The organism is Pandoraea sp. ISTKB (assembly GCF_001721285.1).
GTDB lineage: Bacteria > Pseudomonadota > Gammaproteobacteria > Burkholderiales > Burkholderiaceae > Pandoraea > Pandoraea capi.
The window spans coordinates 1-56,076 of the sequence record NZ_MAOS01000037.1; the positions used below are offsets into that span (position 1 = coordinate 1).

Genomic DNA, 56,076 nt, shown 5'->3' on the forward strand with positions numbered 1-56,076 from the left:
CACTATCATCATCGATGGCGCCGGTGAAGCCGTGAACATCGAAGCACGCGTCAAGCAGATCCGTGCCCAGATCGAAGAAGCCACCAGCGACTACGACCGTGAAAAGCTGCAAGAGCGCGTGGCCAAGCTGGCCGGCGGTGTTGCCGTGATCAAGGTCGGCGCTGCGACCGAAGTCGAAATGAAGGAAAAGAAGGCACGCGTGGAAGACGCGCTGCACGCTACCCGCGCTGCCGTGGAAGAAGGCATCGTCCCGGGCGGCGGTGTTGCGCTGCTGCGTGCTCGCGTTGCCGTGTCGGACCTCAAGGGTGCCAACGCTGACCAGGACGCCGGTATCAAGATCGTGCTGCGCGCGATGGAAGAGCCGCTGCGTCAGATCGTCACCAACGGTGGCGAAGAAGCCAGCGTCGTCGTGGCCAACGTGGTTGCCGGCAAGGGCAACTACGGCTACAACGCATCGTCGGGCGAGTACGGCGATCTGGTGGAAATGGGCGTTGTGGATCCGACGAAGGTCACCCGCACCGCACTGCAAAACGCCGCTTCGGTGTCGGGCCTGCTCCTGACGACCGACTGCGCCGTTGCCGAACTGCCGAAGGAAGATGCTCCGATGGCCGGCGGTATGGGCGACATGGGCGGTATGGGCGGCATGGGCATGGGCATGTAAGTCTCGCAAGAGACGGCATGCACGGAGCGCCGCGAGGCGCTTCGAATGTCTGGCCTCCGGGCGTCGGTGCAAGATCCTCGATCTACGTACCGTCGCCCGACGCCAAAACGGCAACACATTCTCCGGAATGCGTTGCCGTTTTTTTATGCGCTGACGTTCAAGTCCTGACGAAGCGGGCGTTCGCCGTCAGTCTTTCCTCGATGCTTTCGGGCGGGCGGCGGTATCCGGCGGTGCGACGGTCTCGGTTGCCCCATCGTCGCGGCTGAGCGGGAATGGGGAGCCAGCAAGCGGCGTCATGGCTGCGATCTCGTCCTGCATCCAGTCCCAAAAGGCGTGGATCGCGCGCTCGCGCGGATGATTTTCCCGCCAGTTCACGTGGTATTCCAGACTCGGCGGAATACAGACGTCCCCGATTTGCACCAGTTCACCCGCAGCGAGCGTATCGCGCACGAGCAGGCTGCGCGAGGTCGCCACACCTTGCCCCGCGATGGCGGCCCGCAGGAGCAACCCCGAATCGTCGAAGATCGGGCCGCGCGTGGGCTCGTGCGGCGGCAAACCGGCAGCCACCTGCCAGTCGCGCCACGAGCGATGGGCGAAACGCAGCATCGGCAACTTGTGGATGTCGGCCACCGTAAAGTCCGGTACCTGCGCGACGACGTCGGGGTGGCAGACAGCGATCACAAAGTCGTCGAGCAGTTTGCGTGTCACGAACCCGGTCTCTTCCACACGCTGATGCCAGATACCGACGTCGACCGAGTACGGATCGGGCGCGGCGATATCCGCATGAATCCGTACGACCAGATCGATGCCCGGGTGCCGCTCGCTGAATCTAGATAGCCGGGGAATCAGCCATTGCGCCGCAAGATCGGTCATCACGCTGATTTCCAGACGGACGATGGCCGGTGTCGCATGGGGCGCGATGCCCGCTTTGGCCTCGTTCATCGCTTCGTCGAGTTCCGACATGCCAATGCGCACCCGCTCGGCCAGACGGGCGCCGACGCTGGTCGGAATCATCCGTGCCCCGACGCGGCGAAAGAGGGCCGTGCCCAACTGCTGCTCCAGCGCGCGCATGTGATGGCTGACAGCACTGTGCGTCAAATTCAATTCTTCGGCGGCGCGCGTAAAACTGCGGTGACGGGCAGCCGCTTCAAGCGCACGCAGGGATTGGAGGGGAGGGAGGTGCTGGAACATGATGTCAAATTCTACTCACAATACGAGCGCAAAGGTTTCGTTGGCTTCAACGCACGGTTCCGCAGACAATCGATACCCAAGCAAGTGATTAGGGTTTACTCCATGTCGAAAGCACTCAGAATCTTCGTCCTGTTTGCCTGCGGATACTTCGTCTCCTACGTGTATCGCGGTGTGAACATCGGATTTGCGCCATTCATGACGCGCGAACTCGGCCTCTCGTCCGCTGACCTCGGTCTGCTCACGAGCCTCTATTTCCTCGGTTTCGCCGGGGCGCAATTGCCTGCGGGCGTGTTGCTCGACAAGTTCGGGCCCCGCCGTGTGGCGTCGCTGGTGTTGCTGCTGGCAGCCGCCGGTGCGGCGCTGTTCGGTCTGGCGCAGGGTGTGGGCGCGCTGATGGTCGGGCGTCTGCTGATCGGTGTTGGCGTGTCGGTGTGTCTGGGCAGTGCCTTCAAGGCATTGGCGCAATGGTTTCCGGTGGCCCGTCTGCCGCTGCTCAACGGTCTGGTGATGGCGGTGGGCGGCATGGGCGGCGTGGTCGTCGGCACACCGCTGAACTGGCTGCTTGGCCTGACGGACTGGCGCGTGGTGTCGTTCGGACTGGCGGCGCTCACGGTGTTCATGTCGGTGGCGCTCTGGTTTGGCGCGCCGGAGAAGCCGGGGTCGCACGCACAGGGCGGTTTGTCCGAAGCGTTGCAAGGCGTGCGTGAGGTGCTCGGCAGCGCCATGTTCTGGAAAGTGACCTCGCTCTCGGGGATCACGCAGGGGGTGTTCTACGCGATGCAGTCGCTGTGGATGGCGCCGTTCATGCGCGACGTCGAAGGGCTGTCCGAAGCGCAGGCCGCATCGCTGGTGTCGGTCGTGGGGCTCGCGATGATGGCGGGGAGCGTCGTGTTCGGTGCGGCAGCCCGCTCGTTGGAGCGACGCGGGGTGAGTGTCTTCGCCTTCTCGGGTGTGGGCATGCTGGTGTTCGTGCTGGTGCAGGTGCTGCTGATGCTGGGTGCGCCGATTCCCCCGGTCTGGTTGTGGGCGGCTTACGGGATCTTCGGCGGTACGGGCATTCTGTCGTATGCCGTGCTCGCGGAGTACTTCCACGGCACGCTGATCGGACGCGTGAACACGTCGCTCACCCTCATCATCTTCCTGCTGATCTTCCTGTGCCAGGTTGGCATCGGCGCGGTGCTCGGCGCTTACCCGGCACACAGCGCACAGGGACACTTCTCGGCCTGGACGGCACTCATCGTGCTGCAAGTGATCGGTGCGGTGTGGTACTTCTGGCCGCAGCGTCAGCGCGCCGGCAAGGCTGCTGCGGCGGCGTGATGGCGGTGCGGCGCGTCGTCCCGATGTCGGATGACGGCGCACACTAAGCACGCGGATGCATAGCGCGCCCTCATGATGCAGATAAGTGGCGCGCATGAACGATGCGCATCAACGAAGAGGCTCGCTTAGCGAGCCTCTTTCACATTCCACGTCAGGGTTTGTCGTCACGGTTTGGCTTCTAGCACCCGGAGCCAGTCGCTCAGCCCGGCTTCGAGACTCGTGAGCGACGCCCCCGAGAGCGGTGCGAGCATGCGATGTTCGTTGGCAACGTGCGCCTCTACCGCGCGCTCGATCACCGTAAAGCCGGACTCGGTCAACTGGACGAGCGTGCTGCGGGCATCTTCCGGATTCGCAACGCGTGCGATCCAACTCCGCCCTTCGAGACGCTGCAAACGATGCGTCATCGTCCCCGACGTCACCATCAGCGCCGAAAACAAGGCCGTGGGGGCGAGACGGTAAGGCTCGCCAGCGCGTCGCAGCGTCGCGAGCATGTCAAATTCCCATCCGCTCATCTCGAACTCGGCGAACGTGGCGTCGAGTTGCTGCTGCACGAGTGCCGCGCAACGCTTGAGGCGGCCGATCACGCCCATGGGCGACACGTCGAGATCCGGGCGTTCCCGATGCCATTGCGCGAGGATCCGGTCGACGGCGTCGCCGTTCGAAGATTCCCGTGACACGGCGCGGCGCGCGTCGAGTGCTTCATCTCCCACTTTTCCCGTTGGCCGATTCGCCATCCCTTGACTCCGGTTGTCTTGACATCAAGACAAAAGGATACCAAACTGCGATTTATCTTGAATTGAAGATAAATCATCATGACGACAAGAAACCCTGTGCGATCGACGTGGCTCGACGTCTTGCTGACGGCGCTGGCGCCCGTGATCTGGGGCTCGACCTATATCGTGACGACGCAGGTGTTGCCGCCCGACCGACCTTTCACGGCGGCGCTCATTCGCGTGCTGCCCTCTGGATTGCTGCTGTTGATGTATGCGCGACGCTGGCCCGCACGTGGCGAGTGGGCGCGATTGCTGGTGCTCTCGGCGCTGAACATCGGGGCATTTCAGGCGCTGCTGTTCGTGGCGGCTTATCGCTTGCCGGGCGGATTGGCGGCGGTCGTCGGCGCGATTCAGCCGTTGCTCGTGATGGGGCTGGCGTGGGGTGTGGAGCAACGGCGTCCGCTGGCGAGCACGGTGTGGGCGGCGGTGGCGGGTGTCGTCGGCATGGGCGTGCTGTTGCTCTCGCCGGGGACGGTGTTCGAGCCGGTCGGCATTCTGGCCGCACTGGCCGGGGCGGCGAGTATGGCGACGGGTACTTATCTCACGCGTCGCTGGCACCTGAACCTGCCGGTGCTCGCGCTCACGGGCTGGCAGTTGCTGCTTGGTGGCGCGATGCTCGTACCGGTCGCGTGGCTGGCGGATCCGCCGTTGCCGTCGCTCACGATGTGGCAGACGGCGGGCTATGGGTATCTGTCGCTGGCGGGCGCGTTACTGGCCTATGCGCTGTGGTTTCGCGGCATCGCACGTCTGGCCCCGGTGGCGGTGTCGTCGCTCGGACTGCTTAGTCCGTTGACGGCTGTCGTACTCGGATGGGTGCTGCTGGGGGAGTCGATCAAGGGCCTCGCCTTCGTGGGGCTCGCGGCGGTGTTCGCGAGCATTCTGGCGGTGCAGTGGACGGCCGCGCGGGCCTGACGATCATCTTCGATGCTTCAAGGCGAGGGGATCAGGGACCGGAGTCGGGGGATCAAGGACCTGGCGGGCCTGAGGTGCGGACGGTGCCATGCCTGGTGCAAGACACCGCCCCGCTGAGTCCGGGTTCTTTCGTGTCCGTCGATTATTCGGACGCCACCCAATCTCCCGACTTGCCGCCGTGCTTCTCCAGCACGCGAACGTCGGTCATCGTCATGCCTCGGTCGACCGCTTTGCACATGTCGTAAATCGTGAGCAGGCCGACCTGCACGGCCGTGAGGGCTTCCATCTCGACGCCGGTACGGCCGATGGTCTCGACCTGCGCGCGGCAATGGACGGCGTTGGCCCCGTCGTCCACCAGAAATTCCACCGTCACCCGCGTGAGCGCGAGCGGATGGCACAGCGGAATCAGATCGGCCGTGCGTTTTGCGCCCTGAATGGCGGCGATTCGCGCGATGCCCAGCACGTCGCCCTTCTTGGCGGTGCCCGAGCGAATCAGCGCGAGCGTTTCCGGCTTCATCCGGATCGTGCCGCGTGCGACCGCAATGCGATGCGTGCTGTCCTTGCCGCCAACGTCAACCATGTGAGCCTGTCCGGCGGTATCGAAGTGGGTGAGTTCTGCCATGAGCGTCGATGCTGAGAGAATGCTGGGAAGATGACGAAAACGGTCTGCGTGCCCCGTTATTGCGTCGGTCGTGGATGTGAATTTGCCGATGTTTTCGACGTCCGTACGAGGGTGCGGAACGTCTGCGTCTGGCTGCTATCATAGCAGCAGCCCTGAGTGATCTGCGCCGCGCTGCGCCTACTTCCATGACGCGTTCGCTACCTTCCTTCCGAGCCACATTCCTCGCCGCAATCGGCTCCACACGCCTCGCCACATTCGGCGCCACCGTCCGCTTCACGCATCGCGCGAACGCCGAGCGGGCGTGCCCTGCGCTTTGCCCGCTTCGTCTGTCTTCCCTCGCATGACCATGATGCCGACGCGCGTTCGCCATCCCGCGCAGGTTGCCGCCCCCGGCCGCTGGCGCCGCGCGATCGCGTGGGTCATGTTGCCCGTGATGACGGCGACCACGTTTGCGACCGCGATCGTGCCGACGCAGGCGGCCGCGCAGGGGTTGCCGACGTTGGGCCAGAGTTCGGCAGACGATCTCTCGCCCGCGATGGAGCGCAAGCTCGGTGAGCGGGTGATGCGCGAGATCCGCGCCGACCCGGACTACCTTGCCGATCTGCTGCTCTCCGATTACGTCAACGCGCTGGGCAGTCGGCTTGTTTCGGCCACCCGCAAGGTGGGGCTCGACGCCAGCCAGAGCTTCGAGTTCTTCGTGGTGCGCGACGCGGGGATCAACGCCTTTTCACTGCCCGGCGGGTTCATCGGCATCAACACGGGGCTTATCGTCGCGACGCGCACCGAGTCCGAACTCGCTTCGGTCGTCGGGCACGAAACGGGGCACGTGCTGCAACATCACATCGCGCGGATGCTCGGTCAGCAGGCCCAGAACTCGTGGCTCGCCCTCGGCGGGATGCTGCTCGGCCTGCTCGCCGGGATTGGCGCGCGTAGCTCGGATCTCGGCATGGGCATCGCGATGGGCGGGCAGGGGCTCGCCATCGATCGCCAACTCCGCTTTTCTCGTGACGCCGAACGCGAGGCCGACCGGGTCGGCTTTCAGTTGCTTCAGGCCGCGGGCTTCGATACGTACGCCATGCCGACGTTCTTCGAGCGCCTCCAGCGTGCCGATGCCATCAACGAAGCCGGTGTGCCCGAATATGTCCGGACCCACCCGCTCACGACCGAACGCATCGCGGATATGCTGAACCGCTCCCGCACCGCCGGCTACCGTCAGCCGGAACAGTCGCCGGAATATGTGTTCGTGCGTGCCCGCTCCCTCGTGTTGCAGCAGAAGTCGGCGAGCGACTTTGCGGCGATTGCCGATGCGCAGCGCACCGCGATTCGCACGCAGACGACGCCGAGCGTGGCGGGCGCCTGGTACGCGGTGGCGCTGGCCGAGTTCAAGCAGCGTCGTTGGGAACCGGCACGCGAAGCACTGGAGAAGTCGCGAGCGGCCTTCGGCGGCACCGGCCCCGGCACGCCGAGTCTGGCGGTACTCGCTTCGGATATCGCACGACTCTCAGGCCGGCCGGACGAAGCGTTACGGGTCGCTACGCAAGCGCGTGCGGCATTCCCGCTGTCACAGGCGGCCGACATGGCGTATGCCGATGCGCTGGTCGCGAGCCAGCGCATTCCCGACGCAACGAAGTTTCTGCAAGCGCAGGTCGAGCGCTATCGCAGTGAGCCGATCTGGTGGCGGGCGCTGGCAGGCGCGTGGGCGGCAGGCGGCAAGCGGGCGCGTCAGCACGAGGCGCTGGCGGAACAATACGCCTTGCAGGGGCAGTGGATGGCGGCCGTCAGTCAGTTGAAGCTGGCGCGCGATGCGGGCGACGCCGACTTCTACGAGATGTCGACCATCGACGCGAAACTGCATGAGTTCCAGCGTCGGTACCGCGAAGACAAGGAAGACGAGAAGGACTTCAACAAGCAGTTTGGTTAAGCGGCCATCAAGCGGCCATCAAGCGGGAATGAAGCGAGCATCAAACGATGCATGACGCGGGAATCAATCGAGCGTCGGCAGGCGGCGACTTCGTAACCGTCGCGATCGTCGCAGCCTTAGTTCCACGCCCGTCCTTGTCGCTTCACTCCGTCGACGTGTCGGGCGCCTGCGGGACGCGCTCGAAGCCGTAGGTCTGCGGCAGAGTGCCGGCGTGGGTCGTTGCGAGCGGCAGCGAGTTGCCATTGCGCCAGTGCAGACGGACAGCCGCCTTGGCGTCGGCCGTATCGTCGGCGGTCTCGGCGACCTCATAGGCCTGCGTCAGATCCGATACCTCGGTAAGCAAATCGATGTCGTGATCGTGCAGCAGCGCGAGCGTCGTCGTTGCGGTGATGCCCGTGCCGTCGTTCGTGCCAAGGGTTGCCGCAGCGCCGGAGGTTCCCGCGAATGCGACGCTGCCGTCCTCGTCCAGCAGACACCCCTGCGGCACGAATACGTGGCCCAACTGGTCGGTCAGTACCGGCGCGCCACGGCCATCGTTCGCGCTGGCATCCCACGTCAGCCGCACGACGAAGGGCGCATAGGCCAGCGAGACGTACACCCGTTGCGGACCGTTCTGGAAGTACCAGCGTCCGGCGTCGTCGCTGGCGTAGTTACGCGCAATGAACGCGATCAATGCCTCGTGCCGAATCGGGTCTCCCGCCGTGCCTTCGGCCTGCGCCTGCTCGTCGCGCATGCGCCACTGTCCGCGACGATCCAGCGCCAGCCACCCGTAGCAATGCGGCACATTGGGCCATTTGGCCATTGCCTGACGAACGATCTCATCCATTAGGAAACCTTAATGTCTGTCGTGCCGACGTCTATCGCTCGCACGAGCGTGGTCCACGATCATGCGGCGTTCGGCAAAAATTGGCGGAAATAGTCGACGACGGTACGCGGCATCCACGTCAGCCCTCCCGGGAACGGTCCGCTCATGAAGCCAACGTGTCCGCCGTTGGCGGGTTGCAGCAATTGCACGAAGCGGCCGACGTCGCCTTCACCGGGCAAGGCGCTGGCGGGCTGGAACGGGTCGTTGCGTGCGTTGATGACCAGCGTCGGCACTTCGATGGCCGGCAGAATCGGTTTGCTGGACGCCCGCGTGTAGTAGTCGAAGGCGCTGTGATACCCGTGTAGCGGCGCCGTCACCACGTGGTCGAACTCGCCGAGATCGCGGGCGGCCATCATCAGATCGCGGTCATAGAGGCCCGGGTACTGATCGAGCTTCGCCAGCGCCTTCTTCTTGAGCGTGCCCAGAAAGTTACGCGTGTAGACCATGTTGAAGCCGTGCGAGAGCGCGAGTCCCCCGGCGCGCAGGTCGAGCGGGGCGGAAATCGCGCAGGCTGCGCTCACGATCCGCGCGGCATGTCCCTCGCGCTCGCCGAGCCAGCGCAGCAGCACGTTGCCGCCGAGCGACACGCCGGCAGCGAAGATCGGTCCCGAGACGTTCTCGCGCAGACGTTGCAGCATCCAGTCGATCTCGGTGCTGTCGCCGGAATGGTAGAAGCGCGGCGCGCGGTTCATGCGTCCGCTGCAACTGCGAAAGTGCGGGATGACGCCGCGCCAGCCCAGTGCTTCGACTTCACGCATGAGGGTGCGGGCGTAATGGCTGCCCGAGCCGCCTTCCAGCCCGTGAAAGAGCACGACGAGCGGTGTCTGGACGAGACCGTCCGGCGCGGGCGGCGATTTCTCCGAAGCGGGCGGCGCGACCAGCCAGTCGACATCGACGAAATCGCCGTCGGGGGTATCCCACGTCTCGCGACGAAACTCCACCGACGGGCGACGCCCCAGCAGTGCGGGATAGATCGTCTGGCTGTGCCCGTCGGGCAGCCACCGTGGCGACCGGTAATCCTGGGGGAGAAAGACCGCCGGGCGCGCTGTCATCGAGACGCCGGGCGGATCAGTGCAGCCCGTCCGGGCGCGCGTGCATCATCAGGCTGAATTGCTCGACGGCATGCGGCGGCAGCGGGCTGGAATGGATGTGGGCGAAGCGCCAGTCGCCCTGCTCGTGGACCAGCACGTAGGTCGTGTGGATGAGCTGGGCAGTGTTCTGCTTGGCGTCTTCGTTGCCCACGCGTATCGCTTCGGTCGCTGTGTGCACGACCGTGCCGACGGTGTCGTACTCGGTCGTGTCCAGCGAGTCGATCAGCACGACGCTTTGCGTGAACTGGGCGACGAGGCCGCTGCGAATCTGTTCGAGACCGTCCCAGCGGGTGCCGTCGGCGCGAATGTAGCTGACGAAATCCTCGTTCGCCCAAAGCGCCATCGCGCGATCCGTCTGCCCCCGGCGCAGCGCGTCATAAAAGGCCGTGATGGTTTCACTGGCGGCATCGAACAGACGGACAAAACGTGGCATGAGGATTTACCGTTGAGTGTTACCGGGGTCGAACTGTTGCAGCTTCCGACGTCTCGTGTTTCGCAAGAGGCTTTGTGCGCCTCAGCGTTGCGTGAGCAGGATGTTGCGCAGATTTGCGAACACGTGCTCGGGCATCAGCTCGTTCAGGCAGCGCGTGTGACCCAGCGGACATTCGCGGGCGAAACACGGGCTGCACTCCAATTGTAGCCACAGGATATGCGCCTGGTCGGACAACGGCGGCGTGTGGCGCGGATCGGACGAACCGAACAGGGCGATCTGCGGACGGCGCAACGCCGCGGTGACGTGCATCAACCCCGAGTCGTTGCTCACCACGGCGTTGGCGCGAGCGAGCAGTGCGCAAGCTTCGGCGAGCGACGTCTGCCCGCAGAGATTGCGCACGAACGGCGCGTCGGCGGCGATCTGCTGGGCCAGCGCACCATCTTTGCCCGACCCGAGCGCGACGATCTGCGCATACGGGAACGAGCGGCGCACCAGTTGCGCGAGCTGGGCGAAATGGCCCGGCGGCCAGCGCTTGGCGGGTCCGAACTCGGCACCCGGGCAGAACACCACGAGCGGCACGCGCAGATCGAGCCCGAAGCGGGCGAAGACGCGGGCCGACTCGTTCAGATCGGTTTCGATGCGCGGCGTGGGCAGCGTCTCGGGCAGCTTGGCGCCGGGCGCGAACGCGAGCGCAGCGTAGTGCCGCACCATCGGCGGGCGCTCGTCCTTGCGCGGGTTGGTGTGGCGCACGTTGAGCAGGCCGTAGCGCTGCTCGCCCTTGTAGCCGATGCGCAACGGAATGCGCGCCAGCCACGGAATCAGCGACGACTTCAGGGAGTTCGGCAGCACATAGGCGGCGTCGTACCCTTCGTCGGCGAGCACGCTCGCGAGCCGGTAGCGCTCGAGCGGCTGCAATTTGCCGTGCGCGAGGTCGGTGGCGACGACGCGCGAAATCTCCGGCATGCGTTCCAGCACCGGGGCGACCCAGCCGGGCGCGATCGCGTCGATGGTCAGACGCGGATGCAGACGCTTGAGCAGGGTAAACAACGGCTGCGCCATCAGCGCGTCCCCAATCCAGTTGGGGGCGATCACCAAGGCTTTATGCATCGTGGCGGAGACTCTATACGTTAAGCGTGACGATGAAACGGACGACCAGCCGGCAGGCGCGGGGCAACGGTTGCGTGCTGCGCGCCGCCGGCCGGGGCCGGATCACGAGGCAGGCAGCGATCAGTGACCCTTGATCACGACGCCGGGCTTCAGGCGATAGCGCGTGCCGCAGTAGGCGCAGGCCGCTTCGCCGTGGCTCACGTCGATGAACACGCGCGGATGGCTGCTCCAGGACTGCATTTTCGGGTTCGGGCAGTGGACGGGCAAATCTTCGGCGCCGACTTCGACGACCGGCATTTGTTTGACTTCGCTCATGGGGTTCGGACCGTGATGGGTATTCGCTGTATTCGATGGCGTCGCGAGCGTCTGCCCGCTTACCAAAAGTCGCTATTGTAAAGCAGCAGCAGCCCTTTGCGGATGGCGAGCGCCTCGCGCGGTGCGGCGCTACCTCGCCTCATGGGTCCGCGTGGTGCGCACGCGACAACTCGCCCGTTGCATCAGAAAAAACAGGCCGGCGACGGTATTTCACGTACTAAGTAACCATTTACCGTGGCTATAATGGCCTGTCGTCCGCCGCCAACGATACAGCTATTCAAGAGACACTCCGGCAACCCTGGCGGGCGCCATGACCGCCTGCGGTCATCTTGGGCGTGCCGGGCGCCGTCGGGACCGCTTTGCCCCGCAATGCCAGACACCGCGTCGTTCGTCACGGCGCTCGCCCCCCAGCCAACCATGCCAATGTTTCGCTTGCCAGCCGCCGAACGTGAAGGGTTCGCGGCGGGTTTTCGCATTATTTCGCCGCTATTGCCCGCGATCTTTTCTTGGGGGCTGGTCACCGGCGTCGCCATGAGCAAATCGGTGCTCACCGTGCCGCAGGCCATCGGCATGAGCCTGATGCTCTACGCCGGCTCGGCGCAGTTGGCGTCACTGCCCCTGTTCGCTGCGGGCATGCCGCTGTGGACGATTCTGCTCACGGTCGGCATCGTCAATCTGCGCTTCGTGATTTTCAGTGCCGGGCTGCAACCGCATTTCTCCTATCTGTCCTTGCCGCGCCGCATCGCGCTCGGCTATGTCAACGGTGACCTCGGGTTCGTGATGTTCATGAACCAGAATTTCGCGAACGGCTACGTGCCGGGCAAAGAGGGCACCTACTACGGCATTACACTCAGCAATTGGGCGGTGTGGCATATCTCGTCGACGCTCGGCATCTTGCTGGGCGCGCTCGTGCCCGATAGCTGGGGGCTGGGCTTTGCGGGCACGCTCGCGCTCATTCCGATGATGGTGCACACGATCAACAGCCGCTCGACGATGCTCGCCGTGGCGCTCGCGTCGCTCATCGGCGTGCTGGCCTTCGATCTCCCGTACCGCCTCAATCTCGTGCTGGGCGTGATCGGCGCGCTCGCCGCCGGCATGGTGTGCGACGAACTGGCCTCACGGCACGCGAAGCGGCTGGCGCTGGCGAATCCGGTGAAAGTGCCGATTCCCGTGGCGCCGCCGACAGCGGCGAGTCCCCTCGACACCCGAAATGAAGTGGGGCAGGCCGAGCAAGCCGTGGAAGTCATGGACGAGGAGCGTCGTCATGCCGGGGAGCGTCGTCGATGAGCACTTTTGAAATCTGGTTCGCTTTCGTCGCCATGACGGCGGTCACCATCGTCACGCGCACGCTCTTCCTGCTTGGCGGCGACCGTGTGGCGCTGCCCCAGCGTCTGCAACGTGCGCTGCGCTATGCACCGGCGGCAGCGCTGGCCGTGATCGTCGTACCCGAGGTCATGCTGCTCGATCATCAGTTCGCGTTGCATCTGGGCAATCACAAGCTGGCGGCGGCGGTCGCGGCCACGGGCTGGTTCGTCTGGCGCCGGAACATGATCGAGATGATCGCGATCGGCATGGTCGTCTATACGCTGGGACGACTGTTCCTGTAGGTGGAACCTCCCGCCGTGAAAATGGGCATCCGGTGGGTCGGATCAGTTAAAATGCATGTTTTTCCCACCATTTATTCCGGATTCTCATGGCTTCCGTCGTACGTCTTTCCGATTTGATCGCTCAGGGCGCCCTTGCGGGCAAACGTGTCTTCATCCGCGCCGATTTGAACGTGCCGCAAGACGATAACGGCCGTATCACGGAAGACACGCGGATCCGCGCCTCGGTGCCGGCCATTCAGATGTCGCTCGACGCCGGCGCTGCCGTGATGGTCACCTCGCATCTGGGCCGCCCGACCGAAGGCGAGTTCAAGCCCGCCGATTCGCTCGCCCCGGTGGCGCAGCGTCTGTCGGAACTGCTCGGTCGCGACGTGAAGCTGGTGGCCGACTGGGTCGACGGCGGCTTCGACGTGGCCCCCGGCACGGTCGTGCTGCTGGAGAACTGCCGCGTCAACAAGGGCGAGAAGAAAGACAACGACGAACTGGCGCAGAAGATGGCCAAGCTGTGCGACGTCTATGTGAACGACGCGTTCGGCACCGCCCACCGCGCCGAAGCCACGACGCACGGCATCGCAAAGTACGCCCCCGTCGCCTGCGCCGGTCCGCTGCTCGCCGCAGAACTCGAAGCGCTGGGCAAGGCGCTGAACGCGCCGGCGCGTCCGCTCGTGGCCATCGTGGCCGGCTCCAAGGTCTCGACCAAGCTCACCATTCTCAAGACGCTCGCCGACAAGGTCGATCAACTGATCGTGGGCGGCGGCATCGCCAACACGTTCATGCTGGCCGCCGGCCTGCCGATCGGCAAGTCGCTCGCCGAGGCCGATCTGGTCGGCGAGGCGCGCGCGATCATCGACGCCATGGCCGCACGCGGCGCGTCGGTGCCGATCCCGACGGACGTCGTCTGCGCCAAGGAATTCAGCGCCACCGCCGAAGCGACCGTGAAGGCCGCGGCCGACGTGGCTGCCGACGACATGATCCTCGACATTGGTCCGCAAACGGCCGCCAAGCTGGCAGAACAACTGGGCAGCGCCGGCACCATCGTGTGGAACGGCCCGGTCGGGGTGTTCGAATTCGACCAGTTCGGTCACGGCACGGAAACCCTGGCGCGCGCCATCGCTGCCGCCAAGGGCTTCTCGATCGCCGGCGGCGGCGACACGCTCGCGGCCATCGCCAAGTACGGTATCGCCGATCAGGTCAGCTACATCTCGACCGGTGGCGGCGCTTTCCTGGAATTCCTGGAAGGCAAGACGCTGCCGGCCGTCGACGTGTTGCAACAACGCGCCGCCCAGTCGAACTGATCGCGGATACGCGAAGGCAGGTGGGGCGGGGCTTGCGGGCCGGTTGAACGGTCTCGGAGACGTTGGCAGACGGTGGTTTCGGCCGCTTTATTGCGAACGTTTGGGATCGAATCAAACGATTTCGTACGGACAATACGAACTTTTTGGTTAACCTGCGGCGGCCTAATTGCGTTACAAACCTCTAAGCGCCAGTAATGTCGAAAGCGCTGCTACCAAAAGAGGATGAAGAGATGGATGTAATGAACCGCTCCACCAAGATCGTCGCCACCATCGGTCCGGCATCGAGCACGCCGGAAGTGCTTTCGCGCATGATCGCCGCAGGCGTCGACGTCGTTCGCCTGAACTTCTCGCACGGCAAGGCGCAAGACCACATCGAGCGCGCCGAGATGGTGCGCGCGGCCGCCAAGGCGGCGGGCCGCGAAGTGGCCATCATGGCCGACCTGCAAGGCCCGAAGATTCGCGTCGGCAAGTTCGAGAACGGCAAGACGACGCTCGAAGCCGGTGCCCGCTTCATTCTGGACGCCGAATGCGAGCTCGGTAACGACGAGCGCGTCGGGCTGGACTACAAGGAACTGCCGCGCGACGTGCGCACGGGCGACGTGCTGCTGCTCAACGACGGCCTGATCGTGCTGATCGTCGATCGCGTGCTCGGCACCGAGATCCACACGACCGTGAAGGTCGGCGGCGATCTGTCGAACAACAAGGGCATCAACCGCCAGGGCGGCGGGCTGACGGCGCCGGCGCTGACCGCCAAGGACATGGAAGACATCAAGACCGCGATGGCGCTGGGCGCCGATTACGTCGCGGTCTCGTTTCCGAAGAACGCCACCGATATGGAAATGGCGCGTCGTCTGGCGAACGTGGCCGGCGAGCCCTACGGCATCAAGCCGCTGATGATCGCCAAGATCGAACGCGCGGAAGCGATTCCGGCGCTCGAAGAGATTCTGGCGGCGTCGGACTGCATCATGGTCGCGCGTGGCGATCTGGCCATCGAAGTCGGCAATGCGGCGGTCCCGGCGCTTCAGAAGCGCATGATCCGGCTGGCGCGCGAGATGAACAAGACGACCATCACGGCCACGCAGATGATGGAGTCGATGATCCACAATCCGGTGCCGACCCGCGCCGAAGTGTCGGACGTCGCCAACGCCGTGCTCGACGGCACCGACGCCGTGATGCTGTCGGCCGAGAGCGCCGCGGGCAAGTATCCGGTCGAAACCATCGAAACGATGGCGGCGATTTGCGTCGAAGCCGAGCGCTCGGAAACGGTGGAACTCGATCGCGACTGGCTGGACCAAACTTTTACGCGCATTGATCAAACGATTGCCGCCGGTGCCCTGTTTACCGCGTATCATCTTGGCGCGAAAGCCATCGTGGCGCTGACCGAGTCGGGCGCGACCGCGTTGTGGCTGTCCCGTCACAAGATCCATGTGCCGATTTTTGCCCTGACTTCGCAGCTCAGCAGTCATCGCAAAATGGCGCTGTATCGCAATGTCTACGCCATGCGCGCGGACGCCACGCATGACCGCGACCAGGCGCTCAAGCAGGCAGAACAACTGCTGCTCTCGAGCGGTGTCGTGAAGCGCGGCGACACGATCGTGCTGACGGTAGGCGAGCCGATGGGACAACCCGGCGGCACCAATACGTTGAAGATCGTCCAGGTGGGCCACGCATGACGACGCGGGCCGCGCGATGGCGGCGAGGGCGCAGTGCTTTGCACGCGTCACGCCGCTCGCGAGCCGTCGTCATGAGGGGCGCCTCTGGATCGAGGAAAGATTTGCTTAGTTTTTGATTCCAAGGAGAACATCATGCCCCTAGTCTCTATGCGACAGCTGCTCGACCACGCCGCCGAAAACGGCTACGGTCTGCCGGCCTTCAACGTCAACAATCTGGAGCAGGTCTCCGCCATCATGGCCGCCGCCGACGAAGTCGGTGCGCCGGTCATCATGCAAGCTTCGGCCGGTGCCCGTAAGTACGCCGGCGAAGCGTTCCTGCGTCACCTGATCTCGGCCGCCGTGGAAGCCTACCCGCATATCCCGGTGGTGATGCACCAGGATCACGGCCAGTCGCCGGCGGTGTGTATGGCCGCCATCAAGAGCGGTTTCTCGAGCGTGATGATGGACGGCTCGCTCGAAGCCGACGGCAAGTCGGTCGCCAGCTACGAGTACAACGTCGAAGTGTCGAAGAAGGTCGTCGAGTTCTCGCACTACATCGGCGTGACGGTGGAAGCCGAGCTGGGCGTGCTGGGTTCGCTCGAAACGATGAAGGGCGACAAGGAAGACGGCCATGGCGCCGACGGCACGATGACCCGCGAGCAACTGCTGACCGATCCGGATCAGGCTGCCGACTTCGTGCAACAGACACAGTGCGACGCGCTGGCCATCGCGATCGGTACCTCGCACGGTGCCTACAAGTTCAGCCGCAAGCCGACGGGCGACATTCTCGCCATCGACCGCATCAAGGAAATCCACCGCCGCATTCCGAACACCCACCTGGTGATGCACGGTTCGTCGTCGGTGCCGCAGGAACTGCTCGCCGAAATCCGTGAATTCGGTGGCGACATGAAGGAAACGTACGGCGTGCCGGTCGAAGAGATCGTCGAAGGCATCAAGCACGGCGTGCGCAAGATCAACATCGATACCGACATCCGTCTGGCCATGACCGGCGCGATCCGTCGCTATCTGTTCGAAAACCCGAGCAAGTTCGACCCGCGCGACTACCTGAAGCCGGCACGTGAAGCCGCCAAGCAGGTTTGCAAGGCGCGCTATCTGTCGTTCGGCTGCGAAGGTCAGGCAGGCAAGATCAAGACGGTTTCGCTCGAGAAGATGGCCGAGAAGTACAAGAGCGGCGACCTCGCACAGATCGTGAAGTAATCAGGCAAATCAGGCCATACGAGACACGTCTCGCATGGCTCGTTGCCCCGCCTGAGCAGGGAGATGCCGACGGACCGTTACGTTGCACGTTACGTCGCATGGAATTCCCCGCTCAGGTCGCAGGCCCGGCTTTCGCCAGCACCCGCTGGAACAGAAGCCGGGCTTTTTCTTTGGGCAGCTGCAATTGAAACTTGCCGCCCAGCTCCGAGCGAATCGTCGCGGTGAGCATCTCCACGCCGTCGACGATCAGCGTCATCGGCTCGTTCATATGCTGGCGTGAGAAATCCCGCATGCGCGTGGTCGCGCTGTCACGCAGGCGCATGGTGATGACGACCTCGCTGTCGGGTGCCGCATTGGCCGTCTGCGCCGGGAACTGCAACCCCAATTGTTCGATATCGCGTGCCGCATACAGGGCGAAGCGAGGAATGTCGTCGTCGTTTTCGGGTGTGGCGATGGCGATGAGCCGGGGGAGCGCGAGGCGTTCGTCGGCATCGGCCGGGGCGCTCGACGCGCTGCTGCCGGATGCCGCGTGCGGTGCCTTGGCCCGAGGCGCCGGCTTGTGGGGCGCGGCCGAGGGGGAGGCGCTCGGGTGCGTCGGTGCCGTCTGCGCCCACGCCGGGACGCCGGCCAGCAGTGCGAAAGCGGTGAAAGTGACATAAGTCACGAAACTGACGAGCGTCACGGCAGCCCCCTTTGCCTCTTCGGCGGGTGAACGTTTCCATTCTAGGCAACATCCTCGGCCGGCGAAGGACGGCGAAACCCCGGCCGGCGCTCGGCCTGAAGATACGGCGGCTCGGGCGTCGGCATGAAACGACAGCGATGCGGTCAATCCCGGAAGTCCGGCGGCAGGGGGCGTGGCAGTCTCCGTGCCTCTCGCCAACCCGCCCATTCTGGGCTACCCGGAGTTTTCGATGCCGTTCAATCGCTTTCCCAAGACCGTCACCCGCTGTCTTGGGCTGTCCAGCCCCGAGGAATCCTCGCCACCACCGTCGCGTACCGGTGCCATGGCGACGTCGCTGACAGGCACCCTCAACCGTACGCCGGCACTGCGCGGGCCGGGCGCCGTGTCCCATGCCTCGGCGCGGGCCTCCCAAAAATCTCAAATGCCCGGCGCGCCGACGTCGACCGGCAGATCGGCAGACGTTTCGGCCGATCTGCGCATGACGATGGCCGCCGATTGGCGAGGTGGCGTCAGGGCGGGTGCCGCGCGTGACATCAAGATCGACGACCCTGCCGCCCTGGCCGCTCTTGCGTTACCGATCCGACTTTGGGGCTGCGACGATCCGGCACCCGACTGGGTGCAGCCGATTCGGGAGGGCGCGCAACGCTGGGCCGAACGTTACGGCGTGAACACGGCGACGCTGATTCGGGTCGGGGGCGAATGTACGCGCTACGGCTTGCTCGAAGTGGGTGGCTGTCGCTTCATCGTCGGGCCCACGGCGACGCCGGCCGAGGCGCGCTCGCTGACCCGTATGCTCAAGGCGCATCCGCAGATCGGCGCGATTTTCAGCGTCGAGCCGGGCGCGATGCGTGCGGGTGTGCGTGACCTGGCTGACGTGGGTGCCGTGGGGCGTGATGGGTGCGATGGCCTCGATGGGCGTGAAGGAGCGGACGGCGCTGCATCCGGATCAGGTTACCGCGAGCGGCCCATCGGCGAGTACATCGCTGCGGTTACCCGTCGCGGGGCGAGCCAGCGTCATGCTGCGGCCGCGTCGTCGACGTCCTCCATCGCCTCATCCCACGGCAATCTCGATGGGGGCCTGTCGCACGTGCAATTCATGGAATTCGCGGGCATGGAGCGCTTCGACGCGCAGATCGACGGCGCAACGCTCTGGCGCGCGGGCAAGGGCATCGCGGAATTCATGCGACGCCATCCCGGCAAGATCGTGCTGGTGTGTTCCGAGCACGGTATTGCGCGACCCTGCGCGGTCATCGCCAGTGCCGCGCTGCAACTCCGGGCGGGCGACGCACGGTTGCGCAGCCAGCTCGCCACGGAAGTCGTCGCTCAGCGCTCGGAGGCCAGCGACCATCACATCAACGCGGCGGCGCGCAGCATGGATCTGGTGGCGGAGCTGTCGCGGCTCACGGCGATGCTGCGCACCCCCGGGCGCGGCGATCCGCGCTGGGAGCGGAAGGTGGCACTGCTCACGCAGCATCTGCCCGATTTGATCGCGAATGGCGATGTCGACTGGCATGGCACGCAGGGGCGGCGTCAACTGGCCGGCATGCTCGAAGCGAACTTCGAACGTGTCGCGCCGCTGCTGGCGGCGGGCGGTCTGCCGCCGGGTACGGCGTTGTTGTGGCTACGCGAAGAGATCGGAGTGCTCAGCGGCGTGCGATTCCTCAGTCCCGGCTACGTCGGCGCTCACGCCGACCGGATTTCGCAGGAGGCCGTCGATCCGGGGAGTCCCGATGCCGTGCGCCTGGTGTCGTTCGACGACTATGGGCTGACGTGCGACAACAAGTATTACGACGTCGGGTCGGTCGTCGACTGGCACCGGCATTGCCAGCGGCGCGGCAGGGTCATGACGAATCCGATCTCGCGCTCGCCGGTCGTCGCCTTGCTGGTGGCCGAGGGCGAGAAGGCGCGGCTCGCGGCCGGATTTCGTGACTGACAGCCTGCCGTAGGACCCGGAGATGTCGGGAAGATGTCGTCGCCGGGCATGCGCCGGACCGACATCTTCGTGAAACGCCCCCCGACGCGCGTATAATTACGCCTTTGCCCTTCCTGATATTGGGTCCCGCCGTGACTACCCCCGCTCTGAACGCCCTGTACGAATCCTCCCTCAAGAGCCTGCCGCTGCTCTCGCGCGGCAAAGTGCGCGATAACTACGCCGTCGGCGACGACAAGCTGCTGATCGTGACGACGGACCGCCTCTCGGCGTTCGACGTGATCATGGGCGAGCCGATTCCGGGCAAGGGCCGCGTGCTCAACCAGATGGCCAACTTCTGGTTCGACAAGCTCGCCCACGTTGTGCCGAATCACCTGACCGGTGTGGCGCCGGAGACGGTCGTCTCGGCAGATGAAGTCGCTCAGGTCGCCGGCCGTGCGGTTGTCGTCAAGCGTCTGAAGCCGATCCTCGTCGAAGCCGTGGTGCGCGGTTATCTGGCCGGCAGCGGCTGGAAGGACTATCAGGCAACGGGCGGCGTGTGCGGCGTGAAGCTGCCGGCCGGTCTGCAAAATGCGCAGCAACTGCCGGAACCGATCTTCACCCCGGCGGCCAAGGCCGAACTGGGCGAGCACGACGAGAACATCAGCTTCGACGACATGGTGAGCCGCGTCGGTCGTGAGCTGGCCGAGCAGATCCGCGACATCTCGATCCGTCTGTACAAGGAAGCGGCTGCTTACGCCGCGACGCGCGGCATCATCATCGCCGACACGAAATTCGAATTCGGTCTGGATGACGACGGCAAGCTTCACCTGATGGACGAAGCGCTGACCGCCGATTCGTCGCGCTTCTGGCCGGCCGACTCGTACGCCGTGGGCAGCAACCCGCCGTCGTTCGACAAGCAGTTCGTGCGCGACTGGCTTGAAACGCAGCCGTGGGGCAAGACCCCGCCCGCACCGGCACTGCCGGCCGAAGTCGTCGAGAAGACGGCTGCCAAGTACCGCGAGGCGCTCGAGCGCCTGACCGGCCAGCAACTGGCCTGAGCGGGGCAGGAAAGACATGAGCGACAAACAAGCCGTGGCCCCGCGCGTTGGCGTGGTAATGGGGTCCAATTCGGACTGGGAAGTGATGAAGAACGCGGCCGCCATTCTGGCCGAGTTCGGGGTGCCGTACGAGGCGCAGGTCGTCTCGGCGCACCGTATGCCGGACGACATGTTCCGCTACGCCGAAGCGGCGCGTGAGCGCGGTCTGGTCGCGATCATCGCCGGTGCCGGCGGTGCCGCGCACCTGCCGGGCATGATCGCCGCCAAGACGACCGTGCCGGTGCTGGGCGTGCCGGTGCCGAGCAAGTATCTGCGCGGCGAAGACTCGCTGCTCTCCATCGTGCAGATGCCCAAGGGCGTGCCGGTCGCCACCTTCGCCATCGGTGAAGCGGGCGCGGCCAACGCGGCCCTGTTCGCTGTCTCGATGCTGGCTGCCGACGACAAGACGCTTGCCGACAAGCTCGACGCGTTCCGTGCGAAGCAGACCGAAGCGGCGCGCGGCATGACCTTGCCCGCGCTGTAAAAGAAAAGAACGTCCCTGCTACCGTCTGCTTCCGACCGAAGATGAATTCTGCCTCCGCTGCGCCTGTCCTTCCCGGCCAATGGCTGGGCATGCTGGGCGGCGGCCAACTCGGCCGCATGTTCTGTTTTGCCGCCCAGTCGATGGGTTACAAGGTCTGCGTGCTGGACCCGGACCCGCGTTGTCCGGCCGGCGCTGTCGCTGACCGCCTGATCGTCGCCGATTACCGTGACGAGACGGCGCTTGCCGAACTCGCCGCGCTGTGCCCTGCCGTCTCGACCGAGTTCGAGAACGTGCCGGCTCAGTCGCTTGACTTCCTCGCGCAAACCACGACCGTGAGCCCGGCGGGCCGCTGCGTCGCGATCGCCCAGGATCGGGTCGCCGAGAAGCGCTTCATCGAGCGCTGCGGCGTGCCGGTGGCGCCGCATCTGGTCATCGAATCGAACGAGGGGCTCGCCGCCATTGGCGACGCCGCTATCGAGAGTGTGCTGCCGGGTATTCTGAAGACGGCGCGTCTCGGTTACGACGGCAAGGGGCAGGTGCGTGTGAATACGGCTGCCGAGGCCCGCGATGCTTACGCCGCACTTGGCGGCGTGCCGTGCGTGCTGGAGAAGCGTCTGGCGCTGGCATTCGAAGTGTCGGTGCTCAGCGCTCGCGGCGCAGACGGCACCGTCGCGACCTATCCGCTCGCGCAGAACGTGCATATCGACGGCATTCTCGCCACCACGACGGTGCCCGCGCCCGATGCCGCCCCGGCATTGGCCGATGCCGCGCGTGCGGCGGCTGCCGCGATTGCGTCGCAAATGGATTACGTGGGCGTGCTGTGCGTCGAGTTCTTCATTCTGAAGGACGGTTCGCTCGTGGCGAACGAAATGGCGCCGCGCCCGCACAACAGCGGTCATTACACGATCGATGCCTGCGCATCGAGCCAGTTCGAGCAGCAAGTGCGCGCGATGGCCGGGCTGCCGCTCGGTGAGACGCGTCAGCACTCGCCGGCGGTCATGCTCAACGTACTCGGCGACGTCTGGTTCGAAGGACCGGCCAAGGACCTGCCGCGTACCCCCGCGTGGGCCGACGTAGCGGCGCTGCCTTCCGCTCGCCTGCATCTGTACGGCAAGGAAGACGCGCGCGTGGGCCGCAAGATGGGTCACATCACGTTCGCAGGCGCATCGCTCGACGAAGCGCGCAATGCGTGTGTGACGGCGGCCGCAAGCCTCGACATCCCGCTGGAAGACTGAGCGATGGCAACGTCCACGACGCCTGCCGTGCCGCGTATCGTCATGCCGCCGGCCGAAGCTATCGCACAAGCGGCAGCGCAACTGGCCGCCGGTGAACTGGTCGCCTTCCCGACGGAAACGGTCTACGGCCTGGGCGGCGACGCCGAGAATCCGGCGGCCGTGGCGGCGATCTACGCGGCGAAAGGGCGTCCGGCGAACCATCCGGTCATCGTGCATTTTTCTCCGGACGGCGATGCCGGCTACTGGAGCGACGACGTCACGCCTGCAGCGCGCAAGCTGATGGACGCGTTCTGGCCCGGTCCGCTCACGCTCATCCTCAAACGTGCCCCGCACATTCCCGATGCCGTGTCCGGCGGTCAGGATTCCGTGGGTTTGCGTTGCCCGTCGCATCCGGTGGCGCAGGCGTTGCTGCGCGAGTTCGAGCGCGTGAAGGGCGGGCAGGGCGGTGTGGCCGGTCCGTCGGCCAATCGTTTCGGTCAGGTGAGCCCGACGGCCGCACAACACGTGCGCGACGAGTTTGCCGGGTTGCCGGGTATCACCGTTCATGTGCTCGATGGCGGCGAGGCTGCCGTCGGGATCGAATCGACGATCGTGGATCTCTCGCGTGGGTTCCCGGCGCTGCTGCGCCCCGGCCACATCACGCCCGAGCAGATCGCCGAGATGCTGGGCGAGATGCCGCGTCTGCCCGGACAGGACAGCAATGCACCGCGTGCCTCGGGCACGCTCAAGGCGCATTACGCGCCGCGCACGCCGCTGTATCTGTGCGACGCCGCGCAATTCGCGGCAGCGCTGGCCGTGCATCCGGCGGGCGAGCGCGTGGCGGTCGTGGCGTTCGCGCCAACGCTGGCGACGCTGCCGTCCGCCGTGACCGCATCTGATGACGTGATGACAATCGTGCTGCCGCCAACACCGACGGCGCTCGCCTCCGATCTGTACGCGATGTTGCGACGCCTCGATCGTGCCAACGTCACGCATATCCTCTTCGAACGTCTGCCCGACACGCCCGCGTGGGCGGCTGTGGGCGATCGCCTCGGCCGCGCTGCGGCGGCATTCGAGCGCGCCTGAGGCGTACAAGCGCTGAAGCGGCTGTCCCGCCATTCGATGCGGGGCGACACCAAGGCTTCACCCCACAGAAACGTCAGAGGTGCTTCTGCACGGCGCCGACACCCGGTGCCTGTGCATCGGGCGTCACCACTTCCCCTGTCCCCGAGCCGCCAGCGCCGCTGCCCGTCGCAGCGCCCGCATGCGCCACCTGCCACGCGTGCCGCCACTCCGGCGGTCCGAACAACGCCATCCACTTGTTGCGCCACCCGGGCATCGTGAAGACGTCGCGCGCCATCGTGCGCCATTCGTGAAACGTCAGCGTGATCGGATTGTGCGTGTGGATCTGGTCGACGATGCCGTACTCGCATGGCTCGGCGTCGCTTTCCTCGATGTACGATCCGAAGAGACGATCCCAGATGACCAGCACCCCCGCGTAGTTCCTGTCGATATAACGCGGATTGCGTGCGTGATGCGCTCGATGAATCGACGGCGTGTTGAGCACGTACTCCAGCCAGCCGAGCTTGGGAATCGCCTGCGTATGCACGAAGAACTGGAACGCGAGATTGAGCAGCACCACGCCGACGATCTGCACGGGCGTGAAGCCGATGAGCGCCATCGGCGTCCAGAACAGCCACATACCGGCGACGGGATACATCAGGCTTTGCCGGAAGGCCGTCGACAGATTCAGACGCTCCGACGAGTGATGCACGACATGCGCCGCCCATAGCCAGCGAATGCGATGACTGGCGCGATGAAACACGTAGTAGAGGAAGTCCTGCACGACGAAGAGGAGTAGGAAGCCGAGCCATCCGGTGGGCATCGTGTAGATGCGGTGATGGTCGTACAGCCACGCGTAGAACGGCACGATGAGCAGCCAGGCCAGCTTGTCGGCGCCTTGATGCATGAGCGCGAGCGTGGCGTTGCTGAGGGTGTCCCTGAGGCTGTACATGCCAGGGCGGCGGCGTCGCCAGTACCAGGCCTCGATACCGATGCACAGCACGAATACCGGCGCGAGCGCCAGCAGGATCAATTCGACGTTCATGACCTCGCGTCTCCTCACGATAGGGTCATCTGAACCGGTGTCCCCGCATCTCGTAGGGTTGGCGCGGGTGGCACCGATGGAACGTCTATTCTGACGCGAATGAGGCGCGTCGGCGGCGGGGTTAGAGGAAAACGTCAAATACGCGACGTAAGCCCGATATGCCGAATTTTCATGCGGACTCAAGGGCTTGCGGACTTACGACGCGACGCGGCCTCGTTCCAGGGTTCAGGGCGCGTTCTCGAACACCCACGAGATCAGCGCATCGTTGAAGGCTCGCGCGTTGCTCGCACGCGGGTCGTTGACCAGCGAGACCACCACGTACACGCTGCCCGAGCGCGCCGCGACATAGCCGGCCACGGCACCGACATCATCGAGCGTACCCGTCTTGATGTGGGCGTTACCCGCCACGTCGCGATTCGTCAGACGATTGCGCATGGTGCCGTCCACGCCGACCGTCGGCATCGACTCGACGAGCACCTGCCCGGTCGGACTGTTGATGCCGTGTTGCAGCAAACGTCCCAGCTCTGCTGCGCTGATGCGCTCGATGCGCGACAGCCCCGAGCCGTTCTCCACGACGAGGCCCGGCGCGGCGAGATCGTTCTTGTCGAGCCAGCGATTGAGCACCTCGCGCGAGCGTGCAATGCTCGCGGGCGTCTTGCCGTCGGCAGGCAGGCCCAGCGTGAGGAACAACTGGCGCGCCATCACGTTGTTGCTGAACTTGTTCATGTCGTGCACGACTTCGCCCAGCGTCTGGCCGCGATGCGTGACGAGCAGACGTGCGCCCGGCGGCACGACGCCTGTGCGCACATTGCCGTTGAACTGTCCGCCCGAGGCTTGCCATAGCGCACGGAAGCCGCCAAGGAAGAAGCGGTCGCGATCCGGTGCGGCAATGTTCCATCCCTTGTCTTCGCACGACGCCGGGTAGGTCCCGGAGAAACTCGCCACGTAGGCGCCGTCGGGTGTGGTGCTCAGCGTGGGATGAATGCGAGTGAGCCAGTCGCCGCAGTTGCCGGCGGCCGTCGACGACATCTCGTTCGAGACCTGCAGATTGGCCATCGGGGGCAGCACGCCGACATCGACGGTGCCGTTCGGGTTGCCCGTGAAGCTGAACGACATCGCCTTGAACGAGTACAGCAGCGGGTCCGGCGAGACGTTGTACGGACGGTCGGTGTCGCCGTCGATGGGGCCTTGCGCACCGATGTCCGAGCTGTACGCCGAGCGGTCGAGCACGATATCGCCGTTGATGTTCGTCACCCCCGCGTTATGCAGCTCGGCGATGAACTTCTCCATCTCTTCGGGCACGAGCTTCGGATCGCCGGTGCCTTTGAAGTAGAGATTGCCATTGAGCGTGCGGCCATCCGATTGCCCGTCGGTGTACGCCTGTGTGCGCCAGCGGTAATCGGGGCCGAGCGTGTCGAGGGCGGCAATCGTCGTGACGAGTTTCATCGTCGACGCCGGATTGCGGGGCACGTTCGGATTGAGCGCGAGCATCGGCGCCGGCACCGCGCCGCGCGTTTGCAGCGGGTTGTCGACCTTGGCGACGATCAGGCTGATGTGCGACGCCGGTACCTTGCTGGCGGCGAGCGCGCGCGCGAGCGGCGCGGGCAACGCCGTGGCACGCGCGGGCGTGACCGGCACCTTCGGCACCTTGGCCTTCACGAGTCTGGTCGACTTCGCGGACTTCGCCGACTTCTCGGGCCTGGCCTGCGCAGGGGCACTCACAACCATCGCCAGCGCCAACGCGGCGCAGCAGGCGCGCGCAATCTGACGGGGGCTGACGACCTGGAGACGGGGCATTTCGGAGGAAGCGAACGCGAGGGAAGCAGAGCGAAGCAGCGGCGAGGAATGTCGGGGCAGGCGAGGGACGCGCATGACGGGCGAGGTTCTCCAGCGTTGCGTGCGGTGCTTTTCGGATGACTCGGGGTGACGCTCGGAATGCACGACAGACCGGAGTCGGGCGATGCACACGCGGCAACGCAGTTAGGCATAAAGGTAGGCCGCGAGTGCGTCTGAGCGCGCGGCGCGTGCGTGCCATTGTAAATCCGCCGTGCAACGAACTGTGGCTACAATGAGTCGAAATCCGGCAATTGTCACTCGAAGACAACATCACGCAACGTGGCATGCGTTTTATACGATGCGACGCGCTGAGCCCGGACAACGCCCCAAACGGTGCCTGAACCATGCGAATTTTGTTGGTGGAAGACGATACGATGATCGCCACGGCGGTCTCGAAAGGTCTGCGCCAGGACGGCTGGACCGTCGACCATGTCGGTGACGGGCAGCGTGCACTCGATGCACTTTCCGTCGAGTCCTACGACGCTTTGCTGCTCGATCTCGGTTTGCCGCGTCGCGACGGCATCGACGTGCTGCGCACCCTGCGTGGGCGCGGTCAGACGTTGCCGGTGCTGATCGCCACGGCACGCGACGCCGTGGCCGATCGCGTCAAGGGACTCGACGCTGGCGCCGACGACTACCTCGTCAAGCCGTTCGATCTCGATGAGCTGGCCGCGCGGCTGCGCGCGCTGGTGCGGCGTCAGGCGGGACGCAGCGAGCCCTTGCTGCGGCATGGCGGCATCGTGCTCGATCCGGCCACGCGACAGGTCACGTGTGACGGCGCACCGGTCGTGCTCTCCGCGCGTGAATATGCGGTGCTCGAAGCATTGCTCAATCGCCCGGGCGCGGTGCTGTCCAAATCGCAACTCGAAGAGCGCATCTACGGATGGGGGGAAGAGGTGGCCAGTAACGCCGTCGAGGTGCACATTCACGGCTTGCGCAAGAAGCTGGGCGCAGAGGCCATCCGGACGGTGCGCGGCGTGGGCTACATGATGCCCGCGCAAATGTCGCCCGCCGGGCCGCAGGAAGGGGCTGCACCGGCCTCCGGCACGGCGTCGGAGGCGAATTGATGCGCTCGATCCGCCGTCGTCTTCTTGTCGGGTTGCTGATCACGCTGGCGATAGCGCTGGTGCTCGCGGGCATCGCCATCTTCCGTCAGGCGCGTACCGAAGCCAACGAGTTGTTCGACTTTCAGTTGCAGCAGATGGCGTTGTCGCTGCCCGCCGAATCGTTCTCGAGCGTGCCGGGTGAACACAACGACACGGAAGGGCTCGTCATTCAGATCTGGAGCCGCAATGGGGTGGAGCTTTACTACTCGCACCCGCGCACGCCGCTGCCACCGCGCGCCGAACTCGGTTTCACCACGGTGCAGACACCCGCGGGTGACTGGCGCGTCTACGCCGCGCTCGTGGGCGACAACGTCGTGCAACTGGCGCAGCCGATGGTCATCCGCGATTCGCTCGCTGTCTCGATGGCGCTACGCACCTTGTTGCCGCTGGTGATCGCCATGCCGCTGCTCGGGTTGCTCGTATGGATCGTCGTGGGACGCGGCCTGCGGCCGTTGCGTCGCGTCACCAAGGCGCTCGACGCGCGTGCGCCCGGCGCATTGGAGGCGTTCCCCGAGGCAGGGTTGCCGGACGAAGTCCGTCCGCTGGTGCGCGCGCTCAACAGCCTGCTCGGCAGACTCGACGAAGCGCTCTTGCAGCAAAAGGCGTTCGTTGCCGATGCCGCGCACGAACTACGCACGCCGCTGGCCGCGCTGCAACTTCAGGTGCAACTGCTCGAACGCGCGCAGACGAACGAGGAGCGCGCCGAGGCGATGCGCGATCTGCGTGACGGTGTGCGGCGCTCGTCGCATATGGTCGCGCAGTTGCTCACGTTGGCGCGTCAGGAGCCGGATGCCACGCGAGCGGCATCGGCGTTCGTCGACATGCCGCTCGCGCCGTTGCTGCAAGACGTGGTGGCGCATCACGCGGCGCTGGCCGTGGCACGTGGTATCGATCTGGGGCTCGATGCGCCGGATGCGCTCGCGGCGATCAGTCGCGTGCGCGGCGATGCGAACGCGTTGCAGACGCTCTTCGGCAATCTCGTCGATAACGCGCTGAAGTACACGCCGCCCGGCGGACATGTGGATGTGCGTCTGGTGTCGGCGACACAGTCTCCGGTCGTCGAAATCGAAGACACCGGGCCGGGCATTGCGCCTGCCGAGCGAGAGCGCGTGTTCGATCGCTTTTTCCGTGGTGGTGCGGCGTCGGTGGAGGCGGCTTCGCCATCCGCCGGGGCCACGCAGGAGGTGCCGTCCTCAGCGAGCGCCGAGCACGACAACGCAGCGCCGCGTGCGCAAGGCAGCGGTCTGGGTCTTGCCATCGTGCGCAACATCGCGCAAGCGCACGGGGCGAGCGTGGAGTTGTTCGATGGACGCAACGGTCGGGGGCTACGTGTGCGCGTGAGCTTCGGCGGTGCGACGTCGGTGCCGCCCGCGCTCTGATGACTTTGGCGTGACGGGGGTGGTCTCGCGCGGCGCAGGCATGACCTCGCCCGACACCGCGCTGACGACGTACGGCGGCACGCATCGGCATGTTATCGACGCGAAAGTCGACGTGAATGTCGAGGTGTTTATCCGCGCGTCACATCCGTGACCTTGTCGTGCTCGATGGTGAGCGTGCGGCGATCCGGCCGGTGGTCGCGCGTGGTCGGCATGGCCTTGCCATCCTGCATGCCGATGCGCCACGGGCATCCTTGCAGCATCGATTTCGCTTCGGTGAGCGACTTGCCGACGATCGCCTGATCGGACGGCGAATCCTTCGAGCAGGCGCCGTTCTGCCCCTGCATCTGACCGGACATCTGTCCTTGCATCGGCGTCGAATCCGCCGGTCCCTGCGTACCCGTCCCATTGCCGGATGCCGCCTGTGCCGACACGGCGAACGTCAGGCACACGGCGGCGCCGGCGGCCCCCATCCAGCGAGTGGTCCGGCGGAAGTTGCGATCGGATTGCGTAGGCATCGTGATTCTCCTGTAGACGAAAAACCTGCGACGCGGAATTGCGCCACTGTGCCACCGTAGACAGCGGTGCCTCGCATCCGCAAGGAGAACCACGTGAGCCGTGCCTTCAAACGCCTGAAGCCGTAACGCATAGCACGCAGCACGAGTCGAATTGGGTTTCGATGGGTGACGTTTTGAGGTCGACGTCCGATGTTTTGCCGGCATTTCGGCAGGAAGCTGGCTCTTAAGGTTGTCTTAAGGGAGCGTCTCTACGATGGCAGTCATGTTCAAACGTGGTTAAACAGAGTTGTCGGTAAGGAGAGACTCATGCGGACCTCAAAGCTCACTCGTACGCTAGTTGCTGGTGCTGTGCTCGTCGCGTTGACGGGCGGGTACGTCGCGGGACGTCAGCATTGGCAGGCGCCGCTCGCCTCGGAGATGGTCAGCGATGCCAGCGCGGCAAGCGGGGCAGCGGCCACGCCCGTCGCCAACGTGCAAAACGCTCCGAACACCGCGCCGCGCATGCTTGTGCCGGACTTCTCGCAACTGGCGGAACAATACGGACCGGCCGTAGTCAACATCAGTGTGACGCACGATGGGAAACCTTCGGCGCAACGTGGCTCGGCTGCGAATCAACTGCCGCCGGGCATGGATCCGAACGACCCGCTGTTCCAGTTCTTCCGTCACTTCTATGGCGCGCCCGGTAACGACGGCGGCGACAACGGCGACGGCGACGACAGCAGCGGGCCGACGCGCAGTCTCGGCTCGGGCTTCATCGTGAGCCCGGACGGCTACATCCTCACCAACGCGCACGTCGTGGACGATGCGAGTCAGGTGACGGTGAAGCTCACCGACAAGCGCGAGTACAAGGCGAAGGTCGTGGGTAGCGACAAGGCGAGCGACGTGGCGTTGCTCAAGATTGCCGCGACGGACCTGCCGACCGTGAAGATCGGCGATCCGTCGAAGTCGAAGGCCGGCGAGTGGGTCGTGGCCATCGGTTCGCCGTATGGCTTCGACAATACGGTGACGGCGGGCATCGTCTCGGCGAAAGCGCGTGCGCTGCCGGACGAGAACTACACCCCGTTCATTCAGACGGACGTGCCGGTCAACCCGGGTAACTCGGGCGGTCCGCTGTTCAACCTGAACGGTGAGGTCATCGGCATCAACTCGATGATCTACTCGCGTACCGGCGGGTTCCAGGGCTTGTCGTTCGCGATTCCGATCGACATGGCCATGAAGGTCAAGACGCAGTTGCAGCAGTACGGCAAGGTGAGTCGCGGTCGCATCGGCGTCGCGATTCAGGAAGTGAATCAGTCGCTCGCGAAGTCGTTCGGTCTGCCCAAGCCTACGGGGGCGCTCGTGTCGTCCATCGACAAGAGCGGACCTGCGGCGAAGTCGGATCTCAAGCCGGGTGACGTGATTCTCGCGGTCAACGGCACGACCATCGACGATTCGGTGCAGTTGCCGGAGAAGATCGCGGATATGCGCCCCGGGCAGACGGCGACCCTCACGATCTGGCGCAACGGCGCGAAGCAGGACGTGAGTGTGAAGGTCGCAGCGCTCAACGAGAAGAAGGACGCTGCGAATGCCGACGATTCCGCCACGCACGGGCGTCTGGGGCTGGCGGTGCGGGAGCTGTCGCCGGAAGAGAAGCGTTCGGCGCAGGTCACGAACGGGCTGTTGGTCGCGCGTGCCGGCGGTCCGGCGGCACAGGCCGGTGTGGAGGCGGGCGACATCATTCTGTCGCTCAACGGCACCCCGGTCACCAGCGCCGCGCAACTGAGCGATAAGCTCAAGAAAGCGGGCAATAATGTCGCGTTGCTCGTACAGCGCGACGGGCAACAGATTTTCATCCCGGTCGATCTCGGCTAAACGTCGCGAAGACCGCCAAGGGATGCCATGCGCTACCTGAGTACCGAGGCCGCAACCTCGGTACGAACCGGCATCGTGAAGTCATGCAAGGGGAGGTTGAACATGTGGCAGAACCAATGGCAACGCTGGACGGTGGCTGCGGCCACCGCCGCAGCACTGACGGGTGGGCTGGGCGGCATCTCTATCGCTCATGCACAAGGCGGTACGCTGCCCCCGTCGATGCAGCAGGGCAACGTGACATACGTCTCGGGCGGTATCGACAGCGACGAGTCGGGGGCTTTCAAGCGTGAAGCGTCGCGCTGGCCGCTGTCGATCGAGATGGCGGCACGCGGCGATGGTGCGAACGAATACGTCGCCGATGCGCAGGTGCAGATCATGCGTGGGGGCACGACCGTGCTCGACACGCGTTCGAAAGGTCCGTTCATGCTGGTGAAGCTGCCCGAAGGCAACTACACCGTGAAGGCGACCTACAACGGCAAGCCCATGACGAAGGATGTGAAGGTTTCGGCCAAGGGGCACGCCGTCGCAACATTTCTGTGGCCGCACGACTGATGTGCCGATCGGTCGGGCAGGTGAAGTTCCACGGATGACGAGGTAACCCAGGCAGCACCGAGCAGTACCACTCTGCAACGAGTGAGCGAGTTGCGCCGCCATGTCCATCATGGCGGCGCTTTTTTTTGTGCGGGAGTTTGTGCAGGAATGGGCGGGCAAACCTCGCCCGGTGCCGATGTCAGTCCCTTGAATCGGGCCGCGCGAATCAAGCCACGCGAATCAGGCGGCGCTGCGGCACTCGGCGGAAGCGTTGTCCCGCGGTTCGTTGCTGTCGGCATCCTCGTCGCCATCGCGGCGGACGGCGAAGGTTTGCGTGACAGCGATGCCGTTCTTGATGGCCGTCATCTCGGCCAGGATCGCCACGGCGATTTCGGCCGGTGTGCGCGCCCCGAGATGCATGCCGACGGGGCCGTGCAGACGCTCGATCTCGGTCGTGCTCAGATCGAACAGCGACAACCGCTCGCGACGCCGCGCATTGTTCACGCGCGAGCCGATGGCGCCGATGTAGAACGCCGGCGATTTGAGCGCTTCGAGCAGCGCCATGTCGTCGAGCTTCGGGTCGTGTGTGAGCGTGAGCACGGCGCTGTGCGAGTCGAGTTGCAGGCGCACGATGAGGTCGTCCGGCATCTCGCGCGACAGTTCGGTGCCGGGCACCTGCCATTCGTCCGCATACTCGGTGCGCGGATCGCACACGATCACGTGATAGTCGAGCGCACTGGCCATGCTGGCGACGTACTTCGACAACTGTCCTGCACCGATCACGACCAGCCGATGACGCGGGCCGTGCGAGGTAATGAGGCGTTCACCGTCGAATTCGACCGACGGCGTCTGGTGACCCGGCGCCATGCGCACCGCGCCGGTTTTCATGTCCAGTTCCCGCACCACGAGACGGAATTTTCCGATGGTGTCGAGCAGCTCGGCGATGCGCGAGCTCTCGCGCACCGGTTCGAGCACCAGTTGCAGCGTTCCGCCGCAGGGCAGGCCGAAGCGATGCGCTTCCTCGGCCGTCACGCCATAGCTCGTGACCTGCGGCCGATCCTGCGGCCAGTCGCCGCCACGAATGCGGAGGATGAGGTCATCCTCGACGCAACCGCCCGACACGGAACCGACCATGTGGCCGTCTTCACGGATCGCGAGCATCGAGCCCACGGGACGCGGGGCCGAGCCCCAGGTGCGCACAACGGTACCCAGCGTGACGAAAAAGCCTGCGCGGGTCCACTGTACGGCGGACTTCAGCACTTCCAGATCGACACTGTCCATAGCACGCTTCCTTCGCCAATACGCGAGCGGCGGCCGTCGATCCACAGGCCGAATGAGGCGTGGTTTCCGATGGGGCGCCGCTCAATGTGATGCGGCGAGTATATCTCGCCTTGGCTCGCGCTGTATTTCAGGGGATATTCCGGTTGTCGGCGCGACGCGAGCGCGACATGGGGGCGACGTGGGGTGGTGTAAATCGCCGGACGGTAACTCGTGTCACAATAGTTCGATGTTCGAGACAAGGCCACGACAACTCCGTACAACGCTGAAGGCGGGACGAGCGTCCGTACACAACGGATACCAGGGAGAGGGGCAATGGAACTTCGAAACAGCCGGCAACTGCCGGTCGCCAGAGACGTCGCGTGGATTGCCCTCAACGATCCGGGCGTCTTGCAGGGATGCATTCCGGGATGCGAATCCATCGAGCGGCTCGACGACACGACGTGGACAATCGTCGTGGCCGCGACGCTCGGCCCGGTGGGTGGCCGCTGGACCGGTCGCATCAAGCTCACCGATGTCGTTGTGCCGACCTCGTACACACTGAATTTCGACGGACTGGGCTCGTCTGCCGGGCTCACGCACGGCCGGGCTGTCGTCTCGTTGCAGCCGCAAGGACCGATGAACACTTTGATCACGTATGACCTGAAAGCGCAGTTCGGCGGTGAGTTTGCCGGGCTCGACACGCCGCAGGTGGACGGCGCTGCCGTCAAACTTGCCGACGAGTTCTTCCGGCGCCTGACGGCGGCCATTGCGCCGCATCACAAACTGAACGACCCCGTCGCGGCTGATGGCGAAGTGGCCGCTGCGCTCGCCACGGACGCCGCGATGCGCGACATGCCGTCCACGCGCGGCAAGATGGCGCGCTGGTGGCCGTGGGCGGCGGCGCTGCTGATCCTGATTTTCATCGTGATGTGGGGCAATCATGCCGGCTGAGCGACGTCAGGAGAAGGGGATGGGTGCGTCGGACGCGGGACATCCGGACACGGGCGACGACACGGCTCGCGACGCGCTGGCCCGTGAGCTGCTCGCCACCGCCGAGGCGCTGGAAGCGGCGGGCAAGGAACCGGTCATGCCGGGCGTGGCGGGATATGACGTGCGCGTGCGCATTCGTGACGGCGAGACGCCGGTGTTCGGTCCGGGGCGTCTGACGCTGCTGCGCGCCATCGACGCAACCGGCTCGATCTCGGCGGCGGCGCGCCGCATGAACATGTCGTACCGCCGTGCGTGGCTGCTGGTCGAGGCGATGAACCACGAATTCCGCGAGCCGCTCGTCACGCGGCATATCGGCGGGGTGTCCGGCGGCGGGGCGCAACTCACGCCGTTCGCGCAGAACCTCGTCGCGCATTACGACACGCTCATCAAGGAAATCCGCGCGTTGCTCGACGCCCACGTGCCGACCTTCGACGCCTATCTCAAACGCGAGAGCGGCGAGAGCGTCGATCCGGACCCGGCGTCCTAGGGGGAGGCGCCTCCCGCGCCCCACGCAACACCGTTTTTCATCCGTTATTCCCCGATTTCAACGATTTTCACGAAAACGTTAAGTTTTTGTGAGGACTTTGGCATCGCTGCGACGCGACACTAACTCCATCGAAAGACACCTCTGCGATGGAGATTCCGATGTCCACCTTGACGAAGTCAGTGCCGCCTGCGGCACAGCCTCCCGTGCGGAGTGCACCCGTCCAGCCCGCCTGGCTGCGTGTCACGCACTGGCTCAATGTGCTGGCGGTCATCGTGATGATCATGAGTGGCTGGCGCATCTATAACGCGTCGCCGATCTTTGCGTTCCGCTTCCCGAACGAGATCACCCTCGGCGGCTGGCTCGGCGGTGCGTTGCAGTGGCACTTCGCCGCCATGTGGCTGCTGGCCGCCAACGGCCTGATCTACCTGCTGCGCAACCTCACGAGCGGCCGCTTCTCCCGACGCTTCTTCCCGCTCACGCCGCTGGGCATCGTGCGCGATCTGTTCGCCGCCCTGCGTGGCCGTCTGACGCATGACGACCCCCGTCACTACAACCAGGTGCAACGCGCCGCCTATCTGTTTGCGGTGCTCGATCTCATCCTGCTCGTCGCTTCCGGGCTGGCGATCTGGAAGCCGATCCAGCTCGGCTGGCTGCTCGTGCTCTTCGGCAGCTTCCAGGGGGCGCGACTGGTGCATTTCCTCGCGATGGCCGGACTGGTGGGTTTCATCGTGATTCACGTAGCGATGGTGGCGCTCGTGCCGCGCACGCTGCGAACCATGATCACCGGGCGCTAAGCCCATCAGCGCACCGACAGCGAAAGACTAGAGAGACGGACGGCACTGCCATGACCTCAGAACGCAAACCCTACATCATGACGCCCAATGCGCCGGTCATCCAGGACGGCGACGCGATTCTCCGCGAGGCGCGCGCGCTGGTGTCGCGCCGGGTGACGGAGCCTTCGCGACGGGCCTTTCTCACGCGCACACTGTCGCTCGGCGGCGTGGCAATGCTCTCGGGTTGTTCGCTCGATAACAACGCGAGCGTGGAATCGGCGCTGACCAAGATCTCGCGCTGGAACGATCGTGTGCAGGCCGCACTGTTCCGCAAGGACGCTCTGGCTCCGACGTTCCCCGCATCCGCCATTACCCGGCCGTTCCCGTTCAACGCGTTCTATTCGATCGACGAAGCGCCGGTCGTGGACGAAGCGGATTACCGGCTGGAGTTGTCGGGACTCATCGCGGACAAGGCGCCGTGGCGGCTCGACGCCCTGCGCGAGTTTGCGTCCGTGCGGGCGGCCGAGCAGATCACACAGCACATCTGCGTGGAAGGGTGGAGCGCCATCGGCCGCTGGGGTGGCGTGACGTTCGCCGACTTCCTGCGCCGCATCGGTGCGGATACCACGGCGAAGTACGTCGGCTTCAAATGTGCCGACGACTACTACACGAGCATCGACATGCCGACGGCGCTGCATCCGCAGACGCTGCTCGCGCTCACGTATGACGGCCAGACGCTGCCGCGGGAGTACGGCTTCCCCATGAAGCTGCGCATGCCCACGAAGCTCGGCTACAAGAATCCCAAACATATCCAGGCGATCTACGTGACCAACACGTACTCGGGTGGGTACTGGGAGGACCAGGGCTACAACTGGTTCGGAGGCAGTTGATGCGAAAAGCCGGGGGCGTCGAAGCCCTTCGGTGCGCATGACTGCACGACTTAGGAGACGGACAGGAACGTCTCACTGGAAATTTCTCACTCTAGGAGTAACAGCAATGAAGACGCGATATCTGGCAGTGATGGCAATGGGTCTGGCACTCGGCACGGGCGCAGCCTTTGCGCAGGACGCCATGAGCAAAGGTGACGCGATGTCGAAGGGCGACGCGATGGCCAAGCACGATGCGATGAGCAAGGGCGATGCCATGGCCAAGCACGACGCGATGAGCAAGGGCGACGCCATGAAGAAGGGCGACGCGATGAGCAAGGGCGACGCCATGAAGAAAGGCGACGCGATGAGCAAAGGCGACGCCATGAAGAAGGGCGATGCGATGAGCAAGTAAGCTCGTCGTCGTGGTACAGCGACAAGGCGTCGCAACGGGATTCCGTTGCGACGCCTTGTGCTTTTTCTCTGATGCGAATGGCTCGCGCGGCGCGAGTCCGCTCAACGAGTCAGGGCGACCGACTTGATCAGCAGATACACGTTATGCCCCGGAGTGAGGCGTAACTGGTCTGCGGAGAAGCGTGTGATGCGCGCACGCAGCGTGACACTGTCGTCACCGGTCAGCGTTGCCGTGACCTCGACCGAGTCGCCCAGATCCCGCAGCGCGCACACGATGGCGGGCAATACGTTGAGTACGCTGGTGTCGACCGGGGGTGACGTGGCCACGGCGACATCGCGCTCGCGCACGAGAATGCGACATGCGTCGCCCGCCTTGCCACCGGCACGCGGCACACGCAGCCGGATCGCGTCGTTGCCGTTCACGGCCAGTTCCGTCAGACCGTACTGCGCATCATGCGCGACGATGCGCGTCTCCAGCACCGTGCCCGGCGACTCCGCGGTGCCGTCGAGCGCGTCGCGATGCACGTTGAGCACGTCGGCCGGGGCGCCTTGCGAGATCGTACGTCCTTCCTTGAACAGCACCACCTGATCGGCCAGCCGCATCACTTCGTCCAGCGAGTGCGTGACGTACAGCACCGGCAACTTCAACTCGTGACGAATGCGGTTCAGGTAGTCGAGCACTTCCATGCGTCGCGCGTGATCGAGGGAGGCGAGCGGCTCGTCCATGAGCAGCATGCGCGGGCACGACAACAACGCGCGGCCGATGCCCACACGCTGCTTCTCTCCGCCCGACAGCGCGCCGGGACGACGGCTCAGCAAATGCCCGAGGTTGAGCACGTCGACCACGTGTTCCAGCGCAATGGCGCCGCTGCCGGCGGCGGCCACGTCGCGCCGTCTCAGCCAGCGGCCGAAGAGCAGGTTCTGGCGAACGGTCAGATGCGGCAGCAGTCGCGCGTCCTGAAACACGTAGCCGATGCGACGACGCCAGGTCGGCAGAGCGACACCGGCGGCGCTGTCGAAGAGCACGTCGTCGCCCACGACGATGCGCCCGGCATCGGGCCTGAGCAGCCCGGACACCGCATTGACCACCGTGCTCTTGCCGCTGCCGGACGGCCCGAACAGTGCCGTCACGCCCATACCGGCGGCGAACTCGGCGTCGAGCGAGAAGTCGCCGAAGCGATGCTTGAGACGCACTTCAACCGTCATAACCGAGCGCCTTGCGATTGCCGAAGCGGATCATGACTTCGGAGAAGATGAGTGTGGCGACCGCGAGCACGACCGAAATCGCGCACAGGCGCCAGACCATCGCGTCGCCATCGGGGACTTGCGTGGCCGTGTAGATCGCTAGCGGCAGCGTTTGCGTTTGCCCCGGAATGTTCGAGACGAACGTGATCGTCGCACCGAATTCGCCGAGCGCGCGGGCGAACGCCAGTACGAAGCCGTGCAGCACGCCGGTGGCGGTGAGCGGCAACGTCACGGTGATGAACGTGAGCCAGGGGCCGGCGCCGAGCGTTTGCGCGGCCTGTTCCAGCTTGGTGTCGGACGCTTCCAGCGCCTGCCGGATTGCCCGGACAAGCAGCGGGAAACCCATCACACCGGCGGCCAGCGCGGCACCCGTCCAGCGAAAAGCGAACGTGAAGTGAAACCACTCGCGCAGCAATTTGCCGATGGTGCCTTGCGCGCCGAACAGCACGAGCAGCGCGAAGCCCACGACGACCGGTGGCAGCACGAGCGGTAAATGCAGAATGGCATCGAGCAGCGCCTTGCCGGGAAAGCTACGGCGCGCGAGCAGCCAGGCGGCAGCGTAGGCGAAGGGCAGGCTGCAAAGCGTGCCCCACAGACCTACGCGCAGACTGAGTTCGACGATGCCCCATTCTTCCGGGGTCAGGCCCATGACGATGATTTCCGTGGTGCTTGTTGCGCGTGTTGCGCTTGTTGCGTCAGCAGTGTCCGCACAATGCGCTTACGGACGGCTGAAGCCGAAACGCTGGAACGTTGCCTGCGCCGTGGGCGTTTGCAGGAATTTGTAGAACGGATCGGCATCGGCGCGGTTGGCCTGCTTCGTCACGGCCACCGGGTAGACGATCGGCGCATGGCTGTCGGCCGGGAAGGTGCCGGCGATACGCACGCGTTTTTCGGCATTGGCGTCCGTCTTGTAGACGATGCCGTAGGGGGCTTCGCCACGCGCGACGAGCAGCAGCGCGTTACGCACGTTGTCGGCGGCGGCGACCTTGCCCTGCACCTTCGACCAGATGCCGAGCTTCTCGAGGGCGGCCTTGCCATAGAGGCCAGCCGGCACGTGTGCGGGGTCGCCCATGGCGAGCTTGCCGTTCGGCACCTGCGCCAGCTTGGCATCGAGGTCCGCGCCCGACTTGAGATCGACGTCGCCCGTGGTCGTGGCCGGCGCGATCAGCACCAGTTCGTTGCCTAGCAGATTGCGACGCGTGCCGGTGTCGATCAGGTCGTGTTTCTGCGCGTAGTCCATCCAGTCCTGATCGGCGGAGATGAAGACGTCGGCCGGTGCGCCTTTTTCGATCTGGCGGGCGAGCGTCGAGCTGGCGCCGTAGACCAGCACCGGCTTCTTGCCCGTTTCCTTGGTGTAGGCAGCCGACAGGTCGTCGAGTGCGTCTTTCATGCTGGCGGCGGCAAACACTTGCTGGGCCGCAGCGTGGCCGGCAAACAACAGGCTCGTGCCGACGGCGGCAACGCTCAGAACGCGGCGCAGCATTGTGCCGGCGCTCAGGGTGGCTTGGGACTTCGGGCTAACGGTGACGGTGGTTGCGACAGCAGCTTTCACGAAAGTGGTCTCCAGCGTGTGGTGGGCAAGGCAGGCTCGATGATCGGCGCGAATGACGGTGACGTTGCGGCGGACTTCCCGCTCGATCCCCCTCGATCCCCTTCGAATTGCCGCGAGCCGGCGCATGGATACGGTCGGGCAGCGAGGCCGGACCTTCGGTTGCACGGGGTGCGCAACGCGTTGTGTAGGATTATATATAACGCTGCCACGCTGTACAGGTATACGCCGTATCACGGCGCTCGAATGCCGTCCGGCGCGGCGACGCCGCGCACCGAATCGAAAAAATCGGGACAGTGTGCACATATTCCAGACATCGCGGCGCGAGCGCGCGGCAGGTGTCGGCGTGATGAGATACGGGAAAGCGGGGAAGCGGGGGCGGTGCGAGCGGAGACCGGCAGGCCGGATTCGGCGGGCCTGCTAATTAATATATGTAGTAAATCGCGAAGGGCGGTAAGTGGCGCTTCGATCGCCCCTGCGATTTCAGGCGGGCAGGGCGCTGTGCACGGGTTTTCCGCTGGGGCGGAGCATCGCCGGGCTGGTGCGCAGCATGTCGAAGAAGCCATCGACCACGGCGTCGCACTCCACACCGAGATCGTAGTCGGGCAGGAACAGCCAGTCCGACATCATGCCGACCACAAGCGCGTGCAGCATGATGGCGGCGCGGCGGGTGTCGAGGGCTGCGGGCAACTGGCCGCGCTCGATGGCGCGCTCCATGTCGCGCATGATGCGCTGCTTGCCGTCGGCGCAGGCTTCGCGCTGGCGCTCCAGCACCGAGAGCATCTCGTTCGTGTATTCACATTTGTGGAACAGAATGTCGAGCACACGGCGGCGGCGTTCGTTGCGCGCGGTTTCCTTGAGCACGAGCTTGCAGATTTCGTGCATGCGCTGCATCGGATCGCCGTTCTCCGGCTCGGTGCATTCTTCGTCGATCATGCGCTCCATCGGCAGGCGGATGCGATCCGTCATGGCGTTGAAGAGATCGATCTTGTTCTTGAAGTGCCAGTAAATGGCGCCGCGGGTCAGGCCGGCGGCTTCGGCGATGTCGGCGAGCGACGTACGCGACACGCCTTTCTGGGCGAACACCGTCTCGGCGGTATCCAGCAACAGATTGCGGGTCTCGATCGCTTCTTCTTTCGTTCTGCGGGCCATCGTCGTGTCACAGGGCGAGCGCCGGAGGGCGCCGGGATTTGTGAAATGTCATGTAAACCGCGCCACACTATGGTGCGACGCAATGTGATTTACATACATTCATGAATGTATCTATAATAGCAGCCGCTTGCTCTATTGCACAGGGACCATTTAAGCTGCCTCCTCTAAGGGAAAACTCCCTGACCGGGGCAAGCGATTTGACCAAGGCGCACCGCCTGAATCGATGTTAGGTGCGCCAGTCGGGGTCGCCTGATGTCCCGGAGCCTGTTCGACGATCTCAAACGAGTGCCAGCGTGCGCGGTGAATGCCGCGCCCGGGGACGTCTTGTTGGCCCGCCTGACGGGCTTGTCTCCGATGGCCCGCTCACCCGGGCCTTTTGGCATTCGCCGCCCGCCTTTGTGCGACGGGATTGCGGACCGGCCTTCGCCGTCGCAATCGTCGCAACGTATTCGTCATTTTGTTTGACCGCATTCCATTTATCGGGGGCGTATATGCACGTCAAGAGAAGTTCACTGGGGATGGTCACTGCCGTCGCACTCGCGGTATTGACCCTGGCCGCGTGCGGCAAGAAGCCGCAGCAGCCGCAGGGCATGGTGCCGGAAGTCGGCGTCGTGACACTGCAACCCCAGAGCGTCACGCTGACGACCGACCTGCCTGGCCGCACCGCGCCCTACCGCGTCGCCGACGTGCGTGCGCGTGTCGACGGTATCGTGCTCAAGCGCGATTTCACCGAAGGCGGTGACGTCAAGGCCGGCCAGCGTCTGTACAAGATCGATCCGGCAACGTATCAGGCCGCATTTGAGAATGCCAAGGCAACGCTCGCGAAGGCCGTGGCGAATCAGGCATCGACCAAGCTGCTGGCCGATCGCTACAAGCAACTGGTCGCCGTCGAAGCCGTGTCGAAGCAGGATTACGACAACGCGGTGGCCTCCGCGCTGCAAGCCGACGCCGATGTGCAGGCCGGCAAGGCGGCCGTCGATACGGCGAAGATCAACCTCGGCTACACCGACGTGCCGGCGCCGATCTCGGGCCGCACCGGTCTGTCGCAGGTGACCGAAGGCGCTTACGTGCAGTCCGGCGCCGCCACGCTCATGACGACTGTGCAGCAGATCGACCCGATGTACGTGGACGTGACGCAATCGGCCGCCGACGGCCTGCGTCTGCGTCGTGCACTGGCTGACGGCAAGCTCCAGAGCGCGGGCAAGAACGCCGCGAAGGTCGAGCTGACGCTGGAAGACGGCACGACGTACCCGCTCGAAGGCAAGCTCCAGTTCTCGGACATCACGGTCGATCAGACGACCGGCTCGGTGACCGTGCGCGCCATCTTCCCGAACCCGAACCGCGAGTTGCTGCCCGGCATGTTCGTGCACGCCAAGCTCCAGGAAGGTGTGAAGGACGGTGGTCTGCTGGTGCCGCAACAAGGCGTGACGCGTGACCAGAAGGGTCAGCCCACGGCGCTCGTCGTGAACAAGGAAGGCAAGGTCGAACTGCGTCAGCTGGTGACCGACCGCGCGGTCGGCGACAAGTGGCTGGTGAGTTCGGGTCTGGCGGCAGGCGATCAGGTGATCGTGTCCGGTCTTCAGAAGGTGCGCCCGGGCGCGCCCGCGAAGGCAGTGCCCGCGCAGTTGCCGGGTGCTCAGGCGCAGGCGCCGGCAGGTGCGAGCGCACCGGCCGCCGCGAGCGCAGCGCAGGCCGACGCCGCCTCTGGCGCCAAAGCCCAATAACGCGGAGCCTCATTCATGGCAAAGTTTTTTATCGATCGCCCGATCTTTGCTTGGGTGATCGCCATTGTCATCATGCTGGCCGGCGCGCTTTCGATTCTGAAGCTGCCGGTCTCGCAGTACCCGCCGATCGCACCGCCGTCGGTGCAGATCACCGCGACCTACCCGGGCGCTTCGGCGCAGACCGTGCAGGATACGGTCACGCAGGTGATCGAGCAGCAGATGAACGGTATCGACCACCTGGAATACATGTCGTCGACGTCCGACGGCTCGGGTACCGCTCAGATCACGCTGACGTTCGCGCAAGGGACGAACCCGGACATCGCGCAGGTGCAGGTGCAGAACAAGCTGCAACTCGCCACGCCCCTGCTCCCGCAGCAGGTGCAACAGCAGGGTATCAAGGTGGCCAAGGCGACCAAGAACTTCCTGCTGGTGATCGGCGCGTATTCCGATGACGGCAACATGACCGACATCGACCTGGCGAACTACATTGCCGCCAACGTGCAGGATCCGATCAGCCGTGTGAACGGCGTGGGTCAGGTCCAGTTGTTCGGTTCGCAATACGCCATGCGCGTGTGGGTCGATCCGCAGAAGCTCAACGGCTACAACCTGACCGTCATCGACGTCTCGAACGCCATTCAGGCGCAGAACGTGCAGATCTCGGCCGGTGAGCTGGGTGGCGCGCCTGCGGTGAAGGGCCAGCAGCTCAACGCGACTGTGACGGCCCAAAGCCGTCTGCAAACGCCGGAGCAGTTCCGCAAGATTCTGCTCAAGGTCAACAAGGACGGCTCGCAAGTGCGTCTGGGTGACGTGGCGCGCATCGAGCTGGGCGGTGAGTCGTATCAGGTGGTGGCCCGTTACAACGGCAAGCCTGCCGCCGGTCTGGCGATTACGCTGGCCACGGGGGCGAACGCGCTGCAAACGGCAACCGCCGTCAAGCAGCAGGTCACCGAGCTGGAGCCGTACTTCCCGCAGGGCATGAAGGTCGACTATCCGTACGACACCACGCCGTTCGTGAAGATCTCGATCGAGGAAGTGATCAAGACCCTCATCGAAGGTATCGTGCTCGTGTTCCTGGTGATGTATCTGTTCCTGCAAAACCTGCGGGCGACGATCATCCCGACGATTGCCGTGCCGGTGGTGCTGCTCGGTACGTTCGGCATCATGGGTGCCGCAGGCTTCTCCATCAACACACTCTCGATGTTCGGCCTTGTGCTGGCCATCGGTCTGCTCGTCGACGATGCCATTGTGGTGGTCGAAAACGTCGAGCGGGTGATGGCCGAGGAGGGGCTCAGTCCGAAGGAAGCGACGAAGAAGGCGATGGATCAGATCGTCGGCGCGCTGGTGGGTGTGGCGCTGGTGCTCTCGGCGGTGTTCGTGCCGATGGCGTTCTTCGGCGGCTCGACGGGCGCCATCTATCGTCAGTTCTCGTTGACGATCGTGGCGGCCATGGCGTTGTCGGTGCTGGTGGCTATCGTGCTCACGCCGGCCATGTGCGCGACGATCCTCAAGCCGATCAAGAAGGGCGAAATCCACGAGAAGCGCGGCTTCTTCGGCTGGTTCAACCGCAAGTTCGACAGCGGCTCGAAAGCGTATCAGGGTCAGGTGGAGCGTTTGCTCAAGCGCACCGCGCCGCTCATGATCGTCTACGTCGTGATCGTGGCGGCGGTGGGCTTCCTGTTCGTGCGTATGCCGACGGCGTTCTTGCCGGACGAAGACCAGGGTTACTTCTTCAACCTCGTGCAATTGCCGCCGGGCGCGACGCAGGAACGTACGCTCGACGTCATGAAGCAGGTCGAGAAGCACTACCTCGAGAAGGAAAAGGATTCGGTTCGTTCGATCTTCACGGTGACGGGCTTTGGCTTTAACGGCCGCGGTCAGAACGTGGGTCTGGCGTTCACGATGATGAAGCCGTGGGAAGACCGTCAGGCGTCCGACCTCAAGGTGCAGGCGGTGATTGCGCGCTCGTATCAGGCTTTCGCCAGCGTGAAGGACGCCATGATCTTCGCCATCAATCCGCCGTCGGTGCCGGAACTCGGTAACGCGGGCGGTATCGACTTCGAGTTGCAGGATCGCGCAGGCCTCGGCCACGACGCGCTCATGGCGGCTCGGAATCAGATGCTTGGCATGGCGGCGAAGAACCCGAACCTGGCGAACATGCGTCCGAACGGTCTGGACGACACGCCGCAGTACAAGGTCGATGTCGACGAAGAAAAGGCTTCGGCACTGGGCCTGTCGATCTCCGACGTGTACCAGACGCTGTCGGCCTCGTGGGGTTCGTCGTACGTGAACGACTTCATCGACCGCGGTCGTGTGAAGAAGGTGTACGTGATGGCGGAACCGAAGGACCGGATGCTGCCGCAGGACATCAACAAGCTGTACGTGCGTAACGCCAGCGGGACGATGGTGCCGTTCTCGGCCTTCGCCACCGGCAAGTGGACTTACGGCTCGCCGCGTCTGGAGCGTTACAACGGTGTGCCTGCCGTGGAAATTCAGGGTATGCCGGCACCGGGCAAGTCGTCGGGCGACGCGATGAAGGCTGTCGAAGAGATCGCGAAGCAACTCCCGCCGGGCATCGGTCTGGAGTGGACGGGTCTGTCGTTCGAAGAGCGCATCTCGGGTCAGCAGGCACCGGCGCTGTACGCGATCTCCATCCTGATCGTGTTCCTGTGTCTGGCCGCGTTGTACGAAAGCTGGTCGATCCCGTTCTCGGTGATTCTGGTGGTGCCGCTGGGTGTGCTGGGTGCACTGCTGGCCGCAACGCTGCGCGGGTTGTCGAACGACGTGTACTTCCAGGTGGGGCTGTTGACGACGGTGGGTCTGTCGGCGAAGAACGCGATTCTGATCGTGGAATTCGCCAAGGATCTGCAAGAGCAGGGCCGCACACTGATGGAAGCGACGATGGAAGCGGTGCGACTGCGTCTGCGCCCGATTCTGATGACGTCGATGGCGTTCATTCTCGGGGTGCTGCCGCTGGCGATCTCGAACGGCGCCGGTTCGGCTTCGCAGCACGCGATCGGTACGGGCGTGATCGGCGGTATGTTGGCCGCCACGTTCCTCGCGATCTACTACGTGCCGGTCTTCTTCGTGCTGGTGCGCAAGCGCTTCGCACACGAGGATCTGGATACGGTGGAGCATCCGGAAGCACGTCATGAAAAACCGGACGCAACCGACGGCCCCGCCAAGGAAGGAAACTGACCTATGAAGCACAAAGCATTGCCGATTGCCTTGGCGGCAGCGTTCCTGGCAGGCTGTACCCTCGCGCCGCACTATGAGCGGCCCGAGGCGCCGGTTGCCACGTCGTTCCCCACGGGCCCGGCTTACAAGACGCCCGCAGCGGCGAACCAGAACGGCGCCACCGACAGCAATGTCGTGGCCGCCGAGCTGGGCTGGCGTGAGTTCTTCGCCGATCCGCGTCTGCAAAAGCTGATCGAGATCGCGCTGGAGAACAACCGCGATCTGCGTGTCTCGATGCTCAACGTCGAAGCCGCACGTGCGCAGTACCAGATCCAGCGCTCGGCGCTGCTGCCCTCGGTGGGGGCAGCAGGTCAGGCGTCGGTTCAGCGCTCGCCGGCGGATCTGTCGTCGTCGGGACGTGCCGGCATCAGCCGCAGCTATCAGGTCGGCGTGGGCTTCACGTCGTACGAACTCGATCTGTTCGGTCGTATCCAGAGCCTGAAGGATCAGGCGTTGGAGACGTATCTGGCGAGCGAGGACACGGCCAAGGCAGCGCACATCACGCTCGTCTCGGAAGTGGCGACGGCATATCTCACGTGGCTGGCCGATCAGGAACTGCTCAAGCTGACGTCCGACACGCTCAAGAGTCAGCAATCGTCCTACGACCTGACCAAGCGCAGCTTCGACGTGGGTACGGCCTCCGGGCTGGATCTGCGTCAGGCGCAAACGCCGGTCGATACGGCGCGGGCGAACTTCGCGCAGTACACGCGTCAGGTGGCGCAGGACGAAAACGCGCTGGCGCTGCTCATCGGCCAGCCGTTGCCGGCCGATCTGCCGCCGGCACGTCCGCTCGACGGGCAGGGCCTGCTGGCCGATCTGCCGGCCGGGTTGCCGTCGGATCTGCTGCTGCGTCGTCCGGACGTGACCGCCGCCGAGCACACGCTCAAGGGCGCCAACGCCAACATCGGTGCTGCGCGTGCCGCGTTCTTCCCGTCGATTTCGCTGACGGCGAATGCGGGCACGGCGAGCGCGTCGCTGAGCAACCTGTTCAAGGGCGGGCAGGGTGCCTGGTCGTTCGCACCGACCATCACGCTGCCGATCTTCGCGGGCGGGCAGAACATCGCCAACCTCGATTTGGCCAAGGTGCAGAAGCGCATCGAAGTCGCCAACTACGAGAAGGCGATTCAGACGGCGTTCCGCGAAGTGTCCGACGGGCTGGCCGCACGCGGCACGCTCGACGATCAGATCGCCGCGCAGGAATCGCTCGTGAAGGCGAGCGACGAGAGCTACAAGCTCTCGGACTTGCGCTACCGCAACGGCGTGGACAGCTACCTGAACGCGTTGGTCGCACAACGTTCGCTGTACTCCTCGCAACAGACGCTGATTGCAACGCGTCTGGCGCGTTGGACCAACCTCGTCACGCTGTACAAGGCGCTTGGCGGCGGTTGGGAAGAGCGCAGTGTGCCGGCGAATGCGGGTGCTGCGTCAGCGCCATCGGCATCGTAACGACTCGGTGACACGGCGAGACGTGAGGCTGCTCGGATTCATCTGATGGGTTCGATGAGTCTGGCAGGACCGAATGTCTCGCTGCGATGGAAAGCTTGTGAATCGAAACGCCCGGCAATGCCGGGCGTTTTGCATTGGTGCGTCGTGTGGGCGAAGGCCTGCACACGATCGCGCTACGCACACACGACCCACACGCTACGCACGTGCCGAGATTCCTTGAAAAATCGATTCAGTTCCCGAGAGGTTTAGACGCGGGCTTCTACGCTGGCCCCTACCTTGCGTAGGCCATCGTCGCTATCCTTGATCGCGTTGTATTCGCAACACCCCGAGCGTGGAGGAATGTGCGCATGTGCCTTGCCGGGCATCGCCGTTCGTCACGCGGGACACTTATAAGCTGACTGTTTTTCAGGGAGAGACACCATGAGCGATCTTCAAGCCCGCTTCGACGAAGCGGTAGCCCAATCCAAGACGCTGCCCGAACGCCCCGACAATCTCACGCTGCTGCGCATCTATGCGCTGTTCAAGCAAGGCACGGAAGGCGACGTGACCGGCTCCCGCCCTGGTGCGATGGATTTCGTTGCACGCGCCAAATTCGACGCCTGGGAAATGCTCAAGGGCAAGTCGAAAGACGAAGTGCAGCAGGCTTACGTCGAACTCATCGAATCCCTCAAGGGATGATGGCGACGCGTCACGTGGCGTGCTTCGCGCGTTGCGTGACGTAGCGGTATTGCCGCAATGTCGCGCATTCAGTGCACTCGTGCGACATGCCAGAAACGGCGACTTCGGTCGCCGTTTTTTTATGGGCGCGTGAATAGGCGTTGGCGCCACCCGGTCACGTTGTGTCTGAAGAATGCGGTGGCCCATAACGGGGTGGGTTTTGCGGTGGTGTCCGATTGGCTCGGTGGCATGGGTGCGCGACGATGGAGGCGTCGTCAACGATCAACGAGATGAGGAGTCGCACCATGCAGCAGGATCGTCACTACATGATGCTTATGACCGGGCAACACACGTCGCGCGACGCAAGAATCGATCGGCGGATAGCGCGTGTGCGTGAGCTACCGCAGCGGCAAGCGGGAGGGCCTGCGCAGGGCGAGGCGCGCAAGCGGTTGCGATTGCGGGTGAAGCGAGGCGAACGATCACGTGCGCTAGCGGCTTCCGAGAACGCCTCGCGCGCCTTGCATCGTGCGCAGCCGACTCGCCGTCGACGTGCTGTGCGCGGCGCAGCGCTACTCGATGTGATGTTCACGCTGACCGTACTCATGGCTGGCGCGCAGGGGTTTGCGCACTGGCAGGCGGCTGGTGGAATGTCGTCTCAGGCGCTTGTCACATCGCCCAAGGTGGTCGCGATGGCAATGCCGCCATCGGGCACCGATGGTGGACGTCATTCATGACGACGCAGCATCGCCGATTTCCACTGATGGGGCGAAAGCGTCATGCTCGTGGCTTCACGCTGCTCGAATGGGTGATCGCCATGCCTTTGGGGATATTGATCGTGATGGCAGCCACGGCGATCTATCTCGCGGGTATCCGGCTGTGGCGCGTGCAGGCCGAACGATACGACGTGAATGAGCGGGCCAGCTTTGCATTGACGCAACTCTCACGCGCGGTCGCCATGGCAGGTTACCGAAACTGGGATCCTACCGAGGGCCAGATCCGTCCGCTAGGCGACGCAGGCAAACGCGACTGGACGTCATTGCGCGCGAGCGCCGAGTGTGCGAGCACGGTGGATACGTGCCCGAGGCGCGGCTGGCAGGGAAGCTCGATTCTCGAGGTGCAATTTCACGGCGCGGGATTTGGCGACGACAGCGACAATGGCAGCGGCGCGGTGCAGAATTGCGCAGGCCTGAACGTCAGGGCGCGTAGTAACGGCGACAACCGTAACGTCAGCATCTTCTACGTCGACAAGGGAGAGGATGGGATTCCCTCGCTGTTCTGCCGCTATGGCGAGCGCGCGGGGCGCTTTACGGATCTGCGTAAAGCGCAGGCGTTGGTCATCGGTGTGGAAGCAATGTATATCCGGTTGGGCGTCCGGGCAGGTGGGACCGGGCCGCTGCGCTGGATGTCGCCGGTCAAGAGCGCGCGCCGCAAACCCCCGAACCCGCCGATGGGTGCCGGTGGCTGGGAGAACGTGAGCGCCGTGGCATTTTCGCTGGTGCTGCGCGGTGCGCCACGCGCGGGTGGCAAGCAACGTGTCGGGCGCTCGGTCGAAGTCTTCGACGATGACACGGGAGGCCGCGAATACAAGTGGCTCTCCAATGCGGGCAATGTCCACTTGCACGTTTTCAATGCGGTGGCTTATCGGCGAAACGACGGCGGTGTGGGAGAGGAGGCGACGTGGTTGGCGTCTTCATGGTGATGTGGCTGGCGGCACTCATGGCGCTTGCGGCGTCGGGCATGCAGCATCGCGAGATGGCGACTCGCTTCGTTGCGTACACGAATGACCGCATGGTGGCGTTTGCTGCGGCGGACAACGCGCTAGTGGTGGCACGAGAGCGTTTGGTGCATGGCGCGCAAGCGTCCGAGATTGCGGCGCTGAGCGAATGGGATGCCGGACCGGGCGACGTCATCGCCGCGAGTTATATCACTGACTACCGAGAGCCGAACCGTGCGGCCGGATGGGGAAAGGTCGACTGGAATGGCCGTGACGTCGTGCGGATGGACAATGCGCGTTACTTCATCGAGCGAATTGCCTTTACCGGCGGGTATCCCGATGCCGGGTTGGCAAAGGTGGCGAGGGAGTCACCGATACGTCGCTATCGGATCAGTGCGATGGGGTGCGCCAAGTTGCCGGGTACGCGGGTCTTTCTGCAAGCGATCTACGAGGTGAAAGCGCAGTCGGTGCGTCGGGATGAAGCCAGCGCAGCGGCCAGGTCCTACGCGTCGCGTTTGCTGAACTGGCGCGAGGTGGCGGCATGGCACGACAGTTCGGCTGTGAAAGCCGTGCCGGGGCGTCGACGTGAGCATTGCGATGTGTAGCGCACGAACGATGCGCGGCGTGACATTGATCGAGTGTCTCGTGGCGATGGCGATCATGGCCGTCGCGCTATTGGCGGTTGCGCCCTCGATCGAAGCGGTGCGGCGTCGTGTCGGCGTGGACATCACGGCACGTGCCTTTATGGCAGCGATGCAGACCGCGCGAGGGGAAGCGATGGGACGACATCGCCAGATCGCCTTTGCGCCACACGACGGCGCGAGTCTGAGCGGCGGATGGATCACGTTCGTCGACGAGAATCGAAATCATCGCTTCGATGACGGCGAGCCGTTGCTAAGTCGTTACGCGCCGCTTCCGCAAGGCGTGTCGATCGACGTGAGATGGGGGCTGTACTACACGGAGGGGCTTGCGCTTTCGGAGAGCGGCTTCGTGGGGACCGAAGTGCGCAAACGGCTGTCGGGCACGGTGCGAATCAGCGGGCACGACCGACGTATCTGCATCACCATCAACGCGTATGGACGCGCGCGCTATGCAAAACGTTGCGACGCATAGTTGGTAGAAGTCAGTCTCGACGGAAATCGAAAGAGGGAGGCGGTGACACGGGCTCGCGACCTAAGCGAAGCACGGGAGGTTTCTTCGTCGAGTCAGTATCGAAGGAAGTCGAGAGAGGGAAGCGGCGATACGGGGGGAGTGACTCAAGTGGGGCGCGAGATGTTTCTTTGTCGAAACGGGCTTAACCGGACTTGCATCATCGATGTCCGCTCGACGGGCACGATGGCCCGGCGAGCGTGACGTCATACGATTACATCAACGGCGGCGTACCGCGATCGCTGCCTTTGGCATTGGCTACTGACGATGCGGTTGTCGCACCGTCGTTCGCCGTTGCGGCACCTTCCGGTACCTTGGCTTGCGACGCGGACGATTTCGTCGATTCGTGCCAGAGCTTGACGCCTTGCCAGGCGAGCACGCCGAGCGTGCCCCACTTGAGGCCGCGTCGGGCAATGCGACCGACGGGCGTATGCGAAAGCCCCGTCAAGGCAATCGAGGCGACCGAACTGACGAGCGGGTAGCGTTCGAGCAGGCCACCGAGCTTGAGGCCGGAATTGGCGAGACCGCCGAGACCGGAGAAGTTCGCGAGGCCGCCGGGCAGCAGATAGCGAACCCAGCGGAAGTTGCGCAGGCGTTCGCGCGTGACGTGCGAGGCCTGTATCAGCTCGGCGCGCTCGACCGCGATGCGCGTGAGCACGAGCTCCTTGCGAATGGCAAGCAGGTCATGACGCGAGCGTCGCGATTGTCGCGGGCGGCGTGAACGTTGTGGATGTTCCAACGGCACGGGCAGATCTCCTTCAGTCCGGACGCAGCGCGTCGCGGTCCTTTTCGAATTCGGCCAGTGTGGCTTCGAACGGCATCGGGGCATCGCGCAGGATGTTGCGCGCACGCGTGGCGCACCAGCCAGCGAGCAGGAGATACACGATGAAGATGCCGGTCATGGCCTGGAGGCGATAGGTGTCCCAGAAGATGACGATCACCAGCGCGGTCAGCGACACGAGGGCGAGAACGCCGAAGAGCATCGCGGCGAGACCGAGGAAAGCCACGCCCATCAGGCGTTCCTTTTCTTCGGTCAGTTCGATACCGATGAGTTCGATGCGCGACTGTACGATCTCGAGCAACGCACCGGCGAGGCGCCGCAGCGAAGGCCGCGGCGGGGTCGTGCGATCATTGTCGGTCATGGGCTGGTCTGGGCGGCCCACCCGACCCGTCGCACCGGTCAGGCAGGCTCCGCCTCGGCAGAGTAGACGAGAGAGTGACTTGCGTCGGCGAAGCTTACTTGCGGTTGAGCAGCAGACCGATCACCACGCCGATACCGGCCGCGATGCCAACGGCTTGCCACGGATGATCGTGCACGTAGTCGTCGGTTGCCCGCGCGGCTTGCTTGCTCTTCTCCACGACGACGACCTGAACGTCCGAGGCTTTTTCCTTGGCTTGCTTGAGCAGCGTCAGGGCGCGGTCGCTCAGTTCGGAAGCGCGCTCACCGGTCGTGTTGGCAGCTTGCTTGAGCAGATCTTCTGCGTCGGCCAGTACGGATTTGATATCGGTCATGAACTTCTCCTTGTTGGTGGGCACTTGCGACATAGTCATTACGCAATTCTGGGAGGAGAATGCGTAAGAGAGATGCTGCGGGTACGGGGGATATGGGGCTTATCGTACCGCTTTCAATGCGTCGTTGCCAGAAAACAACACCCTGTCTGCGGTATATTTCGAATCGTTATTTGGAACAAATTTTTTATTCGTTCTGACTAAGCTTAGCATCCTTTAGTCTTGTTCCCACTGAGTGAAAGGTTCTCAAGGAGACCGTCAATGACATTGCGTTTGGGTGATATCGCTCCCGACTTCGAGCAGGATTCGTCGATCGGTACGATCAAGTTTCACGAGTTCCTTGGCGATGGCTGGGGTGTCCTTTTCTCGCACCCGGCCGACTACACGCCGGTGTGCACGACCGAACTCGGTCTGACCGCAAAGCTCAAGGGTGAGTTCGAAAAACGCAACGTGAAGGCCATCGCGCTGTCGGTGGACGATGCCGAATCGCACAAGGGCTGGATCAGCGACATCAACGAGACGCAGAACACCACGGTCAACTTCCCGATCCTGGCCGATAAGGATCGCAAGGTCTCGCAGCTGTACGACATGATTCACCCGAACGCCAGCGAAACCGTGACGGTGCGTTCCCTGTTCGTGATCGACCCGAAGAAGAAAGTGCGTCTGACCATTACGTACCCGGCAAGCACGGGCCGTAACTTCGACGAAATCCTGCGTGTCATCGATTCGCTGCAACTGACCGACAACTACTCGGTTGCAACGCCGGGTAACTGGAAAGATGGCGAAGACGTGGTGATCGTGCCGTCGCTCAAGGACGAAGCCGTGCTCAAGGAGAAATTCCCGAAGGGCTACAAGGCTGTACGTCCGTACCTGCGTCTGACGCCGCAACCGAACAAGTAAGCCAGCCGGTCGCAAGACATACGTAAGTACGCCGGGGATCCGGTACGTAACGCTCTCGACGTTCACGACGTTACGCACCGGTATCCCGGTCGAAAAAAATGCCAGCTCGATGAGCTGGCATTTTTGTTTGGTACGCGCCGTCACTCGTGGGATTGACGGCCCGCGGCATGCGGCGCGAGAACGGCGCGTACCAGACAACTCTGGCGATGCACCGAACCGGATGTCTCCGGCACCCGCCGGGGAGGACTCGGAAGCCCACCCCTTGCTCGTGCCGTCTGCCCCGTTCAACGCATCGAGATCATCACTCCCCGGTCGGATCGTTGCGACTGCGACCGATCGACCGGCAGGGCGGCGCGATCAGAAGAACGCCTGAATGCCCGTCTGCGCACGGCCGAGAATCAGCGCGTGAATGTCCTGCGTGCCTTCGTACGTGTTGACCACTTCGAGGTTCACGAGATGGCGGGCGATACCGAATTCGTCCGAGATACCGTTGCCGCCCAGCATGTCGCGGGCGAGGCGGGCGACATCGAGTGCCTTGCCGCACGAGTTACGCTTCATGATCGACGTAATTTCGACGGCGGCCGTGCCTTCGTCCTTCATGCGGCCCAGACGCAGGCAACCTTGCAGGCCCAGCGTGATTTCCGTCTGCATGTCGGCCAGCTTCTTCTGAATCAACTGATTGGCGGCGAGCGGGCGACCGAACTGCTGGCGGTCGAGCACATATTGACGCGCCATGTGCCAGCAGAATTCGGCGGCACCCAGTGCGCCCCATGCGATACCGTAGCGCGCCGAGTTCAGGCACGTGAACGGACCTTTCAGACCGGAGACGCCCGGCATCAGATTCTCTTCCGGCACGAAGACCTGATCCATCACGATCTCGCCGGTGATCGATGCCCGCAGGCCGACCTTGCCGTGAATCGCCGGTGCCGACAGACCCTTCCAGCCCTTCTCGAGAATGAAGCCGCGGATCTTCTCCTCGCCGTTCTCGTCGGCGAGCTTGCCCCACACGACGAAGACGTCGGCGATCGGCGAGTTCGTGATCCACATCTTGCCGCCGCTCAGCTCGTAGCCGCCAGCGACCTTCTTGGCACGCGTGGTCATACCAGCCGGATCCGAGCCGTGGTTCGGTTCGGTCAGGCCGAAGCAGCCGATCCACTCACCGCTCGCGAGCTTCGGCAAATACTTCTGCTTTTGCGCTTCGCTGCCGAATTCGTAGATGGGCACCATCACCAGCGACGACTGCACCGACATCATCGAGCGATAGCCCGAGTCCACGCGCTCCACTTCACGCGCGATCAGACCGTAAGCCACATAGTTCAGACCGGGGCCGCCGTATTGTTCCGGAATCGTCGGGCCGAGCAGACCGATTTCGCCCATCTCGCGGAAGATCGCAGCGTCGGTGCGCTCATGACGAAACGCTTCGAGCACGCGCGGCGCGAGCTTGTCATTCGCATAGGCTGCCGCAGCATCGCGGATCATACGCTCGTCGGTGGTGAGCTGCGCGTCGAGCAACAGCGGATCTTCCCAATGAAACTGTGCATTGCCTGCCATGGCCCTTCTCCTCCATTCAACTTGACGGAAGTTCCGCAATGCGGAACAATGTTCTGAAATCGAAGTTAGTTTAACACTAAAGTTTTTTGCCCGGCAACGGCCAGTGCGTGCACTGGCCGAAGCTGTTGGTGATGACTGGGAGCGGAGTGCGCCATGGCTGTGATCAAAACGTCCCTATCTGCCTTTGCCGGTGCGCCGGCGCATGGTGTGCCGCCGTCGCATGACGAGCGCAAATTCGTGACGGCGCTCGCGCGGGGGCTGGAGCTGCTGCGGGCCTTCGGGCCCGACGACGTGTTGCTCGGCAACCGCGACTTTGCCGCCCGCACGGGCTTGCCCAAGGCGACCGTCAGCCGCCTGGCGTACACGCTGACCGAACTCGGCTATCTGCGTTACGACGCCGAACTGGGCAAATACGCGCTGGACGCAGGCGTGCTGGCCCTCGGTTACGCATTCCTCAACGGTACCGACATGCTCACGCTGGCGCGTCCGCACATGCGGGCGCTGGCCAAGGAAATGGGTTGCTCGATTTCACTTGGTTGTCGCGAAGGCCTCGACATGATGTATCTCGAGACGATTCGCAGCGACTCGGCGCATCTCACGCTGGGTTTGACGGCGGGGTCGCGTCTGTCGATGCTGACAAGTTCGATGGGGCGCGTCTACCTCGCGGCCATGACGCCGACTGAGCGCGAGACGATGCTCTCCGACTTGCATGACGCCTACGACGCGAATCCGGCGGCACTGCGCAATATGGGATGGGAGGCGTTGCTGGCCGGGGTCGGCAAGGGCATCGAATCGTACAAGCGGGAGGGGTGTTGTTACTCGTTCCGCGACTGGCATGAAGGAGTGAATGCCGTTGCGGTGCCGTTGCGCGACGTGCGGCAAAACCGGTGGCTCGCGATCAGTTGCAGCGGGCCGTCGTCGTCGATTCCCGATGCGGTTTTTCGCGAAGAGATCGGACCCCGGTTGAAACAGTTGGCCGCTCGGCTCAGCGGAAACGCTTAAGCGGTCGGTGGTCAATCGGCTTGGGGGTCGCCCGCAGCACTCCGACACCGTTTTAAGTCGCACTGCGGGCGACCCCCAACCCGATTCACAACCGTCGTCGATGCGATGACACCGAACGCAATGCAGGCGGCAACGCTAGGGCATTCGATGGCGGTGATTGCCCGGCCCCTGACGTAGCGACTTAACAAGCATTGGAGCGGAGTCAGGGGCCGGGCAAGCGCCGCAGCCCCGGGCAGAGGAGAGGGCGAGAGCCGTCTCTATACGAAGGTTCAAATCACAGCAACGTCCGCACGTGCCACAACTCAGGGAACAGCACGACATCGAGCATCTTGCGCAGATAGGGCGCACCGTTGGTGCCGCCAGTCCCTTGCTTGAAGCCGATGATGCGCTCGACGGTTGTCACGTGACGGAAGCGCCATTGACGGAACGCGTCTTCGAGATCGACCAGTTCTTCGGCCATCTCGTAGAGTTCCCAGTGCTGCGAGGGATTGCGATACACCTCTAACCACGCCGCTTCGACGGTCTTGTCGTGCGGCGTCGGCTTCGTCCAGTCGCGATCCAGCCGCTCCGGCGCAATCGCAAATCCGCGACGCGCGAGCAAGCGCACCACTTCATCGTAGAACGACGGCGCCTTGAGGGCCGCCTCGACCTGCTGGAACAGATCGGGACGATGCGAGTGCGGCTGGAGCATCGCCACATTCTTGTTGCCCAGCATGAACTCCAGAATGCGGTACTGATACGACTGGAAGCCCGATGAGCTACC

The 56,076-nt window shown here is 64.3% G+C and carries 55 protein-coding genes (1 of these 55 only partly in view); 33 read left to right on the plus strand and 22 right to left on the minus strand.

Translation table 11 applies throughout. The features are described 5' to 3' along the window. On the plus strand, window positions 1–661 hold a 661-nt coding region (locus A9762_RS14005; RefSeq protein ID WP_305778318.1), incomplete at its 5' end, for a TCP-1/cpn60 chaperonin family protein. Window positions 662–847: 186 nt separating this feature from the next. Here the strand turns inward: A9762_RS14005 and A9762_RS14010 are convergent. Then, window positions 848–1,852 carry a LysR substrate-binding domain-containing protein gene (locus A9762_RS14010; RefSeq protein WP_083253922.1) on the minus strand — a complete coding sequence of 335 codons (1,005 nt, stop codon included), beginning with the start codon at window positions 1,850–1,852 and terminating at the stop codon, window positions 848–850. 102 nt (window positions 1,853–1,954) lie between these two features. Here A9762_RS14010 and A9762_RS14015 point away from each other — a divergent pair, with 102 nt between their 5' ends. Further along, window positions 1,955–3,169 carry a nitrate/nitrite transporter gene (locus A9762_RS14015; protein WP_069342628.1) on the plus strand — a complete coding sequence of 405 codons (1,215 nt, stop codon included), beginning with the start codon at window positions 1,955–1,957 and terminating at the stop codon, window positions 3,167–3,169. Window positions 3,170–3,333: 164 nt separating this feature from the next. Here A9762_RS14015 and A9762_RS14020 read toward each other — a convergent pair whose 3' ends face one another. Further along, window positions 3,334–3,846, minus strand: a complete 513-nt coding sequence (locus A9762_RS14020) for a MarR family winged helix-turn-helix transcriptional regulator (protein ID WP_069342691.1) — start codon at window positions 3,844–3,846, stop codon at window positions 3,334–3,336. Between the two features lie 135 nt (window positions 3,847–3,981). On the opposite strand from A9762_RS14020, the gene A9762_RS14025 reads away from it, so the two are divergent. Further along, entirely contained in the window at window positions 3,982–4,854 is an 873-nt protein-coding gene (locus A9762_RS14025) for an EamA family transporter (RefSeq protein ID WP_069342629.1), read from the plus strand. A gap of 142 nt (window positions 4,855–4,996) precedes the next feature. On the opposite strand, the gene moaC is transcribed toward A9762_RS14025, so the two are convergent. Next, window positions 4,997–5,476: a cyclic pyranopterin monophosphate synthase MoaC gene (gene moaC, locus A9762_RS14030; RefSeq protein WP_069342630.1), complete on the minus strand. Its 480-nt coding sequence runs from the start codon at window positions 5,474–5,476 to the stop codon at window positions 4,997–4,999. Between the two features lie 340 nt (window positions 5,477–5,816). On the opposite strand from moaC, the gene A9762_RS14035 reads away from it, so the two are divergent. Beyond that, window positions 5,817–7,397 carry a M48 family metalloprotease gene (locus tag A9762_RS14035; protein ID WP_240493558.1) on the plus strand — a complete coding sequence of 527 codons (1,581 nt, stop codon included), beginning with the start codon at window positions 5,817–5,819 and terminating at the stop codon, window positions 7,395–7,397. Window positions 7,398–7,539: 142 nt separating this feature from the next. Here A9762_RS14035 and A9762_RS14040 read toward each other — a convergent pair whose 3' ends face one another. From A9762_RS14040 to A9762_RS14060, 5 genes are all read right to left on the minus strand, one after another. Continuing rightward, entirely contained in the window at window positions 7,540–8,223 is a 684-nt protein-coding gene (locus tag A9762_RS14040) for a DUF2946 family protein (protein WP_069342631.1), read from the minus strand. Window positions 8,224–8,282: 59 nt separating this feature from the next. Continuing rightward, on the minus strand, window positions 8,283–9,314 hold the full coding sequence (locus A9762_RS14045) for a YheT family hydrolase (RefSeq protein WP_069342632.1): 1,032 nt from the start codon (window positions 9,312–9,314) through the stop codon (window positions 8,283–8,285). 16 nt (window positions 9,315–9,330) lie between these two features. Next, a complete protein-coding gene (locus tag A9762_RS14050) occupies window positions 9,331–9,786 on the minus strand; it encodes a nuclear transport factor 2 family protein (RefSeq protein ID WP_069342633.1) in 456 nt (151 codons plus the stop codon). Between the two features lie 81 nt (window positions 9,787–9,867). Then, the gene (gene waaF / locus A9762_RS14055; RefSeq protein ID WP_069342634.1) at window positions 9,868–10,893 is read right to left on the minus strand and encodes a lipopolysaccharide heptosyltransferase II; all 1,026 of its coding nucleotides are present in this window, start codon (window positions 10,891–10,893) and stop codon (window positions 9,868–9,870) included. Between the two features lie 120 nt (window positions 10,894–11,013). Then, the gene (locus A9762_RS14060; RefSeq protein ID WP_069342635.1) at window positions 11,014–11,208 is read right to left on the minus strand and encodes a zinc-finger domain-containing protein; all 195 of its coding nucleotides are present in this window, start codon (window positions 11,206–11,208) and stop codon (window positions 11,014–11,016) included. 423 nt (window positions 11,209–11,631) lie between these two features. Between A9762_RS14060 and A9762_RS14065 the strand changes: the two genes are divergently transcribed. The 5 genes from A9762_RS14065 (at window position 11,632) to fba (ending at window position 16,977) form a co-directional block, all read left to right on the plus strand. Continuing rightward, entirely contained in the window at window positions 11,632–12,495 is an 864-nt protein-coding gene (locus A9762_RS14065) for an AzlC family ABC transporter permease (RefSeq protein WP_240493559.1), read from the plus strand. Next, window positions 12,492–12,815 (plus strand): AzlD domain-containing protein, encoded by a 324-nt coding sequence (locus A9762_RS14070; RefSeq protein WP_069342636.1) that lies wholly within the window; start codon window positions 12,492–12,494, stop codon window positions 12,813–12,815. The genes A9762_RS14065 and A9762_RS14070 overlap by 4 nt, the downstream gene beginning before the upstream one ends. An 86-nt stretch (window positions 12,816–12,901) precedes the next feature. Then, window positions 12,902–14,107 carry a phosphoglycerate kinase gene (locus A9762_RS14075; protein WP_069342637.1) on the plus strand — a complete coding sequence of 402 codons (1,206 nt, stop codon included), beginning with the start codon at window positions 12,902–12,904 and terminating at the stop codon, window positions 14,105–14,107. Window positions 14,108–14,346: 239 nt separating this feature from the next. Further along, window positions 14,347–15,780, plus strand: coding sequence for a pyruvate kinase (pyk, locus tag A9762_RS14080; RefSeq protein ID WP_069342638.1), 1,434 nt, complete (start codon window positions 14,347–14,349; stop codon window positions 15,778–15,780). 132 nt (window positions 15,781–15,912) lie between these two features. Beyond that, a complete protein-coding gene (gene fba, locus A9762_RS14085) occupies window positions 15,913–16,977 on the plus strand; it encodes a class II fructose-bisphosphate aldolase (protein ID WP_042112359.1) in 1,065 nt (354 codons plus the stop codon). 112 nt (window positions 16,978–17,089) lie between these two features. On the opposite strand, the gene A9762_RS14090 is transcribed toward fba, so the two are convergent. Then, window positions 17,090–17,806, minus strand: coding sequence for a hypothetical protein (locus A9762_RS14090; RefSeq protein WP_139133220.1), 717 nt, complete (start codon window positions 17,804–17,806; stop codon window positions 17,090–17,092). A 37-nt stretch (window positions 17,807–17,843) separates the two neighbouring features. On the opposite strand from A9762_RS14090, the gene A9762_RS14095 reads away from it, so the two are divergent. The 5 genes from A9762_RS14095 (at window position 17,844) to A9762_RS14115 (ending at window position 23,452) form a co-directional block, all read left to right on the plus strand. Beyond that, entirely contained in the window at window positions 17,844–19,592 is a 1,749-nt protein-coding gene (locus tag A9762_RS14095; protein ID WP_139133221.1) for a hypothetical protein, read from the plus strand. A gap of 146 nt (window positions 19,593–19,738) precedes the next feature. Next, window positions 19,739–20,629: a phosphoribosylaminoimidazolesuccinocarboxamide synthase gene (locus A9762_RS14100; protein WP_069342693.1), complete on the plus strand. Its 891-nt coding sequence runs from the start codon at window positions 19,739–19,741 to the stop codon at window positions 20,627–20,629. A 16-nt stretch (window positions 20,630–20,645) separates the two neighbouring features. After that, the gene (gene purE, locus A9762_RS14105) at window positions 20,646–21,152 is read left to right on the plus strand and encodes a 5-(carboxyamino)imidazole ribonucleotide mutase (RefSeq protein WP_069342641.1); all 507 of its coding nucleotides are present in this window, start codon (window positions 20,646–20,648) and stop codon (window positions 21,150–21,152) included. A gap of 41 nt (window positions 21,153–21,193) precedes the next feature. Beyond that, window positions 21,194–22,387 carry a 5-(carboxyamino)imidazole ribonucleotide synthase gene (locus tag A9762_RS14110; protein ID WP_069342642.1) on the plus strand — a complete coding sequence of 398 codons (1,194 nt, stop codon included), beginning with the start codon at window positions 21,194–21,196 and terminating at the stop codon, window positions 22,385–22,387. Between the two features lie 3 nt (window positions 22,388–22,390). After that, the gene (locus A9762_RS14115) at window positions 22,391–23,452 is read left to right on the plus strand and encodes an L-threonylcarbamoyladenylate synthase (RefSeq protein ID WP_069342643.1); all 1,062 of its coding nucleotides are present in this window, start codon (window positions 22,391–22,393) and stop codon (window positions 23,450–23,452) included. Window positions 23,453–23,525: 73 nt separating this feature from the next. Here the strand turns inward: A9762_RS14115 and A9762_RS14120 are convergent, their stop codons facing one another. After that, on the minus strand, window positions 23,526–24,473 hold the full coding sequence (locus A9762_RS14120) for a sterol desaturase family protein (protein WP_240493560.1): 948 nt from the start codon (window positions 24,471–24,473) through the stop codon (window positions 23,526–23,528). Window positions 24,474–24,698: 225 nt separating this feature from the next. Then, on the minus strand, window positions 24,699–26,270 hold the full coding sequence (gene dacB / locus A9762_RS14125) for a D-alanyl-D-alanine carboxypeptidase/D-alanyl-D-alanine-endopeptidase (protein WP_069342644.1): 1,572 nt from the start codon (window positions 26,268–26,270) through the stop codon (window positions 24,699–24,701). Window positions 26,271–26,653: 383 nt separating this feature from the next. Between dacB and A9762_RS14130 the strand changes: the two genes are divergently transcribed. Then, a complete protein-coding gene (locus A9762_RS14130; protein WP_170836239.1) occupies window positions 26,654–27,376 on the plus strand; it encodes a response regulator transcription factor in 723 nt (240 codons plus the stop codon). Further along, window positions 27,376–28,794, plus strand: coding sequence for an ATP-binding protein (locus A9762_RS14135; RefSeq protein WP_069342645.1), 1,419 nt, complete (start codon window positions 27,376–27,378; stop codon window positions 28,792–28,794). Before A9762_RS14130 ends, A9762_RS14135 begins: the two co-directional genes overlap by 1 nt. 128 nt (window positions 28,795–28,922) lie before the next feature. Here the strand turns inward: A9762_RS14135 and A9762_RS14140 are convergent, their stop codons facing one another. Beyond that, complete coding sequence (locus A9762_RS14140; protein WP_069342646.1) at window positions 28,923–29,309, minus strand: hypothetical protein; 387 nt, start codon at window positions 29,307–29,309, stop codon at window positions 28,923–28,925. A gap of 306 nt (window positions 29,310–29,615) precedes the next feature. On the opposite strand from A9762_RS14140, the gene A9762_RS14145 reads away from it, so the two are divergent. Both A9762_RS14145 and A9762_RS14150 read left to right on the plus strand, forming a co-directional pair. Continuing rightward, complete coding sequence (locus A9762_RS14145) at window positions 29,616–31,160, plus strand: DegQ family serine endoprotease (protein WP_069342647.1); 1,545 nt, start codon at window positions 29,616–29,618, stop codon at window positions 31,158–31,160. A 102-nt stretch (window positions 31,161–31,262) separates the two neighbouring features. Continuing rightward, window positions 31,263–31,712, plus strand: coding sequence for a carboxypeptidase regulatory-like domain-containing protein (locus A9762_RS14150; protein WP_069342648.1), 450 nt, complete (start codon window positions 31,263–31,265; stop codon window positions 31,710–31,712). Between the two features lie 219 nt (window positions 31,713–31,931). Here the strand turns inward: A9762_RS14150 and A9762_RS14155 are convergent, their stop codons facing one another. Further along, window positions 31,932–32,972 carry an XdhC family protein gene (locus A9762_RS14155; protein WP_069342649.1) on the minus strand — a complete coding sequence of 347 codons (1,041 nt, stop codon included), beginning with the start codon at window positions 32,970–32,972 and terminating at the stop codon, window positions 31,932–31,934. A 312-nt stretch (window positions 32,973–33,284) separates the two neighbouring features. Here A9762_RS14155 and A9762_RS14160 point away from each other — a divergent pair, with 312 nt between their 5' ends. From A9762_RS14160 to A9762_RS14180, 5 genes are all read left to right on the plus strand, one after another. Continuing rightward, window positions 33,285–33,902, plus strand: a complete 618-nt coding sequence (locus A9762_RS14160) for a CoxG family protein (protein ID WP_069342650.1) — start codon at window positions 33,285–33,287, stop codon at window positions 33,900–33,902. Window positions 33,903–33,921: 19 nt separating this feature from the next. Beyond that, the gene (locus tag A9762_RS14165) at window positions 33,922–34,428 is read left to right on the plus strand and encodes a winged helix-turn-helix domain-containing protein (protein WP_240493561.1); all 507 of its coding nucleotides are present in this window, start codon (window positions 33,922–33,924) and stop codon (window positions 34,426–34,428) included. A gap of 158 nt (window positions 34,429–34,586) precedes the next feature. Further along, window positions 34,587–35,222 (plus strand): cytochrome b/b6 domain-containing protein, encoded by a 636-nt coding sequence (locus tag A9762_RS14170; protein ID WP_069342695.1) that lies wholly within the window; start codon window positions 34,587–34,589, stop codon window positions 35,220–35,222. A gap of 50 nt (window positions 35,223–35,272) precedes the next feature. Beyond that, complete coding sequence (locus A9762_RS14175) at window positions 35,273–36,091, plus strand: molybdopterin-dependent oxidoreductase (protein WP_083253925.1); 819 nt, start codon at window positions 35,273–35,275, stop codon at window positions 36,089–36,091. A 106-nt stretch (window positions 36,092–36,197) separates the two neighbouring features. Next, complete coding sequence (locus A9762_RS14180) at window positions 36,198–36,482, plus strand: hypothetical protein (RefSeq protein WP_069342651.1); 285 nt, start codon at window positions 36,198–36,200, stop codon at window positions 36,480–36,482. A gap of 101 nt (window positions 36,483–36,583) precedes the next feature. Here the strand turns inward: A9762_RS14180 and modC are convergent, their stop codons facing one another. From modC to A9762_RS14200, 4 genes are all read right to left on the minus strand, one after another. Further along, a complete protein-coding gene (modC, locus tag A9762_RS14185; RefSeq protein WP_069342652.1) occupies window positions 36,584–37,687 on the minus strand; it encodes a molybdenum ABC transporter ATP-binding protein in 1,104 nt (367 codons plus the stop codon). Then, window positions 37,677–38,375: a molybdate ABC transporter permease subunit gene (gene modB / locus A9762_RS14190; RefSeq protein ID WP_069342653.1), complete on the minus strand. Its 699-nt coding sequence runs from the start codon at window positions 38,373–38,375 to the stop codon at window positions 37,677–37,679. The genes modC and modB overlap by 11 nt, the downstream gene beginning before the upstream one ends. Window positions 38,376–38,444: 69 nt before the next feature. Further along, the gene (gene modA / locus A9762_RS14195) at window positions 38,445–39,278 is read right to left on the minus strand and encodes a molybdate ABC transporter substrate-binding protein (RefSeq protein ID WP_240493562.1); all 834 of its coding nucleotides are present in this window, start codon (window positions 39,276–39,278) and stop codon (window positions 38,445–38,447) included. Window positions 39,279–39,758: 480 nt separating this feature from the next. Continuing rightward, on the minus strand, window positions 39,759–40,427 hold the full coding sequence (locus A9762_RS14200; RefSeq protein ID WP_069342655.1) for a TetR family transcriptional regulator: 669 nt from the start codon (window positions 40,425–40,427) through the stop codon (window positions 39,759–39,761). A 491-nt stretch (window positions 40,428–40,918) separates the two neighbouring features. Here A9762_RS14200 and A9762_RS14205 point away from each other — a divergent pair, with 491 nt between their 5' ends. The 8 genes from A9762_RS14205 to A9762_RS14240 all read left to right on the plus strand — a co-directional run bounded on the left by A9762_RS14205 (window position 40,919) and on the right by A9762_RS14240 (window position 50,315). Further along, window positions 40,919–42,151, plus strand: a complete 1,233-nt coding sequence (locus tag A9762_RS14205) for an efflux RND transporter periplasmic adaptor subunit (RefSeq protein ID WP_069342656.1) — start codon at window positions 40,919–40,921, stop codon at window positions 42,149–42,151. A 15-nt stretch (window positions 42,152–42,166) separates the two neighbouring features. Then, window positions 42,167–45,346, plus strand: coding sequence for an efflux RND transporter permease subunit (locus A9762_RS14210; protein ID WP_069342657.1), 3,180 nt, complete (start codon window positions 42,167–42,169; stop codon window positions 45,344–45,346). Window positions 45,347–45,349: 3 nt separating this feature from the next. Then, the gene (gene adeC / locus A9762_RS14215) at window positions 45,350–46,831 is read left to right on the plus strand and encodes an AdeC/AdeK/OprM family multidrug efflux complex outer membrane factor (RefSeq protein ID WP_069342658.1); all 1,482 of its coding nucleotides are present in this window, start codon (window positions 45,350–45,352) and stop codon (window positions 46,829–46,831) included. 420 nt (window positions 46,832–47,251) lie between these two features. Next, a complete protein-coding gene (locus A9762_RS14220; RefSeq protein ID WP_069342659.1) occupies window positions 47,252–47,509 on the plus strand; it encodes an acyl-CoA-binding protein in 258 nt (85 codons plus the stop codon). 284 nt (window positions 47,510–47,793) lie between these two features. Beyond that, window positions 47,794–48,222, plus strand: coding sequence for a hypothetical protein (locus A9762_RS14225; protein ID WP_139133222.1), 429 nt, complete (start codon window positions 47,794–47,796; stop codon window positions 48,220–48,222). Then, window positions 48,219–49,187, plus strand: a complete 969-nt coding sequence (locus A9762_RS14230) for a PilW family protein (protein WP_069342661.1) — start codon at window positions 48,219–48,221, stop codon at window positions 49,185–49,187. The genes A9762_RS14225 and A9762_RS14230 overlap by 4 nt, the downstream gene beginning before the upstream one ends. Further along, window positions 49,166–49,807, plus strand: coding sequence for a pilus assembly protein (locus tag A9762_RS14235; protein WP_139133223.1), 642 nt, complete (start codon window positions 49,166–49,168; stop codon window positions 49,805–49,807). The genes A9762_RS14230 and A9762_RS14235 overlap by 22 nt, the downstream gene beginning before the upstream one ends. A 10-nt stretch (window positions 49,808–49,817) precedes the next feature. Further along, window positions 49,818–50,315, plus strand: a complete 498-nt coding sequence (locus A9762_RS14240) for a GspH/FimT family pseudopilin (RefSeq protein WP_069342663.1) — start codon at window positions 49,818–49,820, stop codon at window positions 50,313–50,315. 250 nt (window positions 50,316–50,565) lie between these two features. Here the strand turns inward: A9762_RS14240 and A9762_RS14245 are convergent, their stop codons facing one another. The 3 genes from A9762_RS14245 to A9762_RS14255 all read right to left on the minus strand — a co-directional run bounded on the left by A9762_RS14245 (window position 50,566) and on the right by A9762_RS14255 (window position 51,896). Next, entirely contained in the window at window positions 50,566–51,096 is a 531-nt protein-coding gene (locus A9762_RS14245) for a DUF3318 domain-containing protein (protein ID WP_069342664.1), read from the minus strand. Between the two features lie 13 nt (window positions 51,097–51,109). Then, window positions 51,110–51,493 carry a phage holin family protein gene (locus tag A9762_RS14250; protein ID WP_069342665.1) on the minus strand — a complete coding sequence of 128 codons (384 nt, stop codon included), beginning with the start codon at window positions 51,491–51,493 and terminating at the stop codon, window positions 51,110–51,112. Between the two features lie 94 nt (window positions 51,494–51,587). Beyond that, window positions 51,588–51,896 carry a YqjD family protein gene (locus tag A9762_RS14255; RefSeq protein ID WP_069342666.1) on the minus strand — a complete coding sequence of 103 codons (309 nt, stop codon included), beginning with the start codon at window positions 51,894–51,896 and terminating at the stop codon, window positions 51,588–51,590. 225 nt (window positions 51,897–52,121) lie between these two features. On the opposite strand from A9762_RS14255, the gene A9762_RS14260 reads away from it, so the two are divergent. Then, a complete protein-coding gene (locus tag A9762_RS14260) occupies window positions 52,122–52,760 on the plus strand; it encodes a peroxiredoxin (protein ID WP_069342667.1) in 639 nt (212 codons plus the stop codon). Between the two features lie 357 nt (window positions 52,761–53,117). Here the strand turns inward: A9762_RS14260 and A9762_RS14265 are convergent, their stop codons facing one another. Beyond that, window positions 53,118–54,311, minus strand: coding sequence for an acyl-CoA dehydrogenase (locus A9762_RS14265; protein WP_069342668.1), 1,194 nt, complete (start codon window positions 54,309–54,311; stop codon window positions 53,118–53,120). A 153-nt stretch (window positions 54,312–54,464) separates the two neighbouring features. Between A9762_RS14265 and A9762_RS14270 the strand changes: the two genes are divergently transcribed. Further along, window positions 54,465–55,313, plus strand: coding sequence for an IclR family transcriptional regulator (locus A9762_RS14270; RefSeq protein ID WP_240493563.1), 849 nt, complete (start codon window positions 54,465–54,467; stop codon window positions 55,311–55,313). Window positions 55,314–55,587: 274 nt separating this feature from the next. Here A9762_RS14270 and kynA read toward each other — a convergent pair whose 3' ends face one another. Continuing rightward, window positions 55,588–56,076, minus strand: partial view of a tryptophan 2,3-dioxygenase gene (gene kynA / locus A9762_RS14275; RefSeq protein WP_069342669.1) — the end only. It continues 489 nt past the right edge of the window; the window shows 489 of its 978 coding nt (coding positions 490–978); the start codon falls outside the window, past its right edge — the gene reads right to left on this strand; its stop codon occupies window positions 55,588–55,590.

Coding starts and splice junctions, on each gene's coding strand:
- A9762_RS14250 (WP_069342665.1), bottom strand. CDS start 51,493: ATGACCGACAATGATCGCACGACCCCGCCGCGGCCTTCGCTGCGGCGC.
- A9762_RS14070 (WP_069342636.1), top strand. CDS start 12,492: ATGAGCACTTTTGAAATCTGGTTCGCTTTCGTCGCCATGACGGCGGTC.
- A9762_RS14115 (WP_069342643.1), top strand. CDS start 22,391: ATGGCAACGTCCACGACGCCTGCCGTGCCGCGTATCGTCATGCCGCCG.
- A9762_RS14170 (WP_069342695.1), top strand. CDS start 34,587: ATGTCCACCTTGACGAAGTCAGTGCCGCCTGCGGCACAGCCTCCCGTG.
- A9762_RS14200 (WP_069342655.1), bottom strand. CDS start 40,427: ATGGCCCGCAGAACGAAAGAAGAAGCGATCGAGACCCGCAATCTGTTG.
- A9762_RS14060 (WP_069342635.1), bottom strand. CDS start 11,208: ATGAGCGAAGTCAAACAAATGCCGGTCGTCGAAGTCGGCGCCGAAGAT.
- A9762_RS14050 (WP_069342633.1), bottom strand. CDS start 9,786: ATGCCACGTTTTGTCCGTCTGTTCGATGCCGCCAGTGAAACCATCACG.
- A9762_RS14165 (WP_240493561.1), top strand. CDS start 33,922: ATGGGTGCGTCGGACGCGGGACATCCGGACACGGGCGACGACACGGCT.
- moaC (WP_069342630.1), bottom strand. CDS start 5,476: ATGGCAGAACTCACCCACTTCGATACCGCCGGACAGGCTCACATGGTT.
- A9762_RS14175 (WP_083253925.1), top strand. CDS start 35,273: ATGACCTCAGAACGCAAACCCTACATCATGACGCCCAATGCGCCGGTC.
- A9762_RS14210 (WP_069342657.1), top strand. CDS start 42,167: ATGGCAAAGTTTTTTATCGATCGCCCGATCTTTGCTTGGGTGATCGCC.
- A9762_RS14135 (WP_069342645.1), top strand. CDS start 27,376: ATGCGCTCGATCCGCCGTCGTCTTCTTGTCGGGTTGCTGATCACGCTG.
- A9762_RS14045 (WP_069342632.1), bottom strand. CDS start 9,314: ATGACAGCGCGCCCGGCGGTCTTTCTCCCCCAGGATTACCGGTCGCCA.
- fba (WP_042112359.1), top strand. CDS start 15,913: ATGCCCCTAGTCTCTATGCGACAGCTGCTCGACCACGCCGCCGAAAAC.
- A9762_RS14025 (WP_069342629.1), top strand. CDS start 3,982: ATGACGACAAGAAACCCTGTGCGATCGACGTGGCTCGACGTCTTGCTG.
- A9762_RS14155 (WP_069342649.1), bottom strand. CDS start 32,972: ATGGACAGTGTCGATCTGGAAGTGCTGAAGTCCGCCGTACAGTGGACC.
- A9762_RS14160 (WP_069342650.1), top strand. CDS start 33,285: ATGGAACTTCGAAACAGCCGGCAACTGCCGGTCGCCAGAGACGTCGCG.
- A9762_RS14260 (WP_069342667.1), top strand. CDS start 52,122: ATGACATTGCGTTTGGGTGATATCGCTCCCGACTTCGAGCAGGATTCG.
- modB (WP_069342653.1), bottom strand. CDS start 38,375: ATGGGCCTGACCCCGGAAGAATGGGGCATCGTCGAACTCAGTCTGCGC.
- A9762_RS14150 (WP_069342648.1), top strand. CDS start 31,263: ATGTGGCAGAACCAATGGCAACGCTGGACGGTGGCTGCGGCCACCGCC.
- purE (WP_069342641.1), top strand. CDS start 20,646: ATGAGCGACAAACAAGCCGTGGCCCCGCGCGTTGGCGTGGTAATGGGG.
- A9762_RS14145 (WP_069342647.1), top strand. CDS start 29,616: ATGCGGACCTCAAAGCTCACTCGTACGCTAGTTGCTGGTGCTGTGCTC.
- A9762_RS14240 (WP_069342663.1), top strand. CDS start 49,818: ATGCGCGGCGTGACATTGATCGAGTGTCTCGTGGCGATGGCGATCATG.
- pyk (WP_069342638.1), top strand. CDS start 14,347: ATGAACCGCTCCACCAAGATCGTCGCCACCATCGGTCCGGCATCGAGC.
- A9762_RS14065 (WP_240493559.1), top strand. CDS start 11,632: ATGTTTCGCTTGCCAGCCGCCGAACGTGAAGGGTTCGCGGCGGGTTTT.
- A9762_RS14255 (WP_069342666.1), bottom strand. CDS start 51,896: ATGTCGCAAGTGCCCACCAACAAGGAGAAGTTCATGACCGATATCAAA.
- modC (WP_069342652.1), bottom strand. CDS start 37,687: ATGACGGTTGAAGTGCGTCTCAAGCATCGCTTCGGCGACTTCTCGCTC.
- A9762_RS14110 (WP_069342642.1), top strand. CDS start 21,194: ATGAATTCTGCCTCCGCTGCGCCTGTCCTTCCCGGCCAATGGCTGGGC.
- A9762_RS14040 (WP_069342631.1), bottom strand. CDS start 8,223: ATGGATGAGATCGTTCGTCAGGCAATGGCCAAATGGCCCAATGTGCCG.
- A9762_RS14035 (WP_240493558.1), top strand. CDS start 5,817: ATGACCATGATGCCGACGCGCGTTCGCCATCCCGCGCAGGTTGCCGCC.
- waaF (WP_069342634.1), bottom strand. CDS start 10,893: ATGCATAAAGCCTTGGTGATCGCCCCCAACTGGATTGGGGACGCGCTG.
- A9762_RS14230 (WP_069342661.1), top strand. CDS start 48,219: ATGACGACGCAGCATCGCCGATTTCCACTGATGGGGCGAAAGCGTCAT.
- A9762_RS14205 (WP_069342656.1), top strand. CDS start 40,919: ATGCACGTCAAGAGAAGTTCACTGGGGATGGTCACTGCCGTCGCACTC.
- adeC (WP_069342658.1), top strand. CDS start 45,350: ATGAAGCACAAAGCATTGCCGATTGCCTTGGCGGCAGCGTTCCTGGCA.
- A9762_RS14180 (WP_069342651.1), top strand. CDS start 36,198: ATGAAGACGCGATATCTGGCAGTGATGGCAATGGGTCTGGCACTCGGC.
- A9762_RS14010 (WP_083253922.1), bottom strand. CDS start 1,852: ATGTTCCAGCACCTCCCTCCCCTCCAATCCCTGCGTGCGCTTGAAGCG.
- A9762_RS14270 (WP_240493563.1), top strand. CDS start 54,465: ATGGCTGTGATCAAAACGTCCCTATCTGCCTTTGCCGGTGCGCCGGCG.
- A9762_RS14075 (WP_069342637.1), top strand. CDS start 12,902: ATGGCTTCCGTCGTACGTCTTTCCGATTTGATCGCTCAGGGCGCCCTT.
- A9762_RS14220 (WP_069342659.1), top strand. CDS start 47,252: ATGAGCGATCTTCAAGCCCGCTTCGACGAAGCGGTAGCCCAATCCAAG.
- A9762_RS14140 (WP_069342646.1), bottom strand. CDS start 29,309: ATGCCTACGCAATCCGATCGCAACTTCCGCCGGACCACTCGCTGGATG.
- A9762_RS14225 (WP_139133222.1), top strand. CDS start 47,794: ATGCAGCAGGATCGTCACTACATGATGCTTATGACCGGGCAACACACG.
- A9762_RS14015 (WP_069342628.1), top strand. CDS start 1,955: ATGTCGAAAGCACTCAGAATCTTCGTCCTGTTTGCCTGCGGATACTTC.
- dacB (WP_069342644.1), bottom strand. CDS start 26,270: ATGCCCCGTCTCCAGGTCGTCAGCCCCCGTCAGATTGCGCGCGCCTGC.
- A9762_RS14120 (WP_240493560.1), bottom strand. CDS start 24,473: ATGAACGTCGAATTGATCCTGCTGGCGCTCGCGCCGGTATTCGTGCTG.
- A9762_RS14130 (WP_170836239.1), top strand. CDS start 26,654: ATGCGAATTTTGTTGGTGGAAGACGATACGATGATCGCCACGGCGGTC.
- A9762_RS14265 (WP_069342668.1), bottom strand. CDS start 54,311: ATGGCAGGCAATGCACAGTTTCATTGGGAAGATCCGCTGTTGCTCGAC.